At 42.7% G+C, this 56,891-nt stretch carries 63 protein-coding genes and 1 tRNA gene (2 of these 64 running past the window's edge); 35 read left to right on the forward strand and 29 right to left on the reverse strand.

Going from position 1 to position 56,891, the window contains the following annotated elements:
- The 6 genes from LC586_RS09850 to LC586_RS09875 form a co-directional block, all read right to left on the reverse strand.
- Positions 1-17 carry the start of a histidine phosphatase family protein gene (locus tag LC586_RS09850; RefSeq protein ID WP_229484379.1) on the reverse strand. 622 nt of this gene lie to the left of the window's left edge, so 17 of the gene's 639 nt are visible here — the first part of the coding sequence; the start codon lies at positions 15-17; its stop codon lies beyond the left edge, outside the window.
- Between the two features lie 487 nt (positions 18-504).
- Positions 505-1,584, reverse strand: coding sequence for a PEP-CTERM sorting domain-containing protein (locus LC586_RS09855; protein ID WP_229484380.1), 1,080 nt, complete (start codon positions 1,582-1,584; stop codon positions 505-507).
- A 342-nt stretch (positions 1,585-1,926) separates the two neighbouring features.
- The gene (locus LC586_RS09860) at positions 1,927-2,448 is read right to left on the reverse strand and encodes a hypothetical protein (protein ID WP_229484381.1); all 522 of its coding nucleotides are present in this window, start codon (positions 2,446-2,448) and stop codon (positions 1,927-1,929) included.
- A 105-nt stretch (positions 2,449-2,553) separates the two neighbouring features.
- A complete protein-coding gene (locus LC586_RS09865; RefSeq protein WP_229456904.1) occupies positions 2,554-2,997 on the reverse strand; it encodes a hypothetical protein in 444 nt (147 codons plus the stop codon).
- Between the two features lie 325 nt (positions 2,998-3,322).
- Entirely contained in the window at positions 3,323-3,505 is a 183-nt protein-coding gene (locus LC586_RS09870) for a CsbD family protein (RefSeq protein WP_229484382.1), read from the reverse strand.
- Between the two features lie 521 nt (positions 3,506-4,026).
- Positions 4,027-4,491, reverse strand: coding sequence for a hypothetical protein (locus LC586_RS09875; protein ID WP_229484383.1), 465 nt, complete (start codon positions 4,489-4,491; stop codon positions 4,027-4,029).
- A 253-nt stretch (positions 4,492-4,744) separates the two neighbouring features.
- Between LC586_RS09875 and uvrB the strand changes: the two genes are divergently transcribed.
- From uvrB to LC586_RS09910, 7 genes are all read left to right on the forward strand, one after another.
- Complete coding sequence (uvrB, locus tag LC586_RS09880; RefSeq protein ID WP_229484384.1) at positions 4,745-6,742, forward strand: excinuclease ABC subunit UvrB; 1,998 nt, start codon at positions 4,745-4,747, stop codon at positions 6,740-6,742.
- A 108-nt stretch (positions 6,743-6,850) separates the two neighbouring features.
- Positions 6,851-7,132, forward strand: a complete 282-nt coding sequence (locus LC586_RS09885; protein WP_229484385.1) for a hypothetical protein — start codon at positions 6,851-6,853, stop codon at positions 7,130-7,132.
- A 16-nt stretch (positions 7,133-7,148) separates the two neighbouring features.
- Entirely contained in the window at positions 7,149-7,361 is a 213-nt protein-coding gene (locus tag LC586_RS09890; protein WP_229455025.1) for a hypothetical protein, read from the forward strand.
- 18 nt (positions 7,362-7,379) lie between these two features.
- Complete coding sequence (locus LC586_RS09895; protein ID WP_229484386.1) at positions 7,380-7,805, forward strand: type II toxin-antitoxin system VapC family toxin; 426 nt, start codon at positions 7,380-7,382, stop codon at positions 7,803-7,805.
- A 231-nt stretch (positions 7,806-8,036) separates the two neighbouring features.
- Complete coding sequence (locus LC586_RS09900) at positions 8,037-8,411, forward strand: DUF433 domain-containing protein (RefSeq protein WP_229484387.1); 375 nt, start codon at positions 8,037-8,039, stop codon at positions 8,409-8,411.
- Positions 8,408-8,803, forward strand: a complete 396-nt coding sequence (locus LC586_RS09905; RefSeq protein WP_229484388.1) for an ACP S-malonyltransferase — start codon at positions 8,408-8,410, stop codon at positions 8,801-8,803. Before LC586_RS09900 ends, LC586_RS09905 begins: the two co-directional genes overlap by 4 nt.
- 76 nt (positions 8,804-8,879) lie before the next feature.
- Complete coding sequence (locus tag LC586_RS09910; protein ID WP_229484444.1) at positions 8,880-9,440, forward strand: Uma2 family endonuclease; 561 nt, start codon at positions 8,880-8,882, stop codon at positions 9,438-9,440.
- A 144-nt stretch (positions 9,441-9,584) separates the two neighbouring features.
- On the opposite strand, the gene LC586_RS09915 is transcribed toward LC586_RS09910, so the two are convergent.
- The 7 genes from LC586_RS09915 to LC586_RS09945 form a co-directional block, all read right to left on the reverse strand.
- Positions 9,585-10,079 (reverse strand): PIN domain-containing protein, encoded by a 495-nt coding sequence (locus LC586_RS09915; protein ID WP_229484389.1) that lies wholly within the window; start codon positions 10,077-10,079, stop codon positions 9,585-9,587.
- The gene (locus LC586_RS09920; protein ID WP_229484390.1) at positions 10,076-10,321 is read right to left on the reverse strand and encodes a UPF0175 family protein; all 246 of its coding nucleotides are present in this window, start codon (positions 10,319-10,321) and stop codon (positions 10,076-10,078) included. Before LC586_RS09920 ends, LC586_RS09915 begins: the two co-directional genes overlap by 4 nt.
- Before the next feature lie 654 nt (positions 10,322-10,975).
- Positions 10,976-11,704: an ABC transporter ATP-binding protein gene (locus LC586_RS09925; RefSeq protein ID WP_229484391.1), complete on the reverse strand. Its 729-nt coding sequence runs from the start codon at positions 11,702-11,704 to the stop codon at positions 10,976-10,978.
- Between the two features lie 70 nt (positions 11,705-11,774).
- The gene (locus tag LC586_RS09930) at positions 11,775-11,999 is read right to left on the reverse strand and encodes a ferredoxin family protein (protein WP_012407913.1); all 225 of its coding nucleotides are present in this window, start codon (positions 11,997-11,999) and stop codon (positions 11,775-11,777) included.
- Between the two features lie 171 nt (positions 12,000-12,170).
- Positions 12,171-12,542 carry a hypothetical protein gene (locus LC586_RS09935; protein WP_229484392.1) on the reverse strand — a complete coding sequence of 124 codons (372 nt, stop codon included), beginning with the start codon at positions 12,540-12,542 and terminating at the stop codon, positions 12,171-12,173.
- A gap of 27 nt (positions 12,543-12,569) precedes the next feature.
- The gene (locus tag LC586_RS09940; RefSeq protein ID WP_229484393.1) at positions 12,570-14,306 is read right to left on the reverse strand and encodes a vWA domain-containing protein; all 1,737 of its coding nucleotides are present in this window, start codon (positions 14,304-14,306) and stop codon (positions 12,570-12,572) included.
- Between the two features lie 5 nt (positions 14,307-14,311).
- Complete coding sequence (locus LC586_RS09945) at positions 14,312-15,184, reverse strand: hypothetical protein (protein ID WP_229484394.1); 873 nt, start codon at positions 15,182-15,184, stop codon at positions 14,312-14,314.
- Positions 15,185-15,303: 119 nt separating this feature from the next.
- Here LC586_RS09945 and LC586_RS40545 point away from each other — a divergent pair, with 119 nt between their 5' ends.
- Positions 15,304-15,429, forward strand: coding sequence for a hypothetical protein (locus tag LC586_RS40545; protein ID WP_267921654.1), 126 nt, complete (start codon positions 15,304-15,306; stop codon positions 15,427-15,429).
- A 35-nt stretch (positions 15,430-15,464) separates the two neighbouring features.
- On the opposite strand, the gene LC586_RS09950 is transcribed toward LC586_RS40545, so the two are convergent.
- The 9 genes from LC586_RS09950 to LC586_RS09990 all read right to left on the reverse strand — a co-directional run bounded on the left by LC586_RS09950 (position 15,465) and on the right by LC586_RS09990 (position 26,654).
- Complete coding sequence (locus LC586_RS09950) at positions 15,465-15,974, reverse strand: calcium-binding protein (RefSeq protein ID WP_229484395.1); 510 nt, start codon at positions 15,972-15,974, stop codon at positions 15,465-15,467.
- Between the two features lie 1,106 nt (positions 15,975-17,080).
- Complete coding sequence (locus tag LC586_RS09955; RefSeq protein WP_229484396.1) at positions 17,081-19,768, reverse strand: ABC transporter substrate-binding protein; 2,688 nt, start codon at positions 19,766-19,768, stop codon at positions 17,081-17,083.
- An 81-nt stretch (positions 19,769-19,849) separates the two neighbouring features.
- Positions 19,850-20,968, reverse strand: coding sequence for a DUF1822 family protein (locus LC586_RS09960; protein ID WP_229484397.1), 1,119 nt, complete (start codon positions 20,966-20,968; stop codon positions 19,850-19,852).
- 40 nt (positions 20,969-21,008) lie between these two features.
- On the reverse strand, positions 21,009-21,737 hold the full coding sequence (locus LC586_RS09965) for a hypothetical protein (RefSeq protein ID WP_229484398.1): 729 nt from the start codon (positions 21,735-21,737) through the stop codon (positions 21,009-21,011).
- A gap of 727 nt (positions 21,738-22,464) precedes the next feature.
- Positions 22,465-23,679: an ATP phosphoribosyltransferase regulatory subunit gene (locus LC586_RS09970; RefSeq protein WP_229484399.1), complete on the reverse strand. Its 1,215-nt coding sequence runs from the start codon at positions 23,677-23,679 to the stop codon at positions 22,465-22,467.
- Positions 23,679-24,635, reverse strand: a complete 957-nt coding sequence (locus LC586_RS09975) for a J domain-containing protein (RefSeq protein ID WP_229484400.1) — start codon at positions 24,633-24,635, stop codon at positions 23,679-23,681. The genes LC586_RS09970 and LC586_RS09975 overlap by 1 nt, the downstream gene beginning before the upstream one ends.
- 74 nt (positions 24,636-24,709) lie before the next feature.
- Positions 24,710-25,522 (reverse strand): inositol monophosphatase family protein, encoded by an 813-nt coding sequence (locus tag LC586_RS09980; RefSeq protein WP_229484401.1) that lies wholly within the window; start codon positions 25,520-25,522, stop codon positions 24,710-24,712.
- Between the two features lie 147 nt (positions 25,523-25,669).
- Positions 25,670-26,215 carry a thermonuclease family protein gene (locus LC586_RS09985; RefSeq protein WP_229484445.1) on the reverse strand — a complete coding sequence of 182 codons (546 nt, stop codon included), beginning with the start codon at positions 26,213-26,215 and terminating at the stop codon, positions 25,670-25,672.
- Positions 26,216-26,285: 70 nt separating this feature from the next.
- A complete protein-coding gene (locus tag LC586_RS09990; protein ID WP_229484446.1) occupies positions 26,286-26,654 on the reverse strand; it encodes a 2Fe-2S iron-sulfur cluster-binding protein in 369 nt (122 codons plus the stop codon).
- A 106-nt stretch (positions 26,655-26,760) separates the two neighbouring features.
- Here LC586_RS09990 and LC586_RS09995 point away from each other — a divergent pair.
- From LC586_RS09995 to LC586_RS10005, 3 genes are all read left to right on the forward strand, one after another.
- A tRNA-Ser gene (locus LC586_RS09995) sits at positions 26,761-26,845 on the forward strand.
- Between the two features lie 541 nt (positions 26,846-27,386).
- Positions 27,387-28,067, forward strand: a complete 681-nt coding sequence (locus LC586_RS10000) for a HEAT repeat domain-containing protein (protein ID WP_229484402.1) — start codon at positions 27,387-27,389, stop codon at positions 28,065-28,067.
- A 75-nt stretch (positions 28,068-28,142) separates the two neighbouring features.
- The gene (locus LC586_RS10005) at positions 28,143-28,709 is read left to right on the forward strand and encodes a phycobiliprotein lyase (RefSeq protein WP_229484403.1); all 567 of its coding nucleotides are present in this window, start codon (positions 28,143-28,145) and stop codon (positions 28,707-28,709) included.
- 616 nt (positions 28,710-29,325) lie between these two features.
- On the opposite strand, the gene LC586_RS10010 is transcribed toward LC586_RS10005, so the two are convergent.
- Complete coding sequence (locus LC586_RS10010; RefSeq protein WP_229484447.1) at positions 29,326-30,846, reverse strand: site-2 protease family protein; 1,521 nt, start codon at positions 30,844-30,846, stop codon at positions 29,326-29,328.
- A gap of 193 nt (positions 30,847-31,039) precedes the next feature.
- Here LC586_RS10010 and LC586_RS10015 point away from each other — a divergent pair, with 193 nt between their 5' ends.
- Positions 31,040-31,771, forward strand: coding sequence for an MBL fold metallo-hydrolase (locus LC586_RS10015; protein ID WP_229484404.1), 732 nt, complete (start codon positions 31,040-31,042; stop codon positions 31,769-31,771).
- A 197-nt stretch (positions 31,772-31,968) separates the two neighbouring features.
- Positions 31,969-32,139: a cell wall metabolism sensor histidine kinase WalK gene (locus LC586_RS10020; protein WP_229484405.1), complete on the forward strand. Its 171-nt coding sequence runs from the start codon at positions 31,969-31,971 to the stop codon at positions 32,137-32,139.
- 7 nt (positions 32,140-32,146) lie between these two features.
- On the opposite strand, the gene LC586_RS10025 is transcribed toward LC586_RS10020, so the two are convergent.
- Together LC586_RS10025 and ctpA are read right to left on the reverse strand one after the other, a co-directional pair.
- Complete coding sequence (locus tag LC586_RS10025) at positions 32,147-32,713, reverse strand: Uma2 family endonuclease (protein WP_229484406.1); 567 nt, start codon at positions 32,711-32,713, stop codon at positions 32,147-32,149.
- 252 nt (positions 32,714-32,965) lie between these two features.
- Entirely contained in the window at positions 32,966-34,210 is a 1,245-nt protein-coding gene (ctpA, locus tag LC586_RS10030; protein WP_229484407.1) for a carboxyl-terminal processing protease CtpA, read from the reverse strand.
- A 522-nt stretch (positions 34,211-34,732) separates the two neighbouring features.
- Here ctpA and petB point away from each other — a divergent pair.
- From petB to LC586_RS10060, 6 genes are all read left to right on the forward strand, one after another.
- Positions 34,733-35,380, forward strand: coding sequence for a cytochrome b6 (petB, locus tag LC586_RS10035; protein WP_100900603.1), 648 nt, complete (start codon positions 34,733-34,735; stop codon positions 35,378-35,380).
- 258 nt (positions 35,381-35,638) lie between these two features.
- Entirely contained in the window at positions 35,639-36,121 is a 483-nt protein-coding gene (gene petD, locus LC586_RS10040; RefSeq protein WP_069068452.1) for a cytochrome b6-f complex subunit IV, read from the forward strand.
- Between the two features lie 359 nt (positions 36,122-36,480).
- A complete protein-coding gene (locus LC586_RS10045) occupies positions 36,481-36,924 on the forward strand; it encodes an ATP-binding protein (RefSeq protein WP_100903086.1) in 444 nt (147 codons plus the stop codon).
- 682 nt (positions 36,925-37,606) lie between these two features.
- Positions 37,607-38,596, forward strand: a complete 990-nt coding sequence (locus LC586_RS10050; protein WP_229484408.1) for a GDP-mannose 4,6-dehydratase — start codon at positions 37,607-37,609, stop codon at positions 38,594-38,596.
- Between the two features lie 10 nt (positions 38,597-38,606).
- Positions 38,607-39,788: a glycosyltransferase gene (locus tag LC586_RS10055; RefSeq protein ID WP_229484409.1), complete on the forward strand. Its 1,182-nt coding sequence runs from the start codon at positions 38,607-38,609 to the stop codon at positions 39,786-39,788.
- A gap of 92 nt (positions 39,789-39,880) precedes the next feature.
- Complete coding sequence (locus LC586_RS10060) at positions 39,881-40,252, forward strand: hypothetical protein (RefSeq protein ID WP_100900598.1); 372 nt, start codon at positions 39,881-39,883, stop codon at positions 40,250-40,252.
- A gap of 70 nt (positions 40,253-40,322) precedes the next feature.
- Here the strand turns inward: LC586_RS10060 and LC586_RS10065 are convergent, their stop codons facing one another.
- A complete protein-coding gene (locus LC586_RS10065; RefSeq protein WP_229484410.1) occupies positions 40,323-40,763 on the reverse strand; it encodes a hypothetical protein in 441 nt (146 codons plus the stop codon).
- Between the two features lie 548 nt (positions 40,764-41,311).
- On the opposite strand from LC586_RS10065, the gene LC586_RS10070 reads away from it, so the two are divergent.
- The 12 genes from LC586_RS10070 (at position 41,312) to LC586_RS10120 (ending at position 51,159) form a co-directional block, all read left to right on the forward strand.
- Entirely contained in the window at positions 41,312-41,653 is a 342-nt protein-coding gene (locus tag LC586_RS10070) for a hypothetical protein (protein WP_229484411.1), read from the forward strand.
- Between the two features lie 172 nt (positions 41,654-41,825).
- On the forward strand, positions 41,826-43,982 hold the full coding sequence (locus tag LC586_RS10075; protein WP_229484412.1) for a pentapeptide repeat-containing protein: 2,157 nt from the start codon (positions 41,826-41,828) through the stop codon (positions 43,980-43,982).
- Positions 43,973-44,098, forward strand: coding sequence for a hypothetical protein (locus tag LC586_RS40550; RefSeq protein ID WP_267921655.1), 126 nt, complete (start codon positions 43,973-43,975; stop codon positions 44,096-44,098). The genes LC586_RS10075 and LC586_RS40550 overlap by 10 nt, the downstream gene beginning before the upstream one ends.
- 48 nt (positions 44,099-44,146) lie before the next feature.
- The gene (locus LC586_RS10080) at positions 44,147-44,638 is read left to right on the forward strand and encodes a hypothetical protein (protein ID WP_229484413.1); all 492 of its coding nucleotides are present in this window, start codon (positions 44,147-44,149) and stop codon (positions 44,636-44,638) included.
- A 156-nt stretch (positions 44,639-44,794) separates the two neighbouring features.
- On the forward strand, positions 44,795-45,001 hold the full coding sequence (locus tag LC586_RS10085) for a hypothetical protein (protein ID WP_118163454.1): 207 nt from the start codon (positions 44,795-44,797) through the stop codon (positions 44,999-45,001).
- A 224-nt stretch (positions 45,002-45,225) separates the two neighbouring features.
- Positions 45,226-46,464, forward strand: coding sequence for a GNAT family N-acetyltransferase (locus LC586_RS10090; protein WP_229484414.1), 1,239 nt, complete (start codon positions 45,226-45,228; stop codon positions 46,462-46,464).
- The gene (gene ruvX, locus LC586_RS10095) at positions 46,445-46,942 is read left to right on the forward strand and encodes a Holliday junction resolvase RuvX (protein ID WP_229484415.1); all 498 of its coding nucleotides are present in this window, start codon (positions 46,445-46,447) and stop codon (positions 46,940-46,942) included. Before LC586_RS10090 ends, ruvX begins: the two co-directional genes overlap by 20 nt.
- A 142-nt stretch (positions 46,943-47,084) precedes the next feature.
- Complete coding sequence (locus tag LC586_RS10100; protein WP_229484416.1) at positions 47,085-47,657, forward strand: DUF3727 domain-containing protein; 573 nt, start codon at positions 47,085-47,087, stop codon at positions 47,655-47,657.
- A gap of 277 nt (positions 47,658-47,934) precedes the next feature.
- Positions 47,935-48,561: a hypothetical protein gene (locus LC586_RS10105; RefSeq protein WP_229484417.1), complete on the forward strand. Its 627-nt coding sequence runs from the start codon at positions 47,935-47,937 to the stop codon at positions 48,559-48,561.
- 54 nt (positions 48,562-48,615) lie between these two features.
- Positions 48,616-49,155 (forward strand): YqeG family HAD IIIA-type phosphatase, encoded by a 540-nt coding sequence (locus LC586_RS10110; protein ID WP_229484418.1) that lies wholly within the window; start codon positions 48,616-48,618, stop codon positions 49,153-49,155.
- A 257-nt stretch (positions 49,156-49,412) separates the two neighbouring features.
- The gene (gene proB, locus LC586_RS10115; protein ID WP_229484419.1) at positions 49,413-50,522 is read left to right on the forward strand and encodes a glutamate 5-kinase; all 1,110 of its coding nucleotides are present in this window, start codon (positions 49,413-49,415) and stop codon (positions 50,520-50,522) included.
- Between the two features lie 52 nt (positions 50,523-50,574).
- Entirely contained in the window at positions 50,575-51,159 is a 585-nt protein-coding gene (locus tag LC586_RS10120; RefSeq protein ID WP_229484420.1) for a Uma2 family endonuclease, read from the forward strand.
- Between the two features lie 132 nt (positions 51,160-51,291).
- Here the strand turns inward: LC586_RS10120 and LC586_RS10125 are convergent, their stop codons facing one another.
- Positions 51,292-52,257 carry an ROK family protein gene (locus LC586_RS10125; RefSeq protein WP_229484421.1) on the reverse strand — a complete coding sequence of 322 codons (966 nt, stop codon included), beginning with the start codon at positions 52,255-52,257 and terminating at the stop codon, positions 51,292-51,294.
- Between the two features lie 99 nt (positions 52,258-52,356).
- On the opposite strand from LC586_RS10125, the gene LC586_RS10130 reads away from it, so the two are divergent.
- The gene (locus tag LC586_RS10130) at positions 52,357-52,578 is read left to right on the forward strand and encodes a hypothetical protein (RefSeq protein ID WP_229484422.1); all 222 of its coding nucleotides are present in this window, start codon (positions 52,357-52,359) and stop codon (positions 52,576-52,578) included.
- Between the two features lie 17 nt (positions 52,579-52,595).
- Here the strand turns inward: LC586_RS10130 and LC586_RS10135 are convergent, their stop codons facing one another.
- Positions 52,596-53,366, reverse strand: a complete 771-nt coding sequence (locus LC586_RS10135; RefSeq protein WP_229484448.1) for a Mut7-C RNAse domain-containing protein — start codon at positions 53,364-53,366, stop codon at positions 52,596-52,598.
- Between LC586_RS10135 and LC586_RS10140 the strand changes: the two genes are divergently transcribed.
- The 3 genes from LC586_RS10140 to LC586_RS10150 all read left to right on the forward strand — a co-directional run bounded on the left by LC586_RS10140 (position 53,264) and on the right by LC586_RS10150 (position 55,445).
- Positions 53,264-53,638, forward strand: a complete 375-nt coding sequence (locus LC586_RS10140; protein ID WP_229484451.1) for a hypothetical protein — start codon at positions 53,264-53,266, stop codon at positions 53,636-53,638. The genes LC586_RS10135 and LC586_RS10140 overlap by 103 nt on opposite strands.
- A 189-nt stretch (positions 53,639-53,827) precedes the next feature.
- The gene (locus tag LC586_RS10145) at positions 53,828-54,388 is read left to right on the forward strand and encodes a hypothetical protein (RefSeq protein WP_229484423.1); all 561 of its coding nucleotides are present in this window, start codon (positions 53,828-53,830) and stop codon (positions 54,386-54,388) included.
- 79 nt (positions 54,389-54,467) lie between these two features.
- The gene (locus tag LC586_RS10150) at positions 54,468-55,445 is read left to right on the forward strand and encodes a ferredoxin family protein (RefSeq protein ID WP_229484424.1); all 978 of its coding nucleotides are present in this window, start codon (positions 54,468-54,470) and stop codon (positions 55,443-55,445) included.
- Positions 55,446-55,695: 250 nt separating this feature from the next.
- Here LC586_RS10150 and LC586_RS10155 read toward each other — a convergent pair whose 3' ends face one another.
- On the reverse strand, positions 55,696-56,891 hold the 3' portion of the coding sequence (locus LC586_RS10155) for a helix-turn-helix domain-containing protein (RefSeq protein ID WP_229484449.1). The gene runs 394 nt beyond the window's last position; 1,196 of the gene's 1,590 nt are visible here — the last part of the coding sequence; the start codon falls outside the window, past its right edge — the gene reads right to left on this strand; the stop codon is at positions 55,696-55,698.

Consider the following 56,891-nt stretch of genomic DNA (forward strand, 5'->3'; position numbering starts at 1 on the left):
TAAAGAGTTAGGCTCACGGTATATTCTCATCGATTGTAAATTTAAGAGCGCTAACAATTAGATGTAGCTGAACATAGTTAATGCCTGTGGTATATTACTACAATTTGATGATATTTGAAATAATTTTCAGATTGGGCAAAGTTGCCGCAGCTACACTTATCGTAGACATTGCCATTCAAAAGGTAGGTATTGATGCAGCAGAAATTAAATTAATTTTTCAGGTGATGTTATACCATCTTTCACTAAAGAATATATGAAACAGAATCTTTAGGACTTACGCAAAATATCTCTCAAACTCTGATTTCTCCGTGTCGCGCCAGTTGCTTCTCCTGTCGGAGACGCTGCGCGAACAAGTCTCTTAACCGCAAGGGCGCACTGGCTTCTCTGCGCCTCTGCGGTTCGTTATTCCGTAACTCGTGCGTAAGTCCTAATCTTAAATGTGGAGTTATGAATTTTTAACTCCACATTTAACACCTTCTATTTACCTATTTAGAAGTTGTTAACCTAAGCTTTCGCTGTATCTTTTCGTTGCTGCTTGTACTTGCGGCAGAAAGCTAGACCAAAAGCACCGACTGCTAATGAACCCAATGTAGTTAAAGGTTCGGGGACAGACACTTTAGTTTTGAATGTGCTGGTAATAAACAGACTATACACATTATCATCATTACTTGGGTTTACAGTATTTAACTCGACAAATGTATCACCTGCCTGGATAAAAGGATTAGGATCAGCGCTATTACCAAGGGCTAGATTATAAAATTCATCATCAGTCCTAAAACCGCCAGAATCAGAGGCAAACGGATCTGGATTAGTTAAACTATCACCAATACCACCAGCAGTGATTAAAGCACCATTATCTCCTTCTCCATCATCCTGACCACCAGCAGAACTAGTTAAGCGTCGAGAGAGAGTAGAATTTGTTGTCACGTCTACAGTAGTAAATTGACCAGATGGCTGAAAGCTGTAGCTATCGGCAAAAGATACTATGAAATCGCCATTGCTATAAAGTTGATCAAAATTAAATTTAGTTGTGTCCCCTGTGGTAGATAGTTCACCGTCTAAGATAAAAGACGAGAAACCGGTGGTGGTGGCATCTTGATAAGACACAACTAAAGTTTCACCGTCATTGTCTCTTAGCTCTTCAATAGTATGGTTCTGCAAACCTCCCAAAGAGCTGAGAAGGCTGGTAACATCCCAACGTACAGTAGTTGTTGGGTTCTCGTCGGGCGTGAGTAGAAAAGCGTCAGCAACCTTTAACAAATTACCGTTCAGTTTGACATCATTTACAGAACCAATATTCCAAATAGAAGACGCATAAAGATAGGCTTTGAGAACAGTTGCACCTACAGGTACGTTTGTTTGCAATGTACCATTGTTACTGGTACTACCAAAAGCATCTATAGAAAGTGCCGCATTGTCGAAGCTCTCACGAAATAACAAACTTGCGGATGCTGGCGAACTTAAGGCAGCAAACCCAAAACTGACACCAAGGAATGCAAATGTACTCAAAGTAGCTTTGCGTATGTCAGCAGCAAAATATTTCTGTAACTTCTGTCTTACCTGAAATCTATTTATGACAATCATTATGGGTATTTGATATTCTAGAAAGAATTACGTGTTTTTTCGTAAATTCCAAAGTTAATATCGCTGAACAAGAAAATATTGTCAACAAATCATTACCTGGATTTATGAAAACTTTAAGATATATTTTTGATCAAAACCTTTTAGAATGAAGCTAAAAACTATAAAAAATCAGGTTATTACGCGTTTAAATGAAAAAAATATATAAGATTTATGTGAATTTTATTTGGCTAAAAATATTTAGCAATATTTTATACATTATTTCTACTGAATAATAAGCAAAAAATAAAGGTGGGTAATACCCACCTAATCTCTTACTCATCCTCCAAACTCAAAATTCAGAAGTTACTTGCGACCACCCAACCACTTAGCCGCCGCAATTCCGAGAATGCCTGCTACTACAGGATTGCTGAGAAACTTGATAATCCCTGGTTGCTCCGCCAGCACTTCGCGGAAAATATCGGGATGGTTATGATACACAAAGGACGCTAGTTTGCTAACATCATCAGCACTCATGCGGCTGGCGTGGTGTGTAGAAAGCCCCAACTGTTGCTCTAGATGCTTTTCGTCTAGTTTTCTTTCCTTCAAGTGTTTGAAAAAGGCTCTTGCTACATCATCCCGTTCATTGGGTTTAATTTGTGCGATCGCCTGTTGTAATTCTGGCTCCATTTGGCTGGTTGGAATGTGATCGGGATGTAAAGATCGACCAAATAAGTGACGACGTTGATCTGGTGTTGTCCGTTGAGCGAAATCATCAAAATTTTGATATTCCGCCGTTGATTCGGCTGTAGTATCATCCAGAGATTCAACATCACCTTTAGCCAAATCTTTCATTATTTGACGTTTATAATCTTCGCTGGTTGCCACTTTAATAATCTCCTTTTTTATCAAACTCTTTGGATGGCTAGTATTTGCAAGCCCTAATTCCAAATTCATCAAACTCTATTCAAGTTTCCATTGCAAATACAGCAATTAGGTATACTTAACTTGATTAGTTTGAGTGTCATATTCAGTAGTCAAAATCAATTGCTTATCAGGTGCGTAAATCAAAACCTTCAAGTCTTGTTTGGGGAAGTTTTTATGAAAACCTTGAACTAAAGATTTTGCTAATGGTCGCACTTCGTTTGGACGAACTTTAGGGGAAATCACAACACCCAGTTTGTTGTTATCACGAACAAAAGCGTCCTGAACTAATCCTTGAGATGCTTGCACAACCCAATTACCAAAGGTTTGTCCTCCTGGGGTATTGCCTCGCTCTAACTCTGCATAAGTTACATCTCGACCAATTGCTGAGGGAGTAGTTGAGCGGTCAACTTGTGACATTGTACTTGTACCACCACAGGCGGTAGTTATCATCAGTACTCCGATTAAAAGGAAAGTCGCCAATATTTTGCGACTTTGCTGAAGCAGAATCATTTTTTTACCTCCTGAAAAAACACTTTAAACAACAGATAGAATAGGTTTATATTCAAACTAATTGCTTGCATTTATAAACTTGGAATCTATAGAGGTTATTCCTCTAATTTTTAATACATTTCTTTTGGAATGCAGAGACGTAATAAATTACGTCTCTACAAGAAATTCTGCCAATCAAGGTATTTCTTTAACTTTCTACGCTTGCTAAGAGGAGAAGAAAAAGATATAGCATTGAATCTTCAATCCTTCATGCTTTTTTGCAAAAATGAAATCCACCCCATTTCTATTCCTATTTCTGCAAAAAATTTGAATGATGAATTATTTATTAGTCAACATTTTTCTTGACATTATCTTTCACATCTTCAATGCCGTGACGTACTTCGCTCTCAGCTTGCTTTGCTTTACCTTCCGCTTTATCTTCTGGATCTCCAGTAACATTTCCTAAAGCTTCTTGGGCTTTACCTTCAACATTTTTAGCAGCTGCTTTTGCGCGATCTTCTATGCTCATTTTGTACTCCTGATTTAATCAAAGATTTATTTCAAAGTTTGTTTACAGCTTTGAAATCTTTTGTTATTACTTTTACACACTAGCTTAAAGTTTTTGCTAAAGCCTTCCACCACAAGGCAGATTCAATAATTCGTAATTCGTAATTCGTAATTCGTAATTAACAAAGCTAGTTGTAGTAAGCGTTGTGGCTGTTAGTTGAATATAAAATAAACTAAGGACAGCTTAGTTATCTATGCTAAAAGACATAGAACAAGTGCAAATAAGTAACTACGCAAAATTAATTACAGTCATTGCGAGCGAAGCGAACGCGAGTGCGTCTCTAAGAGTTGCAATCCCAGCCCTTGTGATTGCTTCATTTCGCAACTCTTAGAGACGCTACCGCGAACGCTACATTCGCAATGACATTGTGTAATTAATTATGTTTACCTACTTATGGTAATCTCTACTTTTGACTGTTTAAATAAAAAACCCAGCTTCCTATAGAAACTGGGTTAATAAAGTTATGGGGATATTTTATTTGTCTAATCTAGAAAACCCATCAGACTTTCAGAATTGTCAATCTCATTTGATGCTATTGGACGATTACCGAAGGTGGAATAGCTTTCATCAATTACCAATAAACTTGAGCCAATTGGACGAACCCCAGAGAGGTTGATACTTTCAACCACTTGGAATGTATTAGCACCAATTGGACGAATGCCCATTGAGTTATAGGTTTCAACTACTTCCAAGCTACTGGTGCTAACGGGACGCACCCCAGCAATTGAGAGGTGTTCAGCAACTTCTAAGTCGCTAGCGCCTATAGGACGAATTCCAGAAATGGCGAGTGTTCCAGAAGCTCCCACTGGCAGTTCATTAACTTCCTCGACTTTATCAGCATTCAAGCTCTGGTCTTGTTGATTTTCAACTTCCTCTGTAGCTTCCCCTGGAGACTTGGCATACTTTTGCCGAGAACTGGTTGCTTTGCCAGCGTTGCTAATAGTCATAAACGAAAACCTCTGGATTGTTAATTGAATTTTACAATAATTAAGGAAAGATGAAATTTTTTCCCATATACTTTAGAGTTTAACCTTAAAAAACCTCATATAGATATAAGAATCTTTAAAACTGATACATAAGTAAATTTAAATTAATAAATTTTGTAAAGAACTATTACTATTTATTTGGTCTAATAAGCCAGCTAGAATGGATACAGGGCGGAATCGTCACCATGAGATAGGGTATTTACAGCAAAACTGTATGACAGAATTTTGTCTTCAAGCTCCCTTTAGTCCTACAGGCGATCAACCACAAGCGATCGCACAACTTACTGCTAGTATCCAAGCGGGTAATCGTTACCAAACTTTACTCGGAGCCACTGGAACTGGTAAGACATTTTCGGTAGCAGCAGTTATTGAGAAAATTGGCAAGCCTACTTTAGTTCTGGCGCATAATAAAACCCTTGCTGCCCAGCTTTGTAACGAGTTGCGAGATTTCTTTCCCAACAACGCAGTGGAGTATTTTGTCAGCTACTACGATTATTATCAGCCAGAAGCGTATATTCCCGTTACCGATACTTATATTGAAAAAACGGCAGCGATTAATGATGAAATAGATATGTTGCGGCATTCAGCGACGCGATCGCTTTTTGAACGCCGTGATGTCATTGTCGTTGCTTCCATCAGTTGCATCTATGGTTTAGGAATGCCAGCAGAATATCTGAAAGCTGCCATCCCCCTTCAGATAGGTATGGAAGTAAATCAACGCCAAATTTTACGGGATTTGGCCAACGTTCAATATAGCCGCAACGACATAGAAATGGGTCGGGGAAAATTTCGCGTCCGTGGTGATGTCTTAGAAATTGGCCCAGCTTATGAAGACCGAATTATTCGTGTGGAATTTTTTGGTGATGAAATTGACGCGATTCGCTACATTGATCCGGTGACAGGTGAAATTCTCAAAAGTTTGGAAGCGGTGAATGTTTACCCTGCACGTCACTTTGTCACCCCAGAAGAACGGTTAGAAGTAGCTTGTAATGACATCGCAGCAGAATTAAAACAGCAAAAACTAGACTTAGAACAAGCTGGGAAACTATTAGAAGCGCAACGCATAGATCAACGTACACGCTATGACCTAGAAATGCTGCGAGAGGTAGGTTACTGCAACGGCGTCGAGAACTATTCCCGTCACTTAGCAGGAAGACAAGCTGGAGAATCACCAGAATGTTTAATTGATTATTTTCCCAAAGATTGGCTACTAGTTATAGATGAATCTCACGTTACAGTGCCACAAATTCGCGGCATGTATAACGGTGACCAAGCTAGAAAAAAAGTTTTAATTGAACATGGATTTCGGCTTCCTAGCGCTGCTGATAACCGTCCTTTGAAAGCCGAGGAATTCTGGGAAAAGGTAAATAAGTGTGTTTTTGTGTCAGCAACTCCCGGAAATTGGGAATTAGAAGTTTCTGAAGATCACGTAGTTGAGCAAGTGATTCGACCAACTGGGGTGGTTGATCCAGAAATTTCTGTGCGTCCCACAGAAGGACAAATTGATGATTTGTTGGGAGAAATTAAAGATAGAGCCGATCGCCATGAACGAGTGTTGATTACCACATTAACCAAGCGCATGGCGGAAGATTTAACAGAATATTTGCAAGACCACGGTATAAGGGTACGGTATTTACATTCCGAGATTACTTCTATTGAGCGCATTGAAATTTTACAGAACTTGCGCGAGGGGAAATTTGATGTATTAGTTGGTGTGAACTTGCTGCGGGAAGGTTTGGATTTACCTGAAGTTTCCTTAGTAGCAATTATGGATGCAGATAAAGAAGGTTTTTTGCGAACCGAGCGCTCCTTAATTCAAACTATTGGTAGAGCCGCGCGTCATGTCCAGGGACAGGCGATTTTGTATGCCGATAATATGACAGGTAGTATGATTAAAGCTATTGATGAAACAGATAGACGGCGTGGTATTCAGACAGCACATAATCGACTGCATGGGATTACACCACAACCAATTGTCAAAAAATCAAGTAATGCAATTTTGGCTTTTTTGGATGTATCTCGGCGCTTGAATGCAACTGATTTGAAAGTTGTAGATGAACATATAGATGAATTGCCATTAGAACAAATTCCAGGGTTGATTACTCTGTTAGAAGCACAGATGAAAGAAGCGGCGAAGAAACTGGAATTTGAAGAGGCGGCAAAATTGCGCGATCGCATTAAACATCTGCGAGATAAAATGCTAGGACGTTAACGTGAATCTAAGCTTATTAAGTCAACATTTGGGTGACAAAGCGCTCAACTTACCACCAAGAAGCGATAATGGATAAGATGCCATTTACGTTTTAAGAGTGTGGTAGCCATGACTGACTTACTTGAGCGTGCGATCGCCCAACTGAAAACTCTACCTGTTGCTGAACAGGATGCGATCGCTGCTCGTCTTCTTGCCGAGATAGAGGATGAGCAAAGATGGAAAGCTCAGTTTGAATCTACAACAGATGCTCAGTGGGATCGGCTAGCTGATATGGTACGGCAAGAAATTGCTGCTGGCGATATCACTCCTATAGCTGACGTTTTTCCCTCTGAGCAACTTGACGATTACTCAAAACCAGATGCTCTTGCTATAATGCTTTCAGAATTCTAACTTTTAGTAGATCCCTATGACCTCCCAGCAACTTGAAGAACGCTCTCAACAACTCGAAGCGCGAGTTGCAACTTTGGAGACAGAACTGGCACAAATGAAACAGATGCTCTATGGGTTTGTCCAGAAAAAATCTTTTTGGTGGTTAGAAGTCGCAGGTAGCTTTGAAAACGATCCTACTTTTGAGGAAGCAGTTCGCTTTGGACAAGAATGGCGGAAATCTGCTGAGTAGGGTTGCTAACACTGCAAAATGTATATTCTTGACACCGACCATCTCACTTTCATCCAACGCAATGGACAAGAGGGAAAGCGAATCCTGACAAGGCTGGCAGCCGTTGAAGAGGTTGAAATTGCAGTGACTGTAATTACCTACGAAGAACAAGTTAGAGGTCGGCTCAGTGTTCTATCTAGGGCGAAAAATCCAGATGAGCAAATTTTAGCGTATCAAGGGCTACAGCAACTCGCAACAGATTATCGTTCGATTGTGATTGTTCCGTTTACCCGTAGAGCCGCTCTAGAACATCAACGTTTGCGAAAAGCCTATCCTCGTTTAGGAAACATGGATCTGAAAATTGCCGCGATTTCTCTAACTAACAATGCAATCTTACTTACCCGTAATTTGTCAGATTTTGGACAAATCATAGAATTACGAACAGAAGACTGGTCAACAACATAGAGTAAAGGCGACAGCGTAACCCCTTCTCTCAATGAATATTTTAGTTTGATATATGGAAAGTTTCCGCATAATAAATAGTTAATGATAAGCTTCGGCGATCGCATTAAACATCTGCGAGATAAAATGCTAGGACGTTAACCTAAAATCTTATGCTTTCTAGCATATAAAAATTATTACGTCAAGAGATAGTTTACAAGATATTATAAAGCTAGATTCTAGGAGGGAATGGACATGACTCTAGGAGCAAATAAGAAGTCATCCATTATTCGTACAGAGCGAGGACTGGCGATCGCAGGCACACGCATCACCCTCTACGACGTGATGGACTATGTGAAGGCTCAATATCCGTCTAAGTTTATCCAAGGATTATTTGATCTAACAGAGGAACAAATTAACGTTGCTCTGGCTTACATTGAGATAAATCGTGCAGAGGTGGAAGCGGAGTATCAGCAAATTCTCAAAGAAGCCGAAGAACTCCAGCAATACTACCAAGAGCAAAATTGTGAGCTAGTTGCCCGAATTGCAGCACAACCGCCGAAACCTGGAACTGAAGCCGCGTGGGAAAAACTTCGGACAGCTAAGGCAAAGCGCGAGTCTAAGATATGATTTTTTTGATTGATCACAATCTCAAAGGTCATGCCCTAATTTTCTTTGGTGCGATCGCCAGTCAAGGTTGGCTCGATATCGTTCCGATTCGGTTTATCACATTTGCAGAAATGGATTTATCAATCGACAGTGATGACAGGGTTGTTTGGCGATTAGCTCAGGAAAATCAGATGATTTTGCTTACAGCTAATCGCAGCATGAAAGGGAAAGATTCGCTCGAACAAGTCATACGTGAAGAAAATACCTTAGCATCGTTACCCGTAATTACGATTGGCAATGCCGACCGACTGCTAAACGACTCTGAATATCGAGGTCGGTGTGTTGAAAGTCTGATTGAAATTGTGCTTAATATTGATAGTTATCGAGGTGCAAGGCGAATCTTCATCCCGTAATGTGGTTAACTATTCGTTCATTGCGATCGCATTAAACATCTGCGAGATAAAATGTTGGGACATTAACCTAAATCTTATGCTCACCAATATTCGCCTAATTAGTGTTCAAGAATATCACAAAATGGCGGAAACGGGAATTTTTCATCCTGAAGAACGCTTAGAATTAATCGCGGGACAAATTATCAGAATGTCAGCAAAAGGTACTGCTCACGAATCAGCAATTACCCGCACAGAAAGGTTATTACGTCAACGTTTGGGTGACAAAGTTTTATTAAGAATCCAGTCACCAGTGCAACTTGATGATTACTCGGAACCAGAACCAGATATTTCAGTGGTAAAGCTGAATCCATTAGATTATGAGGATCACCATCCCAATGCTTCCGAAGTATTTTTACTGATTGAAATAGCTGATTCCAGCCTCAAATATGATCGAGAAGTAAAAGCGATCGCTTATGCGAAGTCAGGTATTATTGAGTACTGGATTTTAGATGTTAATGGACGCAAGTTGTATATGTATCGTCTCCCTAGTCCAGACGGATATCACAGTGAGAGCATACTTGCAGAGGATGTGACAATTTCACCTTTAGCTTTTGGTGATTGTGCGATCGCTATTCGGGAATTGTTGCGAAAAATCTAGGAGGCGATCAAATTAAGCATTAGGGCAACCAGTGAGAGATATTGACTTTACCTTTTCCTTCTTTCCCAAATGGTGCGCCTCGACCTGACCATCTTCCTCCACCTCATCAGCATCGATGGTTGCCTAATCCTAGCGAAATATCCTTTACTCACCTGCATTCTGAAGAACAGTAGCATACAACTGATTACTTACCCGAAAGTCTGCTTGCTCCATCAACTGATCCATTAAAGGCTTAATGGCAGGGATAAAACCCTTCTGTTTAGCTTGCAATAAAACACCTAATAGTCCAGTCACCTTAAGTCCGTAGTTTGTTGCTAAAGCTCTGCCACGACGCTCATCCATCAAGAGTAAATCTGCTTTTAGTTCCAGTGCCAAAATAATTGCTTCAGCTTCACCCAAATCAATATTATCTTGATTTGTTTGAATGTCTGTGACTTTTTGAGCATCAGCAACTGTCTGAGTTTGAATCCAGGATAAGGTCTGTACTTCGACTGCACCAGGAACAACCTTTCCTGCAACCACCATTTCTTTATAAACCGCTAGAGGAATAACGATGCTTCCATAGAGTTCCTGCAACAAGTCTAGCTGATCAATGGCTGCGAGATTTGTGATGGGGGAAGTATCACTGACAACAATCACAGCAAGCCCATTGATTGCAAGGTTTTAACATCTGCTTGCAAATCTTCGACATCGTAGTTGATGCAAAGTCCCCGTTTTGCCAATTCGTGTTGAAACTCAATCACTGTCAGCCCAGTCCAAGCACGGGCTTTGCCACTACTAATTTTTTCCTGTTTGTACAACATGATGGCGATTTCGAGCTTTAATTCATCCTCAGTCATCTTGGTTGATTGGAGGATGTCATCAGGAATTACAACGCTCATTGGATTCTGCCGGAGAAAATTGAGTTATCCTGATTTAAAGATAAACGATTCTGCATGGTAGCGACGGCAGTTTAACTCAATTCCGTGGGTTGAAGTCCCCCGGTTCAAAAATCACGCAAGTTTTGTGTTGGGGTTAAATCCCCATTACAAAACAAAATTTACGAAAGCGTTGCGTTAGCGAGTCCGCGAGCGTCATTACGAATTACGAATTATTCAATTGGGTAAACATAGGCGTTTTTATACCATGAGAAAACGCCCCAGGTTGGCTCTGGAGCGGCTTTGCAGGATTTGTTGTGACTCAGCAGTATATTAAAAAGTGATGCAGAGCTTTATCTATAGGAAGTTCAGTACGCCTTTTTGTTGAATCGCGGTTCTGCCCAATCCGCTTAATTTGCATTTTGGTCATTTTTTCCGGAATGAATGTCCTGTTTTACCTTTCTACTCGCTGTAGATGTGATTAGAAACGCAAGGATTATTGGGGAGAATTCTTTGAGCATCGAAAACGACGGTCGCGGCAGTGGCAGGTAGTATTATGGCTTTTGTATTAGTTATAGACAGCTTAGGCGCAGCCCACCGTAGGCATCGCTATCGCCTGGTGAAGGCCCCATATTAAGCTGGTGTTATGTTGAATGGGGCAAGAGTGATTAAAAAGGGTTAATGTCTTTTACCTGCTCCCAGATATAGCTCACCCACTTTCGGATCATTCAACAATTCTTCACCAGGGCCTGAGATAGCATCGCGTCCTGACTCGAGTACATAGCCGCGATTAGCCATCTCTAAAGCCTTACGGGCATTTTGTTCCACTAATACGATCGCAGTACCCGCCTGATTAATTTGTTTAATCTGCTCAAACACTTGTGTCACCAAAATTGGGGACAAAGCAGCAGATGGTTCATCTAAAATAAGCAAACTAGGTTCCAACATCAAAGCTTTCCCCATCGCTAGCATCTGGCGTTCTCCTCCAGAGAGAGTACCAGCGCGTTGACGACGGCGATCGCTTAATCTGGGGAACATAGTAAATATTTTATCTTTAATTGGTTTCAGGGGAACGTTAAGCACAAAAGCACCCATCTCCAAGTTCTCTTCAACACTCAGGGAGGGGAAAACATTGGCGATTTGCGGTACGTAGCACATTCCTCGTTGGACTATTTCATTGGACTTTAGCCCCACTATATTTTCACCTTTGAAAGTAATTGCGCCTGTGTGGGGAATCAAAAGCCCAAAAATTGCTTTTGCTAAAGTAGATTTACCAGCGCCATTGGGGCCAATCACAGTTACCAATTCCCCTGGTGCAACCCGGAAATTCACACCTTGCAGGATATCTACATCTTTGATGTATCCAGCGTGGACATTTTGGACATCTAGTAAATAGTCATTTGTCATTTGTCATTTATCATTTGTCATTGGTCAACAGTCAAGTTAAAAATAGCTATTGACTGTTGACTATGGACTATTAAGGAGTTTTTTGCAACTCCGGTCGTTCTTCTGCAAGAATTGCCCCTTCTACGGGGCAAACTTGGAGACATATACCACAGTCGATGCAAGTAGCAAAGTCAATCCAGTACCAATCAGTTCCCTTGGCATTCTTGCCTGGGCCATCATGAATACAAGCTACTGGACAGGCATCTACGCAGTCAGCGACGCCTTCACAGACTTCTGTAACAATTGTGTGCGGCATGTTCTCGATTCCCTCTTTTCTGTATCGGCTATTTCTAGCCTAGCAGGGGAGTGGGGAGTGGGGCATGGGGCATTGGGCATTGGGCATGGGGAATTGCGAGTGTGGTCGGAGTGGGAGGAGTGGGAGGGTTGTTGCTTTTTTATAATCTCCCCGCACTCCCCACACTCCCCATTATTGAGCACATTGCAACAGTTGTGCTTGAGGATAGTCTTTTCGTAGTTGCAACTGCCGTTGTCGCTGCGGGCGTCCGTAAGTCGATAACTGTTGTAATACTTGAGGCTCAGGTGGAGTTGACAACTGCTCCTCTCCTAGACTGCTGAACAAGACGACAGATTGTAATTGCAAACGACGTTGCTGGTGCTGCTGATAAAGTTGAGTGTAAGTCTGAACAACCTGCTGCCACTCTGTCGCTGGACAATAGCTGCGATCGATCAGTACTGTGATTGCCGGAATTGCAAAGAACCAACTGATCAGCACTCCGGTGATTAAAAACACTAACCAACTGAGTCCTAAAGTTTTGAGGAGTTGCGTGTTGAGGTTCATTGTTGTGATTTTTCTAAAATTACTGGATCAGAGATTAGTCTGGAACAAGTCTTTGAGCAGAACTTGTATTTTTTCGGGTGTGCCTTGGTAAACACTGCCTTCTCGAATCGCAGCGATCGCTTCTAATTCCTGCTGATTCACTTTACCGTAGGCAATGGGATATACTCTCACACGGCTGTGCTTAATCACATCCTTAATTTGTCCAAAATCAAGTCCGTTGGTTCGTTCTCCATCGGTGAGCAGTAGTAGATAAAATCGACCCTTGGGATCAGTTTTTTGTTTTTCCATCAAATCTGCCAAACCAACGGCGAGTCCATCATAGAGAGCAGTTTCACCATCAGGTCGAAGTTGGTCAATGGCTGCAAATAATCGCTTTTGTTCTAATTCGTTGAAGGGAGCGAGGGTGATCCGGCGAGTGGGGCGATCGCTAAAGGTGACTAACCCAATCTGATTACCTCGGTTAATTTGTTGGCTGGCAAATCGTAACGCTTTCTGAACCGCTTGCAGACGGTTGTTTTGCTCCATTGAACCGCTAGTATCCACAATCAGTTCCATGTACACAGTATGTCCACCATCTTTACGCTGTTTCCAAAATGACTGAGCGGCTTTGAGTACTTCACCAGATGGTAGGGGTGGAAATTGACTTCGCTGGAGATATTCTGTTTTTTCATAGCCCTGTTGTTGAGCCAATTGTTGCATTGGTGTAGAGGTAGCAAAGGCAGCAAATTTTTCCAGGGCTTCTCGCTCAGATGCCGTATTCCAATCAAATCCAACTAATGGCGAATTTTCAGGAACACCGAAGGGAATGTAAGCAAGCTGTGCAAATTCCGGCTGTTTCTTCAGATTGACATAGCTTTGGTAGGCCATGACAATTGCCTGAAACTTTTGGGGATCGCGAATCCAAATTTGCTTTAAGTCCAGGTATGTGGGCGTCGTCAGGGCGATTTGTTTCTGGAAGGTGCTAAAAACTGAATTGACTTGAGAAGACTCTAGTTCAGCAATAGTTAATGGTTTGCCATCTTGAGCATGACCTGCTGAACGCCAAAGCAGTGTATGCAGAAAATTCAACGCCGATGAGCCGATATAAGGATTGGAATAACCAATTTGGATTTTGTCTGCAAGAATGGCATCCATCAAGCGATCAAACGTCACCCCTCCACCTTTAGCCAGTTGTTGATACACCTGGGGTTGGATTGCAAAGATGGCTTGGTTTGAGACTAATGCAGGTGCGATCGCTTGTAGTGGCAATCCTTCAGCTTTCAGTAACTCCAACCACAAAGCCGTTGCTGGTGTGTAGCCTGCCGGTTTTCCTTTCCTGGCAGCTAAAATCTGTGCGCCCAATCCAGAAGGAATATTCCGAATCCCCACTTGAATGACTTCTCCAAACTTGAGCCTTTGTCGTTGCTGATTAAATTTTTCCACAACATCAATTAACCAACGTTCATCCTGTCGTTCTCCATTCGCTTTTTCAGCCGAGCTGTAGATTTCGACATACACGATATTCGGATCGTTGCTTGGCTTTGCACCGTACAGAGGAAAGGAGTTTGGATCGGGGACAGAATCAGCTAGTGGAGGAATCACCACATTATAGGCGGCGGTGTCAGATACAAGCTGTGAATCCAATTCAATACTGGGTAAAAGATGTTGGCTTAGATAGCGATCGGCACTTTCAAATGAATTGATTGATGATGGTGTTGTACAAATCGACAAAAATGTCAGGCATAGTCCGATCGCTAGGCAAAATTTGAAAGGCAAATTTTTCATAGTTTTTAATTTCCTAAAATTCCTCTTTCGTTTTCCGCAATCAGTGTTTGCAGCCGGATCGAGATGACAGCAGGAGCGCTAAGTGAACGCCGCTCCAGACTTTCCAATGCAATTTGGTCGTGCAATTCCTGAAGCTGGTCATGGGTTTGCTGAAGTCGAGTTAGGCTGCTTTCTAACTGTTGTTGCGCCAGCTCTCGATAACGTGGTGTTTGCACTTGTTGAATAACCTGCAATGCTTGCACCAGTTGGTCAACCAAATCTAGAACAGTGTGCAATGTTTCGAGCAAGTCTGGAGTGAAAGTTGATTCCTGTTGGGCAATTTGTGTCGCAATCTGCCCAATGGCTTGAGCCTGTAGCTGAACCGATCGCCATAGAGATTGAGAAGTATCAGGAATTCGGTTATTAAAGTAGCTGATATGACTTAAAAAAACATCTTTTTCCAGTAAATTCGCTGAAGTTGCTGAAGAGCTTATTTTTTGGCCTTCGAGTTGCACGTACCAAGAAGCGATCGCCAATACAACAATCACTGCGCCGCTAAATAGAACAATTAAACGTATTCCTAGCCACAAAACAAAGCTAATATAACCAATTAATAGACCAGCCACTAAGAATTGAGTGTGAGACAGTTGAAAAGGATTGCCCCTGGGTTGAGTCATCATTCTAGAAATTAATTTTGTTAGCGGATTGCCGATGTGCGATCGCACTTCTTTAGCTGTGATAAATTTGGCATATGCGAAAGTAATGAATTCGTTGACAGCAAAGCTTTTGCAAACGATGAAATCATTTGCAGAGTATGCAATTAACGTTTGAGAATACCGAACCGTATTGAGATATCCCGGCTGATTACTTACTAAACCCCAAGAACCCCACCCCGCCAAAGCTATGCTTTGTCTCCCCTCCCCGCTTGCGGGGAGGGGATTAAGGGGTGGGGTGCAATGACTGTGGGAATCATAACTAATTATGCGGACATGATATAAGAGAAAATCAAGGGTTTCAAATGGTGAAAAAGAGACGTAGCAGTGCTACATCTCTACAAGGGTTCTGGATAACGCATATTTTTTGCTCATGCCCGGAAATGCGATCGCAGTCAATGCGATCGCTGTGGCCCATTGCAGACTTTTAAGCAAAAATGCATTTAGAAAGCGAACAAAGTCCTGACTAGGCAAAGATGAAGTCTCTAGAGAGACTGACATTGGTAGTGTCTTGAACGTTAGCAATCAAGTCAATGCCATAGTAAATTTGTGTGTCTAGAGCAAAACCGCCACTCAAGTCTGCATTCCCAAAAGAGTATAGACTAGAGAAACCCCCGGCTAAAATGAAATCAGAAGAGGGGTTCCAGTCAGTAATGGTAGCGTAACCAAGACCTTGGTATTCAACACCGAAGGGACTGCCAATAACGAAAGTATCAGAACCAGCACCACCAACCAGAGTGTCGAATTCTACTAAGCCACCGTTTCCAGAGCCGGACAATATATCGTTACCATCTCCGCCATAAAGGATGTCATCCTGATTGCCGCCGAACAATATATCGTTGCCAGCAAAGCCAAACAATATATCGTAGCCGTCGTAATCAAACAAACCAGAGCCAACGGGGTAGCCACTGATAACGTCGTCACCGTCGGTGCCAGAGAGTACATCGCTGAACGAAGTGCCATCAATAATAGCCATTTGAGTTTCTCCTTGATTTAAATCGAGTTAAGGCAAAGGTATTTGGATAAATCTTCCATCACCTCATTGGTACGCAATCCAATACTTTTCGGTTAAGGGGGAAAGGATTTGAATTCACCTTTACCCTTTGCCCTTTAACCAATTAAGAGACTAACAGGGAGTAGTTTACGCTTATCCGAAAAGTATTGACTCAAGAGACAATGCTTTTTACCCCAATACACTTGGGTTAAGCCCAAAAAATTAAATTATGTAGTTTTCAAGCCTTTGTTGGGTTTCACTGCGTTCAAACGCCACTTTGCTCTAGTCGGGAAACCCGCCCACACAAGTGGCTCCCCAACCTACAATTATTCTTAACCCAAGCGTATTGCTTTTTACCCTACAAAGGACTATCGGAGGCTAGAGTAAAAATCGCCCGAATTTTTACGTAACTTTACAAACAAATATTTTTGTATCGGACAGGTGAAAGCTTGCTTCTTTGTAAACCAACAAGAGGTCTTTGTCTTAAGTTGTTTTAGGATGAACGCAATCAGCAATTGCGATCGCCGAAATAACAAATGCAGTCGCCGATATAACAAATGCGGTCGCCGATATAACAAATGCAGTCGCCGATATAACAAATGCAGTCGCCGATATAACAAATGCAGTCGCCGATATAACAAATGCGTACGCCGATATAACAAATGCGTACGCCGATATAACAAATGCAGTCGCCGAAATAGCAAATGCGTACGCCGATATAACAAATGCGGTCGCCGATATAACAAATGCGTACGCCGATATAACAAATGCAGTCGCCGAAATCACAATGATAAGTAAGTGGGTCAAATTACAGCAGTTTTCATGTATTTGAACCACATCTGTAGTAGGAGTAAAGCGCATTGCTCATACGTGTCAACTTAACGTGAAACCCAAGTCATAACGTGATATTGAGTTCATTCACTTACCACTACGATCCGCGTCACCCCACCCCAGTTTTGTCTAAAGCCAAAACTTCCCCTCCCGAAGAGCGGGGAGGGGATTGAGGGGTGGGGTAAAATGCCTGTGGGATAAGCGTTTGAGCTGAAGTTGACACCAATGAGCAATGCGCTTTACCCTTACCGCGTGGTTTATTGTTGATTAGGACAAGGAACGTCTTTCACCAGATCAAATCTCAATTTATCATTTACAGTAACGATCGCACGAGTGGTAAGTTCTCTGCGATCGCCCCTCTCATCAAAACTAATCGTTAAGCCTTCGATAATCGCACTAGATGCTGCTACCCCAGGTATAATTCCTGTCTGAGACAATTTCTGCTGAATATCCTGTCGAGTCACGGGTGAAGTTGATAATTTAATAGCTTGCAACACCGCTTGAACAGCCTCATATGCTAAGGCTGTCCGTCGATTTAAATCACCGCCCCAGTATTCATTGATTTGTTTCGCAAACGCTGCTGCACCACATTGCTTTTGATGCCAGTCAACGGCAAGGAATAAGCGATTTACTGTGGTATCTTTAGCCTGATTAATAACTTCTTGGAGATATAGGCTATTTGCCCCTAAAACTGGTTTTTCTCCATTATTCAATTTGATGATATTGATTGCTTTTTGAAACGCTCTAGTATCGTTAGTCTGCCCATCAGGCAATACTGCCAGAGCATCTGCATCTTTCACCTGCGGCGGAAGTTGACTAGCATCGAAGTTTGGATCAGATAAATCAAACGTAGCAATTACACCTCCCTTAAATGCTTTGAGAACCTGAACAAACTGATCAAACAAATCTTTGCTAAACGACTCTCTACTGTTGTAAAAAACAACCACTTTTGGCTGAGGCTTTTTGAGAACATCGACTAAATACTGTACCAGACTATAGGCTTCTACTCGAGTTGATGAAACAGTTCTAAAGAATACTTTATTGGGATCGCCACCGCAGTATGGATTCGATTGGAGGTTAACAACGGTGCTGGTGGGAGAAATAAGCACAAGCTCTTTCGATGAATAAACCTTCAAAGCTGCACAGGTATTGGGAGAAGTGTAGTGCCCCACCACAGCGAGAATTTTGGCATCGTTGGAGAGGATTTTTGCAACCTGCTGGGCTTGATCAGGGCTATTGCTATCGTTAGCAATAACCACTTGTAAGTTGATCTCCTGCTTGACGGCTATATCTTGTGCTTGAGCGACTCCAAATAGGATACTCAATCCGGCATCAAGATTCAATGGCGCGGTAACAGCAATGGTGTAAATTGGCAAATTCGGGTTTTGAATATGCCGAATATTCACAAAAGCATTGTTACGATAAATCAGGATTTCTGGATCTTGTAGCGCTGCTAAAGCCGGTTGACTAAGAACTTGAACCCCTTTATTTTGTTTTGCCTGATTACGCAGCTGATCAAAAATCGCCACCGCCGATTCATAGTTCCCTTGAGCAAATGCATCAATACCTTGCTTCTTTAATGAAAGATATGGTTCACTCAGTTTTACTTTACTATTAGCAATTGGCTGTTTACCATAGCTAATGAATTTCTCTATATTGTCAACAATTGGCTGTTGGCAGATTGAGGGAAAAATCTGACAGCGGTTGATCACAATTAGGGTAACTACACCGATGATTCCAGCCAAAGCAGCAAATCCAATCACTAGATAAAGACGAAGGAGGCGAGATCGCAAGCGGGACACTGGTGATGGGGGTGGCGGGGGAGTTGGGGCAGGCCAAACTAACTCTGGTTGATTCGGATTCAGGCAAACAGTGGGTAGCCAAGATGCGGCTGGAAAAATGCTTTGTATAGATTCGAGGCGATCGCGAGCCTCACGCACTGCCAGACAAAGAGGTGTACCCTGAGAAAATTCCTTCAAAAAGTACAGCAAGAATAGGCAGGCAATCCGATCCGGCACAGGTTCCCGCATCACGATCACAGCTGGCACATTCAACCCTACCAAAAAATCTGCAATCCCTAACCCATCACAGGAATTGAAGATTGCCAACTTTAAACCTCTCGTTACCGCTTTCGTTAAGCTTTGACGTAACGCATGTAACGGTAAAAAATTGCCCTGACTAATTTGGATCTGTCCACTTGTTCCCTGACTGGAACTATGTCCTGCAAAAAACAAGATATCCCAATCTTCATCAAATAACAGGCCAGACAGAGTTTCTTCACTCGGCTCTGATTGCGTAATAATTTCTGCTCCACGCTGTTTGAGGATCTCTAATGCTGCTTGATCTTGTTCTAGTTGTAAACCACCCTGAGAACTACCGAAAATGGCTAAAACTTTGACCGGTGCCTCTAAAGTGGCGACTTGAGGACGAAAGTTCGTGAACAAAGCAAACTCGCCATTGGGTAGGTTGGTAAATAAATCCCAGACATGCCAGGGTAGCCTACGCAGAAGTTCATTTTGGTTGTCATCTCGTGTCGGACATCTAATGATAATTGGCACAGATTGATCGGTTCTGACTCTGGTATTTGCCCGAATGCGATCGCGCAAACTGCTAAACGCTCTATCCTGAAACCATCTTCTACAATAGTCCTCTAGCCTTTGAGTTCTTTGTCTCCAATTTTCGAGATTGGCTACGTTCGTTACTTGTCCAGAAACCGCTTGCAGTTGACGACTGCCCTCTAGTGATATATTTTGCCACTCTTGATATAACTGCGGTATTTCAGGTGCAGCAGGAATAAGAGGCAAATCATCATGTTCTTGAATAATTTGACCATCTTCTAAAATCTGAAGCGACACAGAGAAACCGTCAACGAAGCTACCAGCACTAATTCGGAGAACGACAGCGACGTTTTGAGGGAGTTGAGGGCTAGAGGGAGGTTTAGCCATAAACAACAGGGGGAGAGCGCCTGGAGGTAAAGAATTTATTCATTAGATAAGCACGATTAAGCTTGGCTATGCAAGAGAAAGTTAAACAATAAAACTCTCGGTAAAGCTAGCATCATTGAGAACGACACGGGCACTAAAGCGATCGCCTCCGTCCGCCGTAAATTTAAACTGCATATAGTGATCTTGCTGTCGCGATTTCACTTCTTCAAAAAACGGATTTCCGGTTTCATCCAGCACGATCAGCTTTAATCCCAACGGCAGATGAGACAGTTGCCCCTGAGGATACACCCGCAGGAGAATTAACATCTTGCCATCTGACTTAGGCAAAATACCGACCATTAGTACTATAGGATGCCCGATCAGATAAATTCCTAAATCTTTGGCACTGATCACTGGACAGTCCGGATGTTGAGGATCTAGTTCCCATAAAAACTCAGCCGACTGCCAGCGAATTTCATCATTTTGAGTAGTTTGGAGCAGATTTACCAAAGCTTCCTGGGGATTTAGATGAACCGGAATGGATTGCACCAAATTAGAAGACTGTCCGCGATAGAGTTGTTCAACCCGTTGGCGAATGGGGTCGTCACCTCGTTGCAACTGTGGCTGATAAAGTTGTAAAATCTCTCCTTTGATAGTACTAAGTAACTCTTGGGGGGGTTGCCAATCAGGTTCAAATCTTCTTTTGAGCCATTGTCTAAGTTGAACCATTGGTTGTGGCGATCGCTCTAACGTCAAACGATCAAGCAATACATCGAGCGGTTGGAAATAGCTGCGTGGTACTTCCGACACTGATACGGATTCCACAAATCCTAAAATTTGCCCTTCTCGGTAGGGTTCATCGAGTTGAATCATCACGTAGCCAAGGCGTTCTGACCACACTTCTTTAGGAACTTTGCATTTGCGATCGCTCCTTTGAAGCGAACGACACTCTAAAAAGCCTTGCAAACTGGGAATATATAAGTCTGCAATGTTTTCTAACAGGCGATCGAGGGGATTCCAACTATGACTGGCTTCTAAATCAGTATCAATGCCTAACAGTTGCAAATAACGCCCAGTCACTAACACAGCCAGCGTATTCCGATAAACTTGTTGCGATCGCTCTTGGGTTGGCTGTTGTTGGGCAAACTGGTAAGCCTGCTTGCGGTCAGTCCCCGTAATCGGAATTGCGATCGGAATGAATTTTACTGGGGTATCAATCATGATTAGTGTCAAAGAAAACGTCTAGAAACTTTTCGCAATCTTATTCAGGCAATAACTGCCTGAAAATACGGAAACATCGTGTCCGACAAAATCTCCTCAGCGCCGACGGTTCGACTCCATACTCTTGGGCGATCGCATTCCAAGAAAACTCCCCTGAATCGCCCAACACCTTCAAGATATGAATCAACAAGACCTGACAGTTAACATTGGGATGACTCTGCATTCGACAATTGATGAACAGATGCGGATTATTTCGCACTAACTCTAGCCATTCTTGGATTGTTTCATGCCAACGATCAGGCTCTGGCGCAGGAGGATAAATCCACTCATTATCTTCTTCATCTGCTGGAGAATTTAACCGTCTTCTCTCTTCCTTAGCTCTTTCTCGAATGACATCCTGAATCATCCCTTTCAGCCTTTGGTTAAACCAGGTGACAAAGCTTGCCTGTGCTGGGTTATACCTGTAGCAAAGATGTTCCGTAAACCATACCCAGGTTCGTGATAGAGCTTCACTATAGACATCCGGTGATATCCCTCCACCGTGCCAAATTAACTTGGAAGACCACATCATATGAATAATCAGCTTCTTTGCCTGATTGGGGTCATCAGTTTGACATATTTGCTCAAATAGCCATTCACGAGCAGGAATATCGTTCATGATTTCCCGGATCTGTTCTTGTTGCTGTAATAGCCTGCTCCTTTCAATTGGATTATTTAAAGCAGCCTGAAGCAAGCAAATTAGAGGGGGAGCAATAATCTTATTACACATAGAGGTCATCCAGACCCCATCAGTTTAGGTTTAAATATCATGACAGTACCTAACCTCCCCTTACTTGCCTGATGGGTTATCGGAGTTAGAGACAGGGGTAATTCAAATTATTTACAAAACTTTATTTTTGAAGGCGTGAATTTTGAATTGTTAATCTTGCCCACTTATATCATGTCCGGCAAATTGCTTATGATATGTCATTGCGAACGAAGTGAAGCAATCGCAGAGTCCTTGTGATTGCTTCACTTCGTTCGCAATTGACTTGTGTTCAACCGGACATGATATTACTTAGTACAGATGCAGCATAAAATCGTGGCGAATTGAGGGTTGAAATTTAACTAGTTCCGTGGGTTTAAGTCCCCCGGTTCAATAAAAATTTTGTTTTGTGTTGGGGTTAAATCCCCATTACAAAACAAAATTTACGAAAGCGTTGCGGGGCGTTCGCGTTTAGCGTCTCTAAGAGTTGCCCATTACGAATTACGTTAGCGCAGCGTTAGCGACGCAGGAGCGTCATTACGAATTACGAATTATTTAATGAAACGTTGTACTTAGAACAGGCGACTTAATCATTATTGCTGGTGAAGAGCAGGGAAAGCAGGGGAGCAGGGGGAGATCAGGGAATGAGGGAGTGAGGGAGAAGAATTAATAACCAATGCCCAATGCCCTGTTTGGCCAATGCCCCATACTTCGACGCCGCTCAGTACAAGTGCCCCATGCCCAATGCCCACTATCGCAATGGTTCAATTTTTGGTGAGCCATCAGCTTTGATCCAAGCAATTTGGGCAATGCCGCGATCGCTTGCATATTGGCGAATAGCGTCTGCATCCCTTCCCCCCAAATCAATTTCTACGCGCACCAAATCAGTAGAATCTCTGAGTTTTTGCGCGTAGGTAAAGGCGGCAGCGTTAGCACTGGCCGTCTCTGCTACTACCAACCAGTCACTCGCTGGAGTCACTTGTGGTAATTGCTGAGTAGATAGCAGAACTTGGTATAAATCTTCGATACTTAATCCAAAACCAATTCCGGGAATGTTTTCTCCTTGGGGATGATATAGACCCAAAAGCTGGTCGTAGCGACCACCACGCCCTAAAACTCTGGCTTGGGATTCGGTATCATTGACAACTTCAAATACGATACCCGTGTAGTAGTCTATGGTCTGGATGAGGCTGAGGTCGAGGATTAAGGGAAATTTTTTCTCTGATTCCAGTAATTCTACTAGGGATTTGAGGTTATTCACTGCCTCTCGCTGTTCTTGGTCTAGATCCAAACTACTAACTTTTTGCAACACGTCTGCACTGGGGCCGCGCAAATCCAGCATGGTTCGGGCGCGATCGCGTAGTTTGTCACTTAGGGGTAAAGTATCTATGGTAATGCGGTCGAGATGAGCGATCGCACTGCGAACTTTATCCTGTAAATTATCAGGAAAGGCACTCAGGAGCGATCGGGTAATTCCCGCTTCACCTAAAATTAAATGCCATTCCCGCAACCCCAATGCTGCCAAACAATCGGCTACTAACAGTAGTACTTCCGCATTTGCCAGCAATCCGCCAGCACCTAATAATTCCACCCCAGCTTGATAAAACTCTTGCTGGCGATTGTGTCTACTTTCCCAAGTGCGGCGAAACACATTAGCGTTGTAGTACAACCGTTGCGGATAAGTTGCATTTGCCATGCGAGTGACAACGGTGCGAGCAATGGATGCTGTTAATTCTGGACGTAGCCCTAATTCATCATCTTCGCCATTTTGTTGTAGTTGAATCACCATCTGGCGCTGGATTGCTTCCCCCGCCATCAGAGTATCCATGCGTTCTAAAGTCGAGGTGATAATCCTGTGATATCCCCAACGGTGAAACACCTGCTGTAATCTATCTTCAATCCAGCGTTTTTTCTCCACATCCAAGGGCAATAAATCCCTGGCTCCTGCTGCTGGTTGATACACCATTATTTTTTCTTCCCACCAAACAAACCACCGAACAAACCACCACTACCAGATTTATCTGGTTGCTTATCTCCATTATTGGCGGATGAAGTCACCTTATGATCACTAGGTTGTTGTCCTATAGCTCTATCTATTTTAGGTTTCCATTGCAGAGCCGCTTCGTCATTGGGGTCTAATTTGAGAGCATTGTCGAAGTGGATTTTTGCCATTTTTAGCTGATTTTGCTTCAAATACACCATTGCAATTAAGCTATGGCAGTGACTATTTTTAGGTTCTAGCTTCAGGGCATCTTGCAACTCTACTTTGGCTTGGGCAAATTGGTTTTTGTCAATCAAAGATTGAGCGCGACGAACATACTGTTCTACAATCGAGTCTTCTTTTGGTGGCGCTGGTGGTGGTGGTGGATTTTTTGGTGTATTTGACTGAGGTGTACCTGATTGGACTTTGGGTTGAGCAGGTGGCGGCGGCGCTGCGGATGATTTGCTTGCACTCCGCATTAAATACACTAAATTTAACTCACTAACTTGGGCAATGACTTGCAGCACTTGCTCTAAAGAATCATATTGAGTTTCGCCGATTTTAGCGATCGCACTTTTATAGAAATGATCCATATTAGGCGTCTGGGCTAACTGTCTAGCCAAGTCGGTGTTGAGAGTCACTGAAGTAGATTCTTGTAACAGGCGCTTGCCAATTTGCGACAAAATTAAAATATATTCGGTGCGAGTGCGATCGCCACACAGTTTTTCGTAAGCTGGGTTAACCAGCTTTGATAACAATTCGTTCCCTAGCTCTTTTTGACTAGCACTTTCAGTAAAACTACTGTCCGGGTGCAAACGGCGGGCGATTTTGAGATAACGTTTCCGAATTTCTTTGACATCCGCATCCACTGGAACGCACAATACTGCGTGATAATCTATGAAATCATATTTAAATAGTCCACGATCTATTTTGAAAGACATATAGAGGTTTTGCACCAAAGCAGCAGTTAGATTCCTTTTAGTTTACCCAAAGTCAGAGGGAAAGCTCCCACCGGCTAAACCCATGCTGACAGTGGTGGAACTTGTAAAAGTTCACTACTGAGGGAGTCGTGAATATAACCATTTGTTGCGAGAATTCTACCTGACTCAATTTTTACGGGAGTACCATCGTAGGCGGTGACTTTGCCCCCAGCTTCTTGTAACAAAATTATCCCGGCGGCAATATCCCAAGGAGAAAGCCCTCTTTCCCAGTAACCATCGACACGTCCACAGGCAACATACGCCAAATCTAGCGATGCGGAACCGCTACGTCTGACTCCTTGAGTAAGATGAGTCAGGTGACTAAATTCTGCGTAGTTGTTATCAGAGGTTTCGCGGCGATCGTAAGCAAATCCTGTCACTAGTAGGCTTTTATTCAGTTCAGATGTTACCGAAACCTTAATGGGGCGACGGTTACGCGTTGCTCCCAAGCCAGCAGCAGCACGGAATAGCTCATTATGGAAAGGGTCATAAATTACACCAAGTTGCGGAACACCATTAATTAATAGTCCAATGGAAACAGCAAAAAATGGGTATTGATGAGCGTAGTTGGTTGTGCCATCTAGGGGATCTATTGCCCAAAGGTATTCATTGTCTTGATTACCTAATTTCCCTGATTCTTCAGCAAGGATAGAGTGATCGGGAAAGTGGCGGCGCAAAATTTCTAAAATCACCTCTTCTGAGGCTTTATCAGCAGCAGTGACTAAATCACCAGGGCGACCTTTTTCAATAATTGCGTCTTCTAATTTACCTAAATAACCTTGCAAAACGACACCAGCAGCTAAGGCCGCTTCAGTAGCAATATCTAGAAAAATTTGTAGATTAGTCATTAGTTATTGGTCATTAGTCATTGGTCATTAGTCATTAGTCATTAGTCATTAGTCATTCGTTTTCTTCCCCTGCCTCCCCTGCTCCCTGCTCGCTGCTCCCTGCTCCCTGCCCCCTGCTCCCCACTCCCCATTCCCCACTCCCACTCTTCAAAGATTTTGGCGGCGAAACTCGGCGGGAGTGAGGCGCATAGATTTTTCTGGGTTCCAGATTCCTTGGCCCATGAGCCTAGCCCATTGTTGGGCACGTTCTAAACGCTGGTTGTATTTGTGGTTAGGCGATCGCTCAACAAACATTGCATTCCCTTGTTTCACTAATTCCTCATTCAACAACACCTTATTTTTCCACACATAAGCTAGAGTTCGCCCGATTTTGTCTTTTGTTTCTAAATCAAACTCCAGCGTTACCGATTGTTCTGCACCACCAATTAGATTCTCTAACTGTTCTTTTGCTGCTTCCCCCCAAGGCCGCTGTCGCAAATCTGGTGCATCAATACCAACTAACCGCACTTGGGAAATTAAATTTGGTTGTTCAGCCATGCCTACCACTTCCAAACTTTGCCCACTAACTACCCGCGCTACTTTCACTTGAGCCTCATTGTTTGGTAGCTGGTTTTTACCTTGGCAACTCACCAAGAGCAATATGCAAGCCAAAATCGCTATTTTTTGCACCCAATCACCAAGACGCATAGGCATCAGAACTTTTCCTATGGCCGCTGCTGCGCGTAGGTGAGTTCCCGGTAGGGGTACGATGATTTTGATTTGTTTATTCCTCATCTAAGGGCAAACCCGCTTTAACTTTCCCCCTAGCAAAATAGCGGCCAAACTGGAGTTCATAGACTTCATCTTCGTCTTGTGTCTCCACCTCCAAGTCAGAACGGGGGTAACTTACACACAACAAGGCATAACCTTGCCGACGTAAATCTGGCGACAATCCGATCGCCTCCGGTTGGTAAATTTCTCCCGATAAAACTCTCACCGCACAAGTGGTGCAAGCCCCGTTACGGCAAGAAAATGGCAGTTCTACCCCTTGTTTTTCGCCAGAGTGCAGAATGTAGCGGTCTTCTGGGACTTGTAGGGTGTGTGTTTTGCCAGTGGCGCGATCGCTAACTCTAATTGTGTATGTACGGGACATCTGGATTTGCGTTTTGGAATTGGGACTTTCAGATTCAATCAAAAATATCTTTCTTTATCTTTGCATTTTCTGGGATTCTATAGTATGATCGTAACTTATGGCACCTGGAGAGGTGGCCGAGTGGTTTAAGGCGCAGACCTGGAAAGTCTGTTTAGGGAAACTTAACGGGGGTTCGAATCCCCCCCTCTCCGTTATCAAACCTAGTCTAAATATATAGTTTGAACCAGACTTCTACAAATAGTTAGGTTAAATAAACAGCAGGATATTGCCAAATCTATCCTTAAAACTCCTTTGAAAGTGCATTAGCGTCCCGCAGGAAAGATATCGTATAAACCAATATGGTTCAGTTAAGGTTAAAAACTAAAACTGGTGTAGGTTGGGTTGAGGAACGAAACCCAACATTCATATCTAGGACTTACGCAAAAACCCTCTCAAACTCTCATTCCTCCGTGACCTCTGCGCCGCGCCAGTTGCTTCAAGTCGGGGAACCGCAAGGGCGCACTGCTTCTCTGTGGTTCGTTTTCCGTTACCTGTGCGTAAGTCCTAATATCGTGTACCAGCATTAACGAAACCTATTAGCACCCACACGATTAAGCGGGAAGTAACATTTATTTATTTTTCACTCATAATTGAGCCATTTTGTAAAGTCGCCAAACTCCTACTTCACTATGGCGACAGCCTGATGAACGGATCGGGTAAATTAAGATAAGTAAAGAAAACGCTTTGAATTAAATGACAACTCTAAGCTTACAAGAAATTTCTACCCAGTTAGAAAGTCCGAATTTACGCGATCGCATGGTAGCCCTTGCCAATCTGCGTCATGTGTCCCCTGATGATGCAGTTCCTTTGATTAAAAAGGTACTAGATGACGAATCTTTGCAACTGCGATCGATGGCAATTTTTGCCCTTGGAATCAAGCCGACACCAGAATGTTATTCAATTTTGGTCAGAATTCTCGAAAATGACCCCGATTATGGCATACGCGCTGATGCTGCTGGTGCTTTAGGATATTTAGGCGATGCCAGAGCCTTCGAGGTGCTTTCACGGGCATTTTATGAAGATACTGATTGGCTAGTACGCTTTAGTGCAGCCGTTTCTCTTGGTAACATTAAAGATCCTCGTGCCCATCAAATACTTATTCAGGCATTGGATAGCAAAGAAGTAGTATTGCAACAAGCTGCAATCTCTGCACTGGGAGAAATTCAAGACATTGAGTCAGTGGATCAGATCCTGCGCTTCGCGCAATCAGATGATTGGTTAGTAAGGCAGCGTTTGGCAGAAGCTTTGGGTAATCTTCCTACTCCCAAGAGTATCTCAGCTTTAAAATACCTGGAAAAAGACAATCATTTCAACGTTGCTGAGGCAGCCAGGATTGGCCTCAAGAAGCTTGAGGAAATAGGCAATCAAGCTTAATATTAAAGTTTCCTGCTACCTTTTAATAATAATAAAGTGGGAATTTTAGCATTTTGATGCAGGGTAATTTTATTCATGAATATTGAAGAGTTTTTTCAGTTAAGTACTGGTAAATGGTTTTCTCATCGTACTAGTCAACATTTGGCTTTTAACCAATCTGAAGATAGCAAGTCAGACATCATCATTGAGACGCTGGCACTAGATGATCCAGAAGTGATAAAACTGTGTCAACAGTACGAAATTAATCCTAGTTCCGCCTCTTGTGCTGCCAAAATTACCTGGAACGGCACAATAGAGAAAGATAAAACAAAACACAGTGGTTCAACTGTGTTGGTTTCTGTAACTGATGCAGATAATCCAGCTGAAGGTAAGTTACTGCGGGAAGTGGTTGATGCCGATAAAATTCCAGTTGCCGGACACTATAAATTTGACAGTGATGGTGCATTAATCCTAACTATAGAGGATGAAACCATGTCGTTAGAAGAGCGTCTGTGGTTTGCTAGCCCCAATTTACGAATGCGGGTAAATATCCTCAAGAGTTTTGGTGGATTTAGTATCACTTCCTTTACTTCTGAGATTCGTATGGGTGGCTTTCCACCAGCTGCGAAGGCTTCCGAGGCGGCTAATTCAGTATCAAGTTAGTTGGATAACAAAATATTCCCCCCGGAAGTAAGGCTGATTTTTCGGGAGCATCCCAATGCAAGCAAATTTACCAAGATGATAGATTGTCATTGCGAATGAAGCGTAAAGCCTTCGGCATAGCTTCGCTTAACGCGGTAGCGTCTCGTAAGAGAAGCGGAATGTTCGCCCTTGGCGTTCCCGAAGGGTAGCAATCACAAAGTCTAGATGTTGCGATTGCTTCTCTACGAGACGCTCCGCGAACGCTTCATTTCATTACGCTCGCAATGACAAAATATGTTTTTACACATTTGGGATGCTCCCGATTTTTCACGGTATCTGGAAAACCTCACTTCTATTTCTCTCTCCTAAAAGGAGAGAAACTTTGAATTTTCCCCCTTCCCGTGTCGGGAAGGGGGTTAGGGGGTTAGGTTTTCTTTCTTCTTTTCCACATGACCCGAATTGCCAGGGAACTTGGGGACAATATTAATTGGTGGCAGATGAGTTGTGGACGAAAAGACATTTTTAAAGAGAACTATTGTTGAATATTGTTTATAATCTCAATCACAAAATACCAAGCTGTAGTTGATTCCATAGTTGGGAAAAAATTTAGATATATTTCTCTTGGCGTTGAAACTTTTTAAATTTGCAAAAAGTTAGCGATCGCCTGCGGTAGTGGCAAAATAATTACAATCAACAACGCCATTGCCAGTAATCCCCAAACGTCACGTTGGTTATCCAATTCAGTGACATCATTCAGTGCAGGCTCATCAATCAATGGCATAAATAATAAGATAATCGCCCACACCAAAAATTCTTCTCTTATTAAAGCCAGTAATAGCAACAACACGCGAGCTATTTGACCAATTACGATCGCAGTTCGTTGTCCAAACATGGCATGGACAATGTGACCTCCATCTAGCTGTCCCACAGGCATTAAATTTAAGGCTGTGACAATTAGTCCTAAAAAACCAGCTACTGCAACTGGATGCAAATCAAGGGCTGATTTTGCTGTTAACTGACTACCCAAGGCTAACTTCGAGAGTACCGCTAGTAAAATGGAATACTTGGGATTAAGGGCATCAGGATTTAAAAGTCGGGTTTTTTCAGTGATGGAAACCACGTCAGAATGAGCCAAGCCCCATATTAGTAATGGCACAGTCACCACAAAGCCTGCAATTGGCCCAGCAATACTAATGTCAAATAAAGCTTTGCGGTTGGGAATGGGACTACGCATCTGAATAAATGCACCAAAAGTTCCCAAGAAAAAAGGTATGGGAATAAAGTAAGGCAACGTCGAGCGAATCTTGTAGAATTTAGCTGTCAAATAATGCCCAAGTTCGTGAATACCCAAAATAGTCATTAACCCTAAAGCATAGGGCAATCCCTTGAATAGAACATCTGGGTTAGATAGAACTTTGAACAAAGAGCCAATTTGCCATAGAGGCGGTAGAGAAACACCAGCAATTTCCACTCCCACCAAGGTAGTAGTTACCAAAGTAGCTGCTAGCAGTAGAAGTGCTAATCCTGGACGAGTTAAGCGTTCTTGTTCGCGTCGTGGTGTATTTCTCTCTTTAGCAGCTTGAGTGTTGGGAACCAGCACAAAGAAAGGTTTGTCATTTAAACCTTCTTGAAAGATCAGCAAGAAGCGATCGCCAAATTGTGCTTCAATATTAGTTTTAATCTGCTGGTAGGCGTTGCTAGCTTTAGTTCGCAACTGACCACGGCAAATCACGGCTTGTGGTCGATACTCAATATTTTGAACGTAGTATACAGACCAAGGAAAACAATTTCGTAGTTGAGTTTCTTCCGTTGGCTCAATGGGACGCACTATTGGTTCTGCAATAGGCTGGATAGTCGGCTGTGATTCTGAGGCTTGGGGTTGGGTTTGAGCCTGTGTATCTCTTGGCGATCGACGCCCCCATTGAAACAACGTCCAGTACAACACTGTGGAGACAAATATCGACCAAAGAATCAGCGCTGGCGGCGGAGGTTGTTTCGGCCCATACATCAGTGTCCATCCACTCAACAGTAATGCTGGTGCCATTAAAACCAGCCACAACAACCATACTGGCGTCCGGGTGATCTGAGCGACGCTGTGCTGCACCATTAGATAAGTAGCTAGCCCCAGTAGGAGGATAAACAGAAACCAAAATGCCATGTTATCTTCAGTAATTTTGACAAAATGCTCCGCCAGTAGCTTCAGCACCATAGCATTAACTATAAGGCAGACCTCAAATCCCAATTTTTTTCACAATGGTTAACAGTGCTGGTTAACGCTCAAGTTTCAATTCTTTAGAATTTCCACACTGGAACCAGATTGTCCACAACTCCTCAGTTTCGGCTCTTTTATCATGTGCCCTTTACCTCAAGTGCCAAGTCATACAACTAAGCCACCACGGGCTGTCTTCCCTGACGAAGTTCCTAGCGCAGGTTCTCTGCAATCGGACTTCGCACAAGAGAGCATTTTTGCTTTTCCACCCAATCGGGACACATTAGGGGGAACCTCTTATCTTATTGTAAGAAATGAAGGCAATATCCTGATAGACTGCCCTGCTCTAGACCAAACAAATCAAGATTTTTTGCGATCGCATGGAGGCGTGCGTTGGTTATTTCTCACCCATCGAGGCGCGATTGGCAAGACTGCTGAATTTCAGCAAATCTTTAGCTGCGAGGTGCTGATTCAAGAGCAAGAAGCTTATTTGTTACCAGGCTTAACCTTAACTACCTTTAGGCAGGAATTTACGCTTGATGGCGTAGCCCAAGTGATTTGGACACCAGGTCATTCTCCCGGCTCATCTTGCTTATACTACAGTGAACTTGGAGGTATATTGTTTTCTGGTCGTCATTTACTCCCTAACCAGCACGGTGAAACAGTACCATTACGGACAGCTAAAACCTTTCACTGGCCCAGGCAAATTCAGAGCCTTCGATTCTTGTTAGAAAATTTTACACCAGAAACTCTCCGCTACATTTGTCCCGGTGCTAATACAGGCTTTCTCAGAGGCAAGCGATTTATGGATCAGGCTTATCAACGCCTCGCCTCTCTGGATTTATCAGCTTTGCTGCGGATACAGCCTTTTTAGAGGCGGTTCTTGCTGGGGGCAGGGGGAGCAGGGGAAGCAGAGGGAGTAGAGGGAGCAGGGGAGAATAATAACTCCTAACTCCTAACTCTAACTAATGACTAATCCCCAATCTCCAATGCAAGTTTTGTAACGTTTGTTAAGCAAGATATTGTCCTGGGAATTCTAACTTTAGTACATAGGAATTCCCGTAAAAATTTATGAGCGCAAAAGCTGATGGAACTTTAAGGATCGCTGCCTATCAAATCATAGAGCAACTTTATTCAGGTTCTCGTGCCCGTCAAATTATTGTAGGAAAACATGGCGGAGCAATCGCGGTAAATTCCCAATTTGGCAAAGGAACTAAATTTGTCATTCAGCTACCGTTGTAGTCCCTTGTTAAAAAAAACGGGCGATCTGACAGCAGAAACCAGGTAGTAGAGGGGATGTAAGTTCATCCTCCGATCGCAACGTTCCTACCAACCTGAGTTGTCCCGCATCCCGCCGATAGACTTCTATCTGCTGGAGTCGCCAGTTGACAATCCAATATTCCAGGACACCCTTGAGAGAATATAACCGCAGTTTCACTTCGCGATCGCGGCGCTCATTTTGGCTACCCAAAGAAAGGACTTCTACAACTAAATCCGGTGCAGCAGTAAGATGTCCAGATTCATCAACAATTCCAGCTAGGCGTTCTTGCTTGACCCATACCACATCAGGAATCACGTCATCTACATCAGAGAACACCACACCCGGTGCAAAAAAAGGCTTACCCAGGTTGGTTTCTTCCGACCAAAAGAATAATCGTGCATAAATACGACCCCCAGAGTCTTGATGACCTAGATGTGGAGCGCGAGTCACAAACAATTCTCCATCAACGATTTCGTAATGCTTCCATTCGCTGTCAGGAAATAGTTCTAAATCAGCACTACTCCAACGAATCTGATTTGAGGTGGTCTGAGTCATGTTGCTTTGCTCCGAATTCAAAATTTAAAATTAACAATCCCCACACTTCAACAAGACTTCGACGTGAGCACTCAGTGAAACGCTCAGTAACCATAAATAAATGGTGTTGTTAGTCAATTGATACAAGATATTGCACCTTAATGTCATTCTTTAATTATTAATTATGAATTGGTAATTATTCGGTCATTCCCAGTCATAGACTGGGAACAAGGCGAACTCCTAACTCCTGTAGAGACGCGATTAATCGCGTCTCTACACCTTCCCCGCCACAACCGAGTTTTTCTTCAAAAGTTCCACTGCTGCTTGATATTGCAGATCCGCTTCCGTGCCAATCTGGTCACGGTTAATTGGATCTTGGGAAATCACTTTATCTGGCTTAATACCTAGTTTATTGATATCCCGGTGTTGAGGAGTTTCATACTTAGCAATTGTAACTGCCAAGCCCGAACCATCTGATAATTCAAATAAAGATTGAATTAGTCCCTTACCAAAGGTGGTTTCGCCTACCAACTGGGCACGACCATTATCTTGGAGTGCGCCGGCGAGAATTTCACTAGCACTGGCAGTTCCTTGATTCACCAAAATCACCAGAGGATCGGTCGTCAGGGGTGGCCCAAAGGCTTCAAAACTACCTTGAATACCTTGTCGGTTCACAGTGTAGACGATAGTACCAGAGTCTAACCACAGACGGGCGATTTCAATTCCTGATTGTAATAACCCCCCAGGATTATTTCGTAAATCTAGAATGTAGGCATCAGCGCCTTTTTTTTCTAGACTAGAAATAGCGTGTGCCAATTCCGTTGAGGCGTTGGCATTGAATTGAGTAAGGCGAAGGTAGCCAATGGGCGTACCCTCAGTGGAAACACGCAAATCTGAAACCACAGGGTTAAGAGCAATGCGATCGCGTGTCAGTCTAATTTCTGTTTCTGTCTCTCCGTCCCGTTCGATCAGGAGAGTAACAAGGCTGCCGCTCGGCCCGCGCATTTTAGTTGCAGCTTCATCTAAGGTAAGATTTTCTGTGGAAACGCCTTCAATTTTGAGAATGCGATCGCGTGGTCTAATTCCCGCTTTATCTGCTGGTGAACCTGCTATGGGAGCAACTACTTCCAACTTCCCAGTCTCAGGATTTAGGGCAATTTGCAATCCTACCCCAGTAAGTTCGCCAGAAGTATTGACCTGTAAGCTGCGGTACTGTTCCGGATCTAAAAAGCGCGTAAAAGGATCGTCGAGGCTCTTGAGCATCTTCCCAATTGCCGCATAACTGGCATTTGAGTCTGTCAGTGGCTTCTCCAGAACCTTTTGCCGGACTGCTGCCCAGTTTTGATGATTAAACGTCTCATCTAGATAAGTGCGATTAACAATTCGCCAAACTTCCGAAACCAGCTTTTGTTCCGTCGTCAAAGCCATCGCCGGCTGCGTGAGCGTACCCAACGCCAACCAAAACGCCATTAACAATGAAAATCCAACCCGAAAGACTTGTTTGTTCATGAACCCCATTCTCAATTCCACCTCAACCCAAATTGCCTAGAAATGCCCACTTGCTCTGTTGTTGATGAAATCTATCTCTCGATTATGTTACTTTTTTTATAGAAGTGGTGCATTTCTCTCATCAAGTTGTTCAGTCAACTGATGCGTTGTATGCACTCATCAAAGGATAAAATCTACTTTGTGTCCACCATTTTCTGTGCAGGGGCGTAAAGAGATCGCAATATATTCCTTCTTTACAGAGTGTAAAGTTTCTGAAGACTCTTAGCACCCTGAAAGCTGACAAGCAAACAAAACTCGCCTTTACTAAAATCCCAAAATTGCTAATTGGGAGAGAAGTCACAAGCGGCGGCTTATGAGAAGTCCGTAGACAATTCTGCTGCTACCCTAGCCTGTGGCAACCCTTTTGTCGAAAGGGAAAACCTAAAGGTAAACCCGCAGGATGCCGAGGCTTGAGAACATCAGAATTTTGGTCGCCGATTTAGAACTTCGGAATTTATCAACCGCAACCGACTTTTAGGAACTTGAGATTGTATGGCCAACGTTTCCGACTGGTTTGAGGAACGCCTGGAGATTCAGGCACTCGCCGAAGACGTTACTAGTAAGTACGTCCCTCCCCACGTCAACATCTTCTACTGTTTGGGTGGAATTACCCTGGTTTGTTTTCTCATCCAGTTTGCCACTGGATTTGCGATGACGTTCTACTACAGACCAACAGTTACTGAAGCTTTCTCCTCTGTGGAGTACATCATGAATGAAGTAAGCTTCGGTTGGCTAATTCGCTCCATCCATCGCTGGTCTGCCAGCATGATGGTATTGATGATGATTTTGCACACCTTCCGGGTTTATCTGACTGGTGGTTTCAAAAAGCCCCGCGAACTGACCTGGATAAGTGGTGTCATCCTAGCTGTGATTACAGTTTCCTTTGGAGTCACTGGCTATTCCCTACCTTGGGATCAAATTGGCTACTGGGCTGTGAAAATTGTTAGCGGTGTACCAGAAGCAATTCCCGTAGTTGGCGTTTTGATCTCCGACTTGCTGCGCGGCGGTTCTAGTGTTGGTCAAGCAACACTAACTCGTTACTACAGCGCACACACCTTTGTGCTGCCTTGGTTGATTGCAGTTTTCATGCTGTTTCACTTCTTGATGATCCGCAAACAAGGCATTTCCGGGCCTTTGTAATCTCAGTTATTAGCGAAAGGCAACGTTTATCAGTTTCCAGATGAAGTTGTTTGTTTTAAACTTATGAAACACAAGAAATTAATTGTACATAAGTTCCAAAAAACAAACACTTGTATCTCAAACCTAAAGCTGTAGAGTCCCTCCAGGCGCCTGACCGTAAATAGACAAATGCTGTTTGCCGCAAGGCTAGAGTTGCCTAGTAGCTGATAGCTTTCACAAATGCTTTAATTTAACTTAAGCAGGAGAGCATATTTCAAAATGTCAACACAAAAAAAACCTGACCTGAGCGATCCTCAGTTAAGAGCCAAACTAGCCAAAGGCATGGGTCACAACTACTATGGTGAACCCGCTTGGCCTAATGACCTACTTTACGTCTTTCCAATCGTGATCATGGGTTCCTTCGCTGCGATTGTGGCTCTAGCTGTGCTAGATCCCGCTATGACCGGTGAACCAGCAAATCCTTTCGCCACACCATTGGAAATTTTGCCAGAGTGGTACTTGTATCCAGTTTTCCAAATTTTGCGATCGCTTCCTAACAAACTTTTAGGAGTGTTAGCAATGGGTTCAGTACCAGTGGGGCTAATCCTCGTTCCCTTTATTGAGAACGTTAATAAGTTCCAAAACCCCTTCCGTCGTCCAGTTGCAACCACAGTGTTCCTCTTTGGTACCCTTGTCACCTTGTGGCTGGGTATTGGTGCTGCCTTGCCATTGGATAAATCTTTGACCTTGGGACTATTCTAAATTAGTCACCACAAAGTGCTTTGACGCCTGTGAGTTTTAAAAGCAGATGCAGATGTGCTTTTGAAAAAAATTTACAGGCGTCAATTTTAATAATTCAGATTGCATCTGGGATCTGAAGTTTTGGATGGAAAAGCTATTCCAAAATTTAAAATCACCAAAAAGTCATCAACTACAAACATTTTTCACTTACTTAACGTAAGTTGCTAGTTACAATTCTCGAAATGCCAAAATCGTTCATGTTTTGTCTTTTGGGACATAGAATATCTCAAAATATATTTTTCTATATCAGAGAAATTCTGCGAATAGTGCAAAATTTAATAACTAGCAACTTGGGTTTACTTATATTTAAGTCACAGTTAATGTTTAGCATAGTGCAGCAAGACCATCTGACGGTTAAGAGCGAACTCAGTCTCCTAAACCAGGTGCAAGAATGGTTCGAGCAATTTTGTCTGCAACATTTGTCTCAACTTGGCTGGTCAAAAACCCAACTTGATCGCCTAAATTTAGCATTAGCAGAAGGCTTTACCAACGCTGTTCGTCACGCTCATCATGCTTTACCCCCAGAAACAACCATTGAAATTAACATTTATCTGTGGATTGACCGACTAGAGATTAGAATTTGGGATTATGGAAAACCTTTCAATCCTGATGCGATCGCAGAGCCAGAGCCAGGTACGCTGCAAGTAGGTGGGTATGGATGGTTTCTCCTGAGGCGGTTGGCTGATCGTGTTGTATACGAGCGTGGTGCAGATGGTAGAAATTGCCTCCTCATCGTCAAATACTCTGTAGAAGCACAAAAGTAAAAGTCAAGCAGTCAAAATTAGGACTTACGCAAAAACCCTCTCAAACTCTCATTCCTCCGTGACCTCTGCGCCGCGCCAGTTGCTTCAAGTCTCTTAACCGCAAGGGGGCACTGGCTTCTCTGTGGTTCGTTTTCCGTTACTCGTGCGTAAGTCCTAAAAATAAAGGAAGGTAAGAATACTTCTGATACCAATTTTGGGTTTTAAGCAAAGGCGTAGCGTAGGGAAGGAGTACCAGGGTACGAAGGCTTGTCTTGTCTAGGAGACGTTGCACGTAGCTTGATTATAATTAGGAGTACGACAAACAAAACTTCTCCTTCTCCTATGGTCGCCGCGCAAGGGGCGGAACTTTTTCCCAAAGTTGAGCCACTCACTTAAAAACAGAAGCACGGCGGAGTATCTGCTCAAATATGTAGTTATTTGATTGATAAAAGTATACTCCTTTTTCAATATTATCTGGATTGGAGTAATATGTTTTTTACGTAAAATTGCTTGTTTATTATGAGCATTTTGTAAAATAAAGAATATTGTTGTATAAAAAGAATTAATGAATCCAGTAAAGATAACATTCGACCTAGACTAGCTCTTTTGTTAAGATTTGTCAGCAGTGTTGAGAGTCTTAATTTATGTTCTCCAACAAGTGCCATTTTGTGCTTAAAGAGATAGAGGAAATAGGGGACAAAATATGATTAAGACAGCCCTAATTACAGGAATTACTGGTCAAGATGGCTACTATCTCAGCCATTTGCTCCTCAACCGTGGTTATCGAGTTGTAGGATTAGTACCCCCACATCGACAACCTAATTTGACAAAACTAGGAACACTGGCAAATCAGGTAGAAATTTATACGGTTGATTTGAGGGATAATGCGGCGCTGTTGACCGCAGTTGAACAGCTGCGTCCCCAAGAAATTTACAATTTGGCGGCTCCGAGTTTTGTACCCGATTCTTGGAACGACCCATTGGGAACCCTGGATCTGATAACTGGTACGGCTACAAGGCTTTTGGAAGCAGTACGACAGGTTGGTTTGTCTACCAGGTTTTATCAAGCCAGCAGCTCAGAAATGTTTGGCGATGTATTTATTTCGCCTCAAGATGAAGAAACGCCTTTTCGCCCCAAAAATCCCTATGCTGCGGCCAAGATGCACGCCCACTGGACAATGGTGCATCACAGACAGCGCTATGGGCTATTTGCCTGTAGTGGAATTTTATATAACCATGAGTCTCCTCTACGACCACCTCAGTTTGTTACACGCAAAGTTTCTTTAGCGGCTGCATCGATTAAATTGGGTTTAACTGACACCTTGGAAATGGGTAACCTAGATGCCAAACGCGATTGGGGCTTTGCTGGAGATTACGTAGAAGCAATGTGGTTAATGTTGCAAATCGATGAACCAGAAGAATATGTGATTGGCACTGGTAAGCTCCACAGCGTTAGAGATTTAGTTGCCGCAGCCTTTGAGTCTGTCGGATTGGATTGGACACAGCATGTAGTTTTAAATACGAGCTTATTGCGACAAGATGAGCATTTTCAACTAGTAGCTAACCCCAGTAAAGCTAAAATAAACCTTGGTTGGGAACCCCAAGTGAGCTTTGAGGAACTTTTAGAAAAAATGGTAAAAACAGATTTAGAGCGGTTACAAAGCGGTGCGATCGCGCCCTTACCGCGAGTGTAAATAACCTAACATGCATATCACTACAGTGACAGAAAACCTCAAGTTAGGTGATAAAATTAACAAAAAAACAAATCATGTCTTCGTGTTTTTAGAAATTTTTGCCCACGAAGGCGGTATCCAATCATATATAAAAGATATTTTTCGCGCCTATCTGGGATTGAGCCAAGCCTACAAAGCGGAAGTCTTTTTGCTGCGAGATAGTCCTGATAGCTTAAATCCGTTTAAAGACAAGAACTTAAAATTTCATTACTTTAAAAATCAGTCTCCCCAAATAGGAAGACTGCAAATGGCAGCAGCTTTACTCAAGTGTCTTTTGCAAAGCCGTCCGCAACAAGTTTTCTGCGGTCATATTAACTTAGCACTATTAGTACAAACTCTTTGCCAGCCCTTGGGGATTCCTTACACCGTGCTAACTTACGGCAAAGAAGTTTGGGAACCGCTCAAAAATCAAGAACGTCGCGCCCTGACATCAGCAGCTGGAATTTGGACAATTAGTCGTTACAGCCGCGATCGCGCTTGTGCCGCTAATAGTTTAAACCCGAAAATGGTACAGATGATGCCTTGTGCAATTGATGGGGATAAATTTACTCCTGGTTCCAAGCAGCCAGAATTAATCCAGAAGTATGGCTTAACTGATGCTAAGGTGTTAATGACAGTAGCGCGGTTATGGTCAGGGGATATTTACAAAGGTGTAGATGTAACGATTCGGGCATTACCACAAATCGCTCAGGTTTTCCCAGAAGTGAAATATTTGGTAATTGGCCGCGGCGATGACCAACCGCGATTAGCAAAACTTGCTGCATATTTAGGTGTGAGCGATCGCGTCGTATTTGCTGGTTTCGTTGCTACAGAGGAATTAATGGAACATTACCGCCTTGCTGATGCCTATATTATGCCTTCGCAAGAAGGCTTTGGCATTGTTTATCTGGAAGCAATGGCTTGTGGAGTGCCTGTATTATCCGGTGATGACGATGGTTCAGCTGATCCTTTGCAAGATGGTAAACTAGGGTGGCGAGTCCCACACCGCAGTCCTGATGCGGTAGCAACGGCTTGTATAGAAATGCTTCAAGGGAATGACCAGCGATGTAATGGAGAGTGGCTACGAGAACAAGCGATCGCTCTGTTTGGCATAGATGCCTTTCAACAGCACTTGCAAAAAATTCTTCTATCCTCAGTAATGAAGTCCATTTGAGTCCAAATGACAAATACTTCGACTACGCTCAGTACAAGTGACCAATAATTAAAATCGCTATCCTAGAAGGAGAGCAGGACGACATTTAAAAAATGAGCTTTAAGTCATTTCAATTGAATCTTTTAAATCTCCGCCCTTGGCTTACCCTGCTGGCAGTTATTTGGTTGCTGGCATCACTGGGCTTGGGTTGGTTGGTTAATTCGTTGCTAATTATTGTCGGGTTGCTGTTTTTAGCACCCATTGTGGCTTTTTTTGGCTTTCGTTGGTGGCTGCAACGTAACTTGGTTGCAGACCAGTGTCCCGTCTGTAGATATGAATTTACAGGTTTAAATAACAGTCAGTTGCAGTGCCCTAACTGTGGGGAGTCACTGTTAGTACAAAATAGTCATTTTCAGCGCTTCACACCAGAAGGCACAATTGATGTCAAAGCTGTTGAAGTCCCAGCCAAATCACTGGAAGATTAGTCATTAGTCATTAGTCATTGGTCATTGGTCATTAGCAAAGGACAAATGACTAGTGACAAAGGACAAATGACTATTTATTTGTTTGTTGCGAGATTGAGAGGGTGTAGTTAAAGCTTGGCTTTCCTTGGGATAGTTCGCCCACAAACAGCGAGTATGTTCCTGCCTGCCAGTAACCAGAAAGTTCTGGCTTGCCTCCAGAATATTTATCTGCCATTACACAAAAGCGTCCCCCTGGCCCATCGATCAATAGCGTTGGCTTCCCTTCACTTTCTACTGTTAATCGCAAATAAGGTAGTGACTCTGTAACCTGGATAACTTGATTAGGTTCAGTGGGAATATTGCCACAATTACTTTTGACAGTTCCCCCAGACTTTCCCTTCAAAATTAGTGGATCTGGTTGGAGATTCCGATTAATTTGGGTTGTTGGTGTCTGTGCCAAATTAGTCTGGGCGAAAACCAAACTCATCGCCAAAGCTGTGGGAACCATTGTAAGTAGCCTAAGCGTTTTCATTTTAATTAATGCTCCAGATTTTTTCTAGAGCAATATTGTTATATGGTGATGATTTATATAGACGGCAGCAATCCGTCTTAGTTCCAAAAGGTGTCGTATAAAGCAATACTACTCATCTCAGGATTTTTTGTGAATATTTGATGGGTGTAAAGACCATTAAATAATTCGTAATTCGTAATTCGTAATGGGCAACTCTTAGAGACGCTAAACGCGAACGCCCCGCAACGCTTTCGTAAATTTTGTTTTGTAATGGGGATTTAACCCCAACACAAAACAAAATTTTTATTGAACCAGGGGACTTAAACCCACGGAACTAGTTAATCGTGCAAATTATCTATGTGTGGTGGCGCTTTTGCACCAAAATATTCTACCCTATATTCTGCCCTTCAATCCGTAACACGCAAAAATTCCAAAAATCATCATAATTTTTACTGCCCAGAAAGGTATTGCACACACAGACATTAGCTAAAATCACTAAGACAACCACCAAAAATAGAATTTGTTGGTCTGTTGTGGAATAAGTGACATAGCTGAGGTAGAAAAGATTGATGAATCCTCAAAGAGAAGAAGACTTGCAGCGTCGCCTCAATAAGCTAGAGGCAGAGATTAATTCTTCGCCTGAAGTGGTTCCCCAACCACAAGAGCAAAAACAGATGCCTCAGTCTGTTTTTGCCAAGTTTAACTTGCAACTGGAGCGATTTCAGATTTGGTTCAACAGCTTATCTGGGACAAAAAAGCTGGTAGTTTCGGGTGTGACGGTGGTAGTAGGCTTGGCGATGCTGCAAGCAGTGTTTAAACTGGTTGCATCTGTAATTAGTCTGGCACTTTTGGCAGTGTTAGTGTATGTTGGATACAAAATTTTTGTGTCTAGTAGCTTTCAACGTAAGTAATAAGCTGATATGCATTTACTTTGCATACCCGTAGTTATGAAAGTCAGGAGCCATGATACAAAAGGCTCCTGACTTATAGCTGCAAAATTCTATTTCACTTTTTGCCGGTTAGCTTAGTCTATTTTAATTATGCCGAGCGCGGCGTATAAATAATGTCAAAGGAAATTATGCGATGACGACACCAATTATCAAAAGAAGTAATCAATCTGATCAGTCAAAACAACCAGAAAGAGCCAATTCGCTGCTGCTAGCAAGCAGGCGGTTTGCTGCTTGGGCGGCTGAAATCACACTAGTGGTTAGCAGTGGGTTGATTCCCTTCGGCATTGGTGTCTATGCCAATTCTAGAAGCGATTTTAACCGAGTGCCCCTTAACCCCGTATTGGTAGTTACAGAAAGAGCGATCGCCAGACCCCTGGCTCTACCTGTTAGCTATGGCATCCGTAACGTGGCATGGCCGACTAATATTTTGTGGACAATCGCCCTGTTAGCACCTGTAACTCTCTCATGGTGGCAATTGTATTTACTGGCTAAGACTGGTAGCACAATTCCTAAACGCTGGTTAAAAGTGCGGGTTGTCAACGAGCAAGGAAGGCCACCTGGTTTGGGGGCAGTGGTGATTAGAGAAGGAGTTGGGCGTTGGACTGTACCCATTTCCATCGCCTATCTGCTGTGGCGCTACAGCTTTGCTTTTCCTAATTTAGGATTATTCACATTTTTGTCTTTGTTAATGATTGTAGGTGAAGGGATAGGCTTACCGTCGCGCCGGGGGCGTCGCGCATTGCACGATCAACTTGCAGGCACTTATACAATAGATGCGACTCGCCCCTTGCCATCCTCACTTTTAGCTAACAACAAACAAGCTGAGTCTACTGGCGGTAATGATGAAGCCGAAGAATGGCAGGAGGGAGAAGAATTAGCGGCAGCCCAAACCAACCAGTCGCCTAATCTGTGGCGGCGGATACAGCAAAATCCTAATCTGACTTTGTTTGGGATAGGGCTTACGAGTATGACTGCTGTGTTGGCAACTTTAATAGGTACTCAAGTTTATATCCAAATTCAACAATCCCAGCGATCAACCGAGAAAATCAACAGGGAACAGTTCCTCGAACTTCGCAACCAATTGAATTCCAACTCTGGGGCGACTAATGAGCAACGCCAAAGTGCAATTCTGGCTATGGGTGGCATTAATGACCCACAGTCCGCTAAATTTCTGGCGGATCTCTTGGTTAGCGAAACCAACCCCAGCCTCTTGGATACGATTCAACAAGCTTTGACAACTGTTGGGCCCAAAGCCATCCCAGAACTAAAAAATAAAAATCAGTTTTTGGTTAGCGAACTAGAGTCTGTGGGTAGCACTGCAACCCAAGAACGGGAATTACGGCAAGGGCGGCTACAAAGAAACCAGCGGACGATCAACAAGATTCTTTCTGTTTACAGTGGTAAAATCGAGGGCGTTGACCTTAGTAGCACCCAATTAGGTCAAAGTGGGACTCCAGGAAGTTCCTTCTTCAACTTGGTACTAGACAACCTTGATTTATCAGGAGTTAAGTTTAGATCTGCAAATCTTAACCAAGCCAGCTTTAAGGGTAGCCGCTTTCGAGGCGTGGGTGAAGATGGACGCTGGGATACCTATGATGATGTAATGGCTGATTTAAGCCAAGCTCAGTTGCAGCAAGCTAATCTTACTGATGCTAATCTCAGTCGCGTTTTGATGAACCGGATCGATTTGAGCCGCGCCACTCTCAACAGAGCCAACTTATCCAACGCCCGTCTATATGAAGCTAAACTCAACAGCGCCCAACTAGTAGGAGCCGATCTGCGAAACGCTGTTTTGGAAAAAGCCAGCTTGACTGGAGCAGATTTAGGCGATGCTAAATTGAACGAAGCCAATCTGTACGGTGCGCGTTTAGGTCGCGCCACTGCCATCGGAACGCAATTATCCTTTGCCAATTTAACTAACACTGATTGGCAAGGGGCAGATTTATCAGGAGCCTATTTGGATCGTGCTAATCTCAGCAATGCTAACTTGAGTGCCACTCGTCTAGCTGGTGCTGTTTTGCGTTCTGCCCAGATGGAAAACGCTAACTTGCAAAATGCCGACCTGAGTCTTGCAGATTTACGGGGGGCAAATGTCGCCGGGGCAGATTTTAAGGGGGCAATTCTCGCTCCTAGTAAACAAGATCCAGCAGATCAATTTGTAGAAACCCCAGATTTAGGCTCAGTATCTGCCGTAGTCCAAGGGGTTGATTTTTCTAAAGCCAAAAATTTAGATCCCAAGCAAGTAGCATACATTTGTACTCAAGGAGGCATTCATTCTAGTTGCCCGTAGAATGGAGGGAGCAAGAGGAGCAGGGAGCAGGGAGCAGGGAGCAGGGGGCAGGGGAGGATGACGGAGATGAGGGAGACAAGGCAACCAATGCCCAATGCCCAATGACTAATGACTAATGACTAATGACTAATGACTAATGACTAATTGGTGTGAGGAGTTCGGTTATGAAATTTATTGCATATTTGGTTTCAGTTTTGGGGGCTGGCTTGGTCTTGAGTCTGGCAAGTAGTAAACCAGCACAAGCTCAAGTAGCCTATGGCAGTTATATCGGTATAGGCCCCGCTATTGGTTTTACTGACGGTATCCAATTGGGGGGGGTTATAGCCGGTCGCTACAAGCTTTTGGAAGCACCGATTTCACTGCGTGCCCAAGTGTTAGTTGGTAATAATACAGCAGTTGTGCCAACGGTTTCTTACGATTTTCCCCTCAACTGGCAAGCTGATGCTTACCTGGGTGCTGGGTTAGTGTTGGCTGGTGGTGGTGGATCTTCTCCTGTGGGCGACAAAATTAGTTTTGCTTTACAACCGGGCATTGATTATATGATCCCAAATAGCAATACTGTGCTTTTTGGCAACGCCATTATCGCTTTTGATGCCTACCGTGATAGCGGTGGTACAGCTATCTCTGTACAAGGTGGTGTTGGTTTGAGATTTTAATGGGCACAGAAAAACCCTACTGCGATCGCTATCCCTATCCCTATCCCTAAGAAGCGTTAAACTTCATTGCAAATTAAGAAGTTAGTCCAAACAACGTGATACTTTTTGGTCATGAAGAGAGACAGCATAGGATTAACACAGGAGAACACAGTGGCAATGGAATCAAATTTATTAACAGATGCGGGCGCAAATGAAGTGAATCAAGATTTCAGTGAATACGTCGCCAACCTGCAACTTCACATGACTCTGCAAGCTCGCAATCTTGTTCCAACCCTGAAGCAAACACTGGTAGATAGTCGCCAACAATTACTCCATCAAACCCAAGCCCACTTTGAAAAGCTAGTTTCTCGACAAGGGCTATAAAATATATACAAATTTTAATCAAAATTCCAATAAAATATAAGGCAGATGTTGTTGGGTTAATGCCAATGGTGTTCTCACAAGGTCTGCTTTTTCTGCTTTTTTAAGTATTGAGTTACTAAAATCACCCTTTTGGCGCAATAGTAAGGGGCAAAAAGCAGTTAATATTATTGCAGCAGTTCCTTTGAAGATCAGTTAGTGAAGGCTAAATAGCGGCTCGAATTAAAATGACTTCATTACTTCCCCGAAACCTAAGCGTTGTAATCCGACCAGTCCAATACCGGGATCTGGACGGCATTGAGCGCATAACTCAAGAGTCATTCGCAGCCCTTACTCCGCAGGGAGCAGGTTTTGCCATCAGCCAGATGCAAAGGCTGCGTCGCTGGTATGGATTACTCAAATTTTTAAGTTGGTTTCCTAACCCGCTACAATATCGCCTCTGTGCATACGTTGCAGAGCAAGGGCGGATGCTTCTAGGGATGATTCAAGTGTCACCCTTTAACCGGACACGCAGCACTTGGCGGATTGATCAAGTGCTGTTGGAGCGTGGTGTCGATAAACAAGGAACTGGCTCACAACTTTTGCGTCATTGCTTTGAATCGATTCTGGAAGCTCGCACTTGGTTACTGGAAGTTAACATCAATGATATTGAGGCGCTGGCACTATATCGACAAAATGGATTTCAGCGTCTGGCAGAAATGACGTACTGGGAAATTGGGCCAGAATTACTGGCTGAATTAGCGCAAGCAGAGCCAGACTTACCCAACCTTTTGCCAGTAAGTAATGCTGATGCCCAGTTGCTATATCAACTAGATACGGCTTCTATGCCACCTTTGGTACGTCAGGTTTTTGACCGTAACACCCGCGACTTTAAAACCAGTTTGTTTGGTGCTTTAAGTGATGCAGTAATGCAATGGGTGAGCAAAACAGAAGTAGTGAGTGGTTACGTATTTGAACCGCAACGCAAAGCTGCGATCGGCTATTTTCAGGTGCAACTTGACCGTAAGGGGGAAGTTCCCCACGTTGCAACGTTGACTGTTCATCCTGCTTATACCTGGCTGTATCCAGAATTATTATCTCAACTGGCTCGTATCGCTCAAGATTTTCCCCAGCAAGGGTTACAACTCGCTTCTTCAGATTATCAAGCAGAGCGAGAAGAGTATTTGGAGCGAATTGGGGCAAAACGCATAGAACATACATTAGTTATGTCTCGCTCTGTGTGGCACAAGCTACGAGAGTCTAAATTCGTCTCTTTAGAAGGAATCCAGTGGACTGATATGCTGCAAGGTTTACAACCGGCACGTAAACCGATACCAGGTGGGATGTCATGGATACAACCAGGACAACTGCCATCGTCAGATAAACCGTTGCCAAGCAAGTCAGAACCGATTAACTTTTCGAGCAAAAATCCTAGCATGGAAGCATCGCCGATTTCTGAATCAGCAGATGCACAGCAGGAGAATTAGCGTGATATCCCAGGAGCAACCAAAACCGTTTATTTCAGCGTTGGGACTAGATTTCGGTCGCAAGCGCATTGGTGTGGCCGGGTGCGATCGCACGGGTTTAATTGCCACGGGGATTACTACAATTGAACGCACATCTTTTGAGCAGGATGTCGAGCAAATCCGGCAAATAGTTAATGAACGCGAGGTGCAAATCCTGGTGATGGGCTTACCTTATTCAATGGATGGCTCACTAGGATTTCAGGCGCGTCAAGTTCAAAAATTTACTACAAGACTTGCTAAAGCACTGAAACTACCTGTGGAATATATGGATGAGCGATTAACTTCATTTCAAGCAGAACAACTGCTGATAGCTGAGAACCGCTCCCCGTCACGCCATAAAGGTTTGATTGACCGCAAGGCAGCCGCTTTGATTTTACAACAATGGTTGGATGTTAAGCGTGCTAACTCCCACAGTTCAGTTGCGGCTATTGAATATTGATACCTTTTAACATGATATTCTGAAAACGATTAGCCAGCAGTTGTATCTACGTATAACGCTATTTGGTTGGCATAATAATGCCATTAAATAGTTAAGCGATTTTCAAAGTTGCTGGTATTTATTAAATTTCTACATTTCGGCTATGTTTTCCTCTCCATTTCCTGAAGAAAATGATAATGCTCATGCGGGTTCCATCACTTTAACCGATGACAAAGGGCGATCGCTCGAATGTTACGTAGAGCATTCCCTCGAAGTAGATGAACAAGAATACGTTTTACTTCTTCCTGTAGACTCCCCTGTAGAAATTTTTTCTTGGGAAGGTGACGGTGAGGAAGAAGAAGCGGTTCTGGTAGAAGATGACTCCATTATTGAGCAAATTTTTGCCACTGCCCAAGCTGTACTATCTGAGCAGAACCTGATATTGAAGAATACAGCTTATGCTTTAACTGTTGCAGGTGATTTACCGCCCGTTGAAGAATCAGAACTCTTCACTTTAGAAATCGAAGATGAAGAAGCGGATTTAGATCCGGAGCAATTACAGCTACTCGCTAGCTTCTATGATGAAGATCAAGAGTATGCAATTTATACACCCCTCGATCCCCTGTTGTTTTTTGCACGGATAGCAAAAACAGGTGAACCTGAATTACTTTCTCCAGAGGAGTTTCGCAAAGTGCAGCCTCTATTAGAGGAACATCTTTTTAATGAAGTGGAATAAGATTAAAAATTCAAAATCAAAATGTAACATTTTGAATTTTTTAATTGAAAATTTTCATTGTAATCAAAATCTAGCTAAACCTTTTACCATGTCCCATTCAATGTGGAAGCAATGAATCATTGAGACTAAATTGGGACAATTAGTGTTGTTTAAGATTCTGGAAAAAGCAGTTTGGTAGGGATTTTTAATTCCATTATCCGTCTTGAAAAGTTTGCTACGGAGGGAAACCCTCCTTACAACTTTCCGCAAAATCAAAAATTGGGATGAGGTGCTGAAAATGGCTTATAGCGACTTTACATTAAGTAAATTTAAAAAGTCATTCAGCATCCACATTGATGAAGAAACTGATTTATGTGCCGACATCGAACCTTTACAGCCAAGCGAGAAACTCATAAATTCTTTAGAAGAAACGGCAGAACTGGCTTTAGCAATTAATACTGAAAAAGCTCGTTCAGAAATGATTATCACTCCGATTTTGTTGGAGGTAAGACGCAGGGCTAATTATCCAATTAGTTTATTTTCGGGAACAGACTTTAATGTAGATGCCGAAAAAGGTTTGAATGGCTATTGTGACTTTATTATCAGTCGTGCTAAAGAGCAATTAACAATTAATGTGCCTGTGGTGGTTATTATTGAAGCGAAAAATGAAAATATTAAAGGTGGATTAGGTCAATGTGCGGCCACAATGTTGGCAGCACAATTGTTTAATCAGCAAGAAGGAAATGAAATTAGGAAAATTTATGGCGCGGTAACAACGGGGGATATTTGGAAGTTTTTGAAGTTAGAAGAAAACGATATATTTATTGATTTGAATAATTATTACATCAAAGAGATAAATAAAATTTTAGGGATTTTATCTCAAAATGTTCAAGGAGATATTCCAGGATCGAGTTCGACTAACTAAACTATATTGAGTTATGCTCATTTGTCTAGAGCTACTTAAATTTGACTGTTGACTATGGCCTGGAACAATCTTTTACAGCCGGACTTGATTTTAGAAGGTTCAGTGTTGAACCTAACACCAGATATTATCCAAAAATACGGGCTTAAAGGGCTGGTATTGGATGTAGATGAAACCTTAGTACCCTTTACAGTAGGAATAGCTTCCCTAGAACTACGGCAGTGGGTGGAGCAAATTCGTACCTGTACTGCATTGTGCTTGGTGAGTAACAACCTGAGTGAAGCACGAATTGGCGGAATTGCGCGATCGCTCAATTTACCTTACTACTTAGGTGCAGCCAAGCCCTCCCGACGCAAAATTAGAGCAGCACTTAGGGGAATGGATCTACCAGTGCATCAAGTGGGGATGGTAGGCGATCGCTTATTTACGGATGTCATAGCAGGTAATCGCTTGGGGATGTTTACCATTCTAGTTGAACCGATTGTCCATGCAGACGCAGCCCTGCGTTCTCATCCTGTTCGCAACTTTGAAGTTTGGATATCTGAAATTCTAGGAGCCTCTATTACCCCCAAGAAAAGCAAGATTCACAAAACTTGACAAATCGTCAGGAAAGTAAATCTAAAGAAATGATTAAAGAATCTGACTGGAATCAAAAAATCGGGGATCATAAGTATTAATAACATGGGGTCAGCCAAAATAGACCTTACAGCATACAAAATAAATATAAACCCGTAAAGCGTCAGCCTTCACTATAGAGGGATTGGCGCTTTACAAATTGAGTTAGGAGTTAGAAGTTATGAGTTATGAATTAAATTCAACTCCTAACTCGTCACTCCTAACTCCTCACTTTTTAGATGTCATTAACAATTGTTGTCAAAATCGGCACTTCTAGCCTAACCCAACCAGAAACGGGACAATTAGCACTTTCTACCATTGCTACCTTGGCAGAAACACTGTGTTATTTAAGACGCCAGGGACATCGAGTGATTTTGGTTTCCTCTGGGGCTGTGGGAGTGGGTTGTGCGCGGTTAGGCTTAACTGAACGTCCCAAAGCGATCGCACTAAAACAGGCTGTAGCAGCAGTTGGACAAGGCAGGTTAATTCGGATATACGATGATTTATTTACTACGCTGCAACAGGCGATCGCTCAAGTATTACTGACTCGCAGCGACTTAGTACAGCGCAGCCGCTATCTCAACGCCTACAACACTTTTCAGGAACTATTAGGGCTGGGAGTGATCCCTATAGTCAATGAAAATGATACCGTAGCAATAGACGAACTAAAATTTGGTGATAATGACACCCTTTCGGCATTAGTTGCCAGCCTAGTAGAAGCAGATTGGCTATTTTTGCTTACCGATGTCGATAGACTATACTCAGCCGATCCGCGTTCCGTACCAGATGCGCGGCCGATCGCTTTAGTGAGTAGCATTAAGGAATTAGCTCAATTACAAATACAAACAGGTTCCCAAGGTTCTCAGTGGGGTACTGGTGGGATGGCGACAAAAATTTCGGCTGCGAGAATTGCGATCGCTGCGGGAGTGCGCACCGTAATTACCCAAGGGCGATTTCCCCGAAATATCGAAAAAATTATCCAAGGTGAACTGATTGGGACGCATTTTGAACCGCAACCTGAACCAACTTCTGCGCGTAAACGTTGGATAGCTTACGGACTTATACCTGCGGGAAAATTGTATTTAGATGAAGGTGCGATCGCGGCAATTTCTCTAGGGGGAAAATCGTTATTAGCAGCTGGAATTAAGGTAGTAGAAGGAGAGTTTCGCACACAGGACGCAGTGCAATTGTGTGACAGCAACGGTAACGAAATTGCTAGAGGACTTGTGAATTACAACAGCGATGAATTGCAAAAGATTCGCGGCTGTCATTCGCGGGAAATTTCCGCAATTTTAGGCTATGCGGGTGTGGAAACCGTGATTCACCGAGATAATTTGGTTTTGATTTAGGATGGAAATAAGATAAATTTCGTGAGTACTAACTGGGGGAGTAAAAAATATTATGACTCAAACGTTAGAAAATGCTGTGAACTTACCAGAAGAACAACGCTTCTTCAGACGTGGATTAAGTTGGGAACAATTCAAAGCGATTCAAGCCAGCTTTGAAAATGTGCCAGGGGTGCGGCTGTTTTATTGTGATGGAGTTTTAGAAATTGTGACTATTGGTAAACCTCATGAGGTGATTAAGTGTTTAATTGCTGGACTATTGATTACTTATTTTGAAGTCAAAGGCATTGAATTTTTTCCCAGTGGTAGTTTTAGCCAGATTATTCCCAAGATAGTAGAATATCAAGCAGATTTATCTTATTGCTTTGGAACGGACAAACCTGTACCAGACTTGTGCATTGAAGTAGTGATTACTAGCGGTAGTCCCATAAAGTTACAGAAGTACAAATTAATGGGAGTCCCGGAAGTTTGGTTTTGGGAAGATGGCACAATTGAAGTTTACTGCTTACGAGAACAAGAATATGAGAAAGTTGTTACAAGTGAGCTATTACCAGAATTAGATTTATCCCTGCTCAATCGTTGTATTTTGTTGTCGTCTCCCTTGGAAGCGGTAAGAGAGTTTCGTAAGGGTATTCAGTAGTAATAGTAGCGCTATTTCATTCTCATCTATCCCGCCTCAGAATAAATTCTGAGTCTAATAGCGAAAGTCGTCTAAAGACGACTAGAGAAAAGGTTATAGTCCGTTAAAATGCAATACAGTTCAGTTAATGTTTTAATTATCCATTTCTGCTAAAGCCACAGCCCCCCACAACGGCGCATCATCCCCCAACGTTGCCGAAACAACTTCAAAATCAACTTCCGGTAAAGCCGTCTCCCGCGCCACTTGACGCACCACCTGCCAAAAATCCTCCCCCGCCTTCGTCACACCGCCTCCCAACACAAAGCGCTGCGGATTCATCAGATTCGCCACATTGCCAATACCCACACCCAGCGCCCAAGCAGCCTTATGCAAAACTTCCTTCGCCAAATCATCCCCAGCCGCCGCCGCCTCACTTACCAACTGCCCCGTCAGCAACGTTAAATTATCCCCCACCAAACCCCTCAAAACCTCTCTATCTCTGAGTCCTCCGCGCCTCTGCGGTTCGTTCTCCAAAATTTCCCTAACACTTTGCGCCATATAAGGCCCCGACGCCAAACGTTCCACACATCCCCGCTTCCCACATAAACAAACTGGCCCAGCAGGATCTACAACGATATGTCCAATTTCACCAGCCATCCCACCAGCACCCCGCCAAGGCTGGCCGTTGAGTATCCAACCACCACCCACGCCAGTACTGACAGTTATATAAAAGAGGCTATCGTACCCCTGTCCCGCACCAAAACGATGTTCACCCAAAGCAGCAACATTAGCATCATTATCTACACCAACACTCACACCAAACTCCTCCTCCAACAAACCTTTGAGAGGAATATTTTCCCATCCAGCCACATGATGAGATAGTCGCACCGTCCCCGTAGAAGCATCTACAGGGCCGCCAAAGCTGACACCGATCGCAGCAGGTTTTGTGTCTTCTAACAGAGAGTATATTAGCGATCGCATAATTTCCAAGTCAGTACTAGCATTTGCACCTACTGGTGAGAGACGACGTTCATAACGCAACCACTTTCTAGAACCGACATTTACCGTTGCTGCCGCTAATTTAGTTCCGCCAAAATCGAGAGCTAAAATTAATGTCATAGTTTTTTATTTTTTACAATACGTGGTTTATTTCTCAAGAAAGATGTTTGCTAGCAAAATAAATTCAACACTAAAGAATACTGTATAATTTAGCAACTCATGACTTCCGATCAACCCAATCCACTTATCGATTTCTCTCACGCCAAAGAACCTCCCCTCTCTCTTGATATTGATAAAGCTCAAGAGGCAGATCCCATTGAACCTGAAGAAGTAACTGGAGAGAGTAAGCAAAACCCCACTCCTGATGATTTAAATAGGGAAGATGAAGATCCTAGAATCGGGGGTAGTCAAATAATTAGTGGCAATATTTCAGCTGGTTGAATATTGCCATGACTAACTTACTCATCTCTTTCTGAGTTAAGTACTCCATCAATAAACTGTTGCAATCGTTCATAATGTGAACCTTTCCAATAAATGCGATCGCAGTCTTGGCAACGCTGGAATACATCAACCTGCGTAGCTTGCCGCCGTAGGCATCGCACTGTTTCTGGTAACTTGTCAACGATGGATTGCTTATCTACAGGTTCTAATAATCCATTGCAGCGCAAACACCGTTTAAATGGTGAGATTAATTTAAACAAGTCGTAGCGTTGTAGTACTTCCAAGATTTGTTGTTGAGGGTTAGTATTTCTAACGTAATACCCATGCGTTACCAAACTACGCATTAATAAACCCTTATCACGAGTCAAGAGAATTCGTGCTTGGCTGTAGGATATCTGGGCTAATTTCTCATCCTCGTAGTCATTGCGGTATAAAGTATCAAAACCTAAAAGTCGTAGAGATGTCGCAAGCTTCCCCAAATGGATATCTAAAACAAAGCGGATAATACTAAGCGGTTCTGGCATAACAGAAACGCTTGGTATAATAGTAGACCTAGCAGAAATTGGATAAACATTAATAGTATCTCCATCCGAAACTATGTAAGAAAAATTTACATATTCACCATTAACATTTATAAAATCAACTTCTGGATGAGGGACACCCAAGGACTCAATCATGTCCTTAATTGACGCTCTCTCCTCAAAAAGATGGGAGATTTTCACCTGCTTATGATGCCGTGGTAAAAAATGATTCAATTCTCCATGAAAATAGAAATATGCGATCGCCATACTTAAAAATCTTTGGATTACTAGGAGCGCACTGCTGTGTCCCCTTACTGACAACAATTTTTCACAATTGCAAAACTTTATCTATTGTATTGAAAGCATCAATACTTGCTCAAGTGAGCTATCTCCACTATAAAAGGCCAGTTAACCTTGATTTAAGCAACCTTCTAGAGGCGACAAACGGTAAAGGAATTAGAAAGATTCTCAAAAACTTGCATTTATTATTGAGTTCAGTTACAGTCAAGGCAGAGGCATATAATCAAACCCTGACATGAGCTTCAGGAAGTTAGATTAGGTAAAGGGGTAAATATCAGGTTTGTTAATGTTGATGTTAGTGACGTTGCTAATAATTAGTCACTAGTTTTGCTCATTAACTTATCGCGCATGAAGTACGGGGCACAAAGCATTTACCCCTAATTTGATTGTTTTTATTTTTTCTAAGCTAATTGACAATTATTATCAATATGTATACATGGATAAATACATTAAAAGCAGATAAAAAAGTTTTAAAACAGTATTGGCTTACCAAAGTATTATCTGTTTATCAGGTGTTATCGCATCTACTTTTAGGAATATGTTTCTCGCCAAAGCAACATAAAATTATATATTTATATGTAAAAACAACAACTGTAACTAACTATGTAAAAAATTTCAGCAAAACTTTAAATAATTATGTTGCTGCTAGCAATATTTTTGATTGTAATCTCAGTTACATCCATATTGTAAGCAAGTTGATTGCCTGTTACTCTCCAAGCGATCGCACAAGATTGAACATATTTGATTTTGCGAAAAAAACCAAGTTCAGAAAAGCCGAGTTTCAGCAAGTGAAAATTTACAAAATACCAAATAACAATAAAACTAGATACAAAATTAACGCCGCGCATACGGAAAAATCTATTTTAATGCTGTTTATCTCTATTGTGGAGACTTTATTAACCGGAAAGACCTTGATCAGTAATGATGTTATAAAGTGGATACCTAGTTTTAACTGGGAAATGAATATTGTTCTTTTTTATCTCCTTTAGCCAAGGATATTGTAGCTAAGAACACAATTGTATTTTGTTATACCTTTTGTCCATATAATACGCTAATGAGTACAGCGAGATGAATACTTTTTTTTGTTCTGACGATTCACAACAAGCGGGAGAAGATGTTATTGGTAGCGCCACCAATTATCAAACTTATATTTTAGTTGAGTGTCCTTTACCTTGGACATCAGAAGCCTTTAATTCCAAATGGGTACCCCAAAATTTGAGGGTTTTGGTAGAGGAAGTGAAGCGTGCTAAACTACCGATTAGATTCCTCTTAATTGCTAATGATCAATCACACAAAGTAAACCATACTACGCTCTTGATTTATCAAAAACAAGAGGGGCTAAGTAATGGATACCATAAAAAAGAGTTTAAGCTAGCAAATATTGAGCAAGTAGCAGCAGTTGTCCAAAAATGGTTATGGGGTATCAGTTCTAATTCTGAGATAGAAACTAGTACAACTAGAGATATTTTAGTTTGTACCCACGGTAGCCATGATAAATGTTGTGCCAGATATGGCGCTCCTTTTTACTTCAATGTGACAGCAAGGAACGCTGATTTGTGCTTGGATAATATGCGAATTTGGAAATCATCACACTTTGGCGGACATCGTTTTGCACCAACAATTATAGACTTGCCAGAAGGAAGATATTACGGTCGTATAGATATAGATTCATTTAGATCGATTTTGACTCGTACTGGCGATATTCAATGCTTAAATAAAGTTTATAGAGGCTGGGGAATTCTGCCTGCTGCACTTCAGGTTTTGGAAAGAGAACTAATGCTTTGCAATGGATGGGATTGGTTTAATTACAAAGTTGCAGGCAAAATTTTGGAGCAAAGTTTAGATAATAATACTATTCTGGGTGAGCTAAGTTTTGAACAACCTTCTGGTTCTCTCTACACTTACCAGGCTAAACTTGTGAAAGATGAAACTAAGACTCAACAACTGAAGAGTTCATGCAATGCTACACGAGAGTTGGTAGTTACTAAATATGCTGTCGGTAGTCTTTGGGTTACTTCTAGTAAGGTGATGAGTTATAGTACTTAAAAGAGGAGAGTTTTTAAACGCAGAGGGGAGGCAGCGCGTTGCGGGGGTTCCCACGCCACTTGCTTTATGCCGGGGAACCCGTCCACCGCAGTGGCTCCCCGTTGTAGCTACTGCCGTCACGCAAAGGGAAGCGCAAAGGTACGCAAAGTTTTGCTGTATTTAGTATAATGCTGCACAAATTCGTAACAAAATCTCTGCGTCCCTTTGCGTTTTCCTCTGCGTTCCTCTGCGTTTAAATTCCAAATCAAGATTAAGTCATATTTAAGACTTTTCGTAAAAGTACTTGGTCTTCTAATTTGGCTTTTAAACGGCCATTTTCGATATCTCGAATCCAGCTTTGGCTTTTACCTGTTAGCTTTGCCAATTCTCTTTGAGAGAGATTCAAATTTTTTCGCGCCTGCAAAATCTGTTCACCTAGCAAATCGTTTGTAGCTTTAGGTTTCCTTTTGGCTTTAGCAGTTCTTGTTTTCTTTTTTTCCGATTCTGAGATTTGCTGTTCCCATTCTGGTGGGAGTTCAAAAGCCAAAATCCGCGCATTCATGAGCAGATTCCACTTCCCACGGGGGCCTGTGTCTGTGAGGCGGGTTTCAGCACCACCGTCATTAGTCCAAAATTCTAATGCTTCATCTGGATCTTCAGGAAGATCAACTAACTTCGCCCATAAAGGTTGAATTTCTGGTGGGTAGGTAACTGGATCGAAAAGTGGTTTCATTCCATAGTGATTGAGAATTTCCAAGTCGCTTTCAAAAGTTCGCAGCAGACGTTTGCGTTCTTCCCGTTGTCTGGATGCAAGGGCGACTTTTTCTTCTCCGTAAGCAATACGCAGCAAGGTAGGAATAGTAATGCGTTGTTCTTTACCCATTTTGGTTTTAAACAGCAACCACAGCATTAATCGGACTGCGCCTTCATGTTGCTGCCAAATGCTCATGACTGTGGTTAGCAATGTTTTGGGAAGACTGCCGTATTGATAGAATGCGGTTCGCTCTTTACATGCTTGTTTGTTTAAGAAATATTCTGCCCATAAGCCTGCTTTTACTTTAAAAGTTAGCCCAATAAGATATTTGCATCCAAGATTGTCTTCTTGAAAGTGGTGCTGAATATCTACTAAGTGCCATAAGCGGCTGTTTGTAATAGAGAATCCGTTAATTCGACCTTGTTGAGGCCAGTCAATGGAGATAACCAGGGAGCAAGCTTGCTGGACAAGATTTTTCATTAAAGCTAGTTTGGCAGCTTTGCTTAAATCTTTGCGTTTCTCCATCCCCAAATATTTCTCAATTTGTCGCTCATCGATCGCAAATTCTTGCTCCCAAGGTTGATCTAAAGCTGTAGCATAAGCTGCAAAAATTAGATGTATGCAAGCGGCTCTGATGTCAAGCCCCTCAATTGCTGCTAAATCTGTGGCTTTGTCGCTCACATTGAATGGATCTTGGATGTGAAAAGCGATCG

Source organism: Nostoc favosum CHAB5714 (genome assembly GCF_020829495.1).
Taxonomy (GTDB): Bacteria; Cyanobacteriota; Cyanobacteriia; order Cyanobacteriales; family Nostocaceae; genus Nostoc; species Nostoc favosum.

Bases quoted from the DNA above. Each gene is read 5' to 3' on its own strand.
- LC586_RS10060 (WP_100900598.1), top strand. From the start codon at position 39,881: ATGAGCTTTAAGTCATTTCAATTGAATCTTTTAAATCTCCGCCCTTGG.
- LC586_RS10020 (WP_229484405.1), top strand. From the start codon at position 31,969: ATGAGCGCAAAAGCTGATGGAACTTTAAGGATCGCTGCCTATCAAATC.
- LC586_RS10050 (WP_229484408.1), top strand. From the start codon at position 37,607: ATGATTAAGACAGCCCTAATTACAGGAATTACTGGTCAAGATGGCTAC.
- LC586_RS10145 (WP_229484423.1), top strand. From the start codon at position 53,828: ATGTATACATGGATAAATACATTAAAAGCAGATAAAAAAGTTTTAAAA.
- LC586_RS10085 (WP_118163454.1), top strand. From the start codon at position 44,795: ATGGAATCAAATTTATTAACAGATGCGGGCGCAAATGAAGTGAATCAA.
- LC586_RS10120 (WP_229484420.1), top strand. From the start codon at position 50,575: ATGACTCAAACGTTAGAAAATGCTGTGAACTTACCAGAAGAACAACGC.
- LC586_RS10065 (WP_229484410.1), bottom strand. From the start codon at position 40,763: ATGAAAACGCTTAGGCTACTTACAATGGTTCCCACAGCTTTGGCGATG.
- LC586_RS09865 (WP_229456904.1), bottom strand. From the start codon at position 2,997: ATGATTCTGCTTCAGCAAAGTCGCAAAATATTGGCGACTTTCCTTTTA.
- LC586_RS10015 (WP_229484404.1), top strand. From the start codon at position 31,040: ATGTGCCCTTTACCTCAAGTGCCAAGTCATACAACTAAGCCACCACGG.
- LC586_RS10010 (WP_229484447.1), bottom strand. From the start codon at position 30,846: ATGGCATTTTGGTTTCTGTTTATCCTCCTACTGGGGCTAGCTACTTAT.
- LC586_RS40545 (WP_267921654.1), top strand. From the start codon at position 15,304: ATGGTGAAAAAGAGACGTAGCAGTGCTACATCTCTACAAGGGTTCTGG.
- LC586_RS09975 (WP_229484400.1), bottom strand. From the start codon at position 24,635: ATGTCTTTCAAAATAGATCGTGGACTATTTAAATATGATTTCATAGAT.
- LC586_RS10150 (WP_229484424.1), top strand. From the start codon at position 54,468: ATGAATACTTTTTTTTGTTCTGACGATTCACAACAAGCGGGAGAAGAT.
- LC586_RS09920 (WP_229484390.1), bottom strand. From the start codon at position 10,321: ATGAGCGTTGTAATTCCTGATGACATCCTCCAATCAACCAAGATGACT.
- LC586_RS09885 (WP_229484385.1), top strand. From the start codon at position 6,851: ATGACTGACTTACTTGAGCGTGCGATCGCCCAACTGAAAACTCTACCT.
- proB (WP_229484419.1), top strand. From the start codon at position 49,413: ATGTCATTAACAATTGTTGTCAAAATCGGCACTTCTAGCCTAACCCAA.
- LC586_RS09990 (WP_229484446.1), bottom strand. From the start codon at position 26,654: ATGTCCCGTACATACACAATTAGAGTTAGCGATCGCGCCACTGGCAAA.
- ctpA (WP_229484407.1), bottom strand. From the start codon at position 34,210: ATGGGGTTCATGAACAAACAAGTCTTTCGGGTTGGATTTTCATTGTTA.
- LC586_RS09950 (WP_229484395.1), bottom strand. From the start codon at position 15,974: ATGGCTATTATTGATGGCACTTCGTTCAGCGATGTACTCTCTGGCACC.
- LC586_RS10100 (WP_229484416.1), top strand. From the start codon at position 47,085: ATGTTTTCCTCTCCATTTCCTGAAGAAAATGATAATGCTCATGCGGGT.
- uvrB (WP_229484384.1), top strand. From the start codon at position 4,745: ATGACAGAATTTTGTCTTCAAGCTCCCTTTAGTCCTACAGGCGATCAA.
- LC586_RS10125 (WP_229484421.1), bottom strand. From the start codon at position 52,257: ATGACATTAATTTTAGCTCTCGATTTTGGCGGAACTAAATTAGCGGCA.
- LC586_RS10070 (WP_229484411.1), top strand. From the start codon at position 41,312: ATGAATCCTCAAAGAGAAGAAGACTTGCAGCGTCGCCTCAATAAGCTA.
- LC586_RS10135 (WP_229484448.1), bottom strand. From the start codon at position 53,366: ATGGCGATCGCATATTTCTATTTTCATGGAGAATTGAATCATTTTTTA.
- petD (WP_069068452.1), top strand. From the start codon at position 35,639: ATGTCAACACAAAAAAAACCTGACCTGAGCGATCCTCAGTTAAGAGCC.
- LC586_RS10110 (WP_229484418.1), top strand. From the start codon at position 48,616: ATGGCCTGGAACAATCTTTTACAGCCGGACTTGATTTTAGAAGGTTCA.
- LC586_RS09910 (WP_229484444.1), top strand. From the start codon at position 8,880: ATGCTCACCAATATTCGCCTAATTAGTGTTCAAGAATATCACAAAATG.
- LC586_RS09930 (WP_012407913.1), bottom strand. From the start codon at position 11,999: ATGCCGCACACAATTGTTACAGAAGTCTGTGAAGGCGTCGCTGACTGC.
- LC586_RS09855 (WP_229484380.1), bottom strand. From the start codon at position 1,584: ATGATTGTCATAAATAGATTTCAGGTAAGACAGAAGTTACAGAAATAT.
- LC586_RS10045 (WP_100903086.1), top strand. From the start codon at position 36,481: ATGTTTAGCATAGTGCAGCAAGACCATCTGACGGTTAAGAGCGAACTC.
- LC586_RS09900 (WP_229484387.1), top strand. From the start codon at position 8,037: ATGACTCTAGGAGCAAATAAGAAGTCATCCATTATTCGTACAGAGCGA.
- LC586_RS09940 (WP_229484393.1), bottom strand. From the start codon at position 14,306: ATGAAAAATTTGCCTTTCAAATTTTGCCTAGCGATCGGACTATGCCTG.
- LC586_RS10000 (WP_229484402.1), top strand. From the start codon at position 27,387: ATGACAACTCTAAGCTTACAAGAAATTTCTACCCAGTTAGAAAGTCCG.
- LC586_RS10090 (WP_229484414.1), top strand. From the start codon at position 45,226: ATGACTTCATTACTTCCCCGAAACCTAAGCGTTGTAATCCGACCAGTC.
- LC586_RS10080 (WP_229484413.1), top strand. From the start codon at position 44,147: ATGAAATTTATTGCATATTTGGTTTCAGTTTTGGGGGCTGGCTTGGTC.
- LC586_RS09980 (WP_229484401.1), bottom strand. From the start codon at position 25,522: ATGACTAATCTACAAATTTTTCTAGATATTGCTACTGAAGCGGCCTTA.
- LC586_RS10105 (WP_229484417.1), top strand. From the start codon at position 47,935: ATGGCTTATAGCGACTTTACATTAAGTAAATTTAAAAAGTCATTCAGC.
- LC586_RS09985 (WP_229484445.1), bottom strand. From the start codon at position 26,215: ATGCCTATGCGTCTTGGTGATTGGGTGCAAAAAATAGCGATTTTGGCT.
- LC586_RS09960 (WP_229484397.1), bottom strand. From the start codon at position 20,968: ATGATTGATACCCCAGTAAAATTCATTCCGATCGCAATTCCGATTACG.
- LC586_RS09870 (WP_229484382.1), bottom strand. From the start codon at position 3,505: ATGAGCATAGAAGATCGCGCAAAAGCAGCTGCTAAAAATGTTGAAGGT.
- LC586_RS10005 (WP_229484403.1), top strand. From the start codon at position 28,143: ATGAATATTGAAGAGTTTTTTCAGTTAAGTACTGGTAAATGGTTTTCT.
- LC586_RS09875 (WP_229484383.1), bottom strand. From the start codon at position 4,491: ATGACTATTAGCAACGCTGGCAAAGCAACCAGTTCTCGGCAAAAGTAT.
- LC586_RS10025 (WP_229484406.1), bottom strand. From the start codon at position 32,713: ATGACTCAGACCACCTCAAATCAGATTCGTTGGAGTAGTGCTGATTTA.
- LC586_RS09970 (WP_229484399.1), bottom strand. From the start codon at position 23,679: ATGGTGTATCAACCAGCAGCAGGAGCCAGGGATTTATTGCCCTTGGAT.
- LC586_RS10075 (WP_229484412.1), top strand. From the start codon at position 41,826: ATGACGACACCAATTATCAAAAGAAGTAATCAATCTGATCAGTCAAAA.
- LC586_RS09890 (WP_229455025.1), top strand. From the start codon at position 7,149: ATGACCTCCCAGCAACTTGAAGAACGCTCTCAACAACTCGAAGCGCGA.
- LC586_RS09905 (WP_229484388.1), top strand. From the start codon at position 8,408: ATGATTTTTTTGATTGATCACAATCTCAAAGGTCATGCCCTAATTTTC.
- LC586_RS10130 (WP_229484422.1), top strand. From the start codon at position 52,357: ATGACTTCCGATCAACCCAATCCACTTATCGATTTCTCTCACGCCAAA.
- LC586_RS09935 (WP_229484392.1), bottom strand. From the start codon at position 12,542: ATGAACCTCAACACGCAACTCCTCAAAACTTTAGGACTCAGTTGGTTA.
- ruvX (WP_229484415.1), top strand. From the start codon at position 46,445: ATGCACAGCAGGAGAATTAGCGTGATATCCCAGGAGCAACCAAAACCG.
- LC586_RS09965 (WP_229484398.1), bottom strand. From the start codon at position 21,737: ATGTGTAATAAGATTATTGCTCCCCCTCTAATTTGCTTGCTTCAGGCT.
- LC586_RS10055 (WP_229484409.1), top strand. From the start codon at position 38,607: ATGCATATCACTACAGTGACAGAAAACCTCAAGTTAGGTGATAAAATT.
- petB (WP_100900603.1), top strand. From the start codon at position 34,733: ATGGCCAACGTTTCCGACTGGTTTGAGGAACGCCTGGAGATTCAGGCA.
- LC586_RS09925 (WP_229484391.1), bottom strand. From the start codon at position 11,704: ATGACAAATGACTATTTACTAGATGTCCAAAATGTCCACGCTGGATAC.
- LC586_RS09955 (WP_229484396.1), bottom strand. From the start codon at position 19,768: ATGGCTAAACCTCCCTCTAGCCCTCAACTCCCTCAAAACGTCGCTGTC.
- LC586_RS09895 (WP_229484386.1), top strand. From the start codon at position 7,380: ATGTATATTCTTGACACCGACCATCTCACTTTCATCCAACGCAATGGA.